Raw genomic sequence first — 57,671 nt, 5'->3', positions numbered from 1 at the left:
CGCCATGGATGACATGTATTCCAATTTGGAAAACGAATCGTCTAAGGCCATGGGACTTCGCTTGATGGCCCTTTTCCATGAAATCCTACGATGGATGAGTCAAAACGATGTAATGATACTGGCAGGAACTGACAGAGGACCTATTACAGAAGCCAATATAGATGAATTACAAGATGAATTAGCCATACTGGTTACTTCGGGTATGTCACCATTGGAAGCATTGCAATGTGCCACTATAAACCCAGCAAAGTTTCTTGAAATTGAGACCGCGTATGGCACAGTGGAAGTAAACAAAAAGGCGAATCTCGTAGTCTTAAACAGTAATCCCTTGAAGGACATATCCAACACAAAAGACATCCATTTTGTTTTAAAAAATGGTGAATTATTCAAAGAGTCCTAAGAGCTGAACTACATAAACGACAGCCAGTGCCAAGCTGTTGAATCACAACTTAAACACTGACTGCGCTACAAACATTATTAAGTGAATTTTAGTTAGTTACAGCTTACTTGATCAATTTCGGATGCCCCTCCGAAAATATCACCACCAGTAAAGCGATAGCACCTTTCGGAATAATTATAGCCTATGGTATAGTCGTCTATAAAGTTCCAGCCGCCAGCACCATATTGATATTCAAATTCAACCTCCACATCATGTGCTCCATTAGGAGGCGTTCTACTTACTACATCTCCTTGATCCAGTTCATAATAAGAAGAGTAATAAATAAACTCGGAATTCTGTCCACGGTACTTAAACCTAAAACGTGTATCGTGAAAGGAGTCGTTCTCTACCGTAACCTCATCATGATTAAATCCGTAACTACCACATTCTTCGACTCTATAATCTGTAGTATATCCCATTTTGGCTAAAGAGTTGTCCTTTAGATAACGAATACTATAGGCTATTGGCACCCCTGGATTATCCCGACTGTATACCGCATTGTCACCAGTAATGATATAGTTAAGCCCACCAGGCCCATCATCAATATTAGCGGCGTCTACCGCGCTACTAGCCACTTCGGCATTACCTCCTATCGTAATGATATTGATGGTTGAGGTTTGTAGTACTTCATCATATTCTGAATTTACTTCGCCAGTACCATTATTTAATCCACTACTATATTCCAAAACCACATCCAGATCTATAGAAGAGTCCATATTTGTACTTTCCATACGAACCATGATGATACGCCCATAAGATACAGAAGCCACATACGCCGGTGGATTAGTGGCGGTCATAATGGCTTGTACTTGGCTTAATGATACATCTGGGCCAAATACAGCAGCTGGGGATGAAGGCGTATCCATGGTTACTGTATAAAACACTTGTTTAAATACCATTGAGGCCACGCGACGTTCCGTATTGGATTCGTATTCGAATTGAGACGCGATGGCTCCTGTAGCCCACTCTGCGTTAAGGCCAATATCTAGGCTTAATTGAGTGGACGAATATGAGGTCGCGGCTTGATAAGAGGAGTTGGCTGCGTTTACATAGCCCTCTTCATAGGCATTGTCGTTCCACCATTCCAGAGCCTCGTCCAGTCCAGCTTGCACATCGGAATTCCTTGCAGGATCATCTATGGTAATATTACCATTGGTTCCTATACCCGGCAAATCTAGACGCAAGGTAGCAGGAGAGCGATTTACGGCGAAAGGATCGGGTGCACCATCTAACATACCTTGATTTCCGACTACAAGAGCACCAGGATATACGATACCACCGGTAGGACGAAGTATGGCCACGTCATCAAAATTGGATTCCAAAGTATAATCGGCTACGTTACATTCCAGGACCGTACCTTGATTAGGGGATGAAGTGGTTACGTCTTCAAAGGTTACCGTACGTTCGCTGGAAAGTCCTCCTGTATCCTGAACATTCAACATGACATCAGGACTGTATACTAGATTCAGTATATATTCAGAAATACTGGAGGCTTCGGGGTTTTCACCGCCTCCATCATCTTCGGTACTACAAGAAGTAAAAAAGACAATAGAACAGGCGCTCAGAATTAGCACTGCTCGTTTTAAAAAAGGGTTTGAAGTGTTCATATTTTATCTATTTGTGATTCAACACCCCAAAAGTATGTGTAGCCCTAGTTATAGCCTAAAATAGGGCATGGACAAAGTATGGACAAGAATGAAAAGACCTGTTTTATTTCAAAAAGGGCTTATACGGAATGAAGGAATTACTTCGTATTTTTGTAAAAGAAGATTTTTGATTGTCAGAAGCCAATTCACATATTATAATTCTATTTGACGGAGTATGTAACCTTTGCAATTCGTCCGTCACTTTTGTCATTAAACGGGACAAAAAAAACCGGTTCAAATTTGCTGCGTTGCAAAGTGAGGAAGGAAAGAAATTGATCGCAACTCATGGTATTGATACCCATAAGGTGGATTCTATTATTTTAATTGAAAATGGCAAGGCCTACACCAAGTCTACGGCAGCATTAAGGGTTGCCAAATATTTGGGTGGAGCCTATCCTTTGGCTATGGTCTTTCTCATCATTCCTGCTTTTATAAGAAATGTAGTGTATGATTGGGTAGCACGCAACCGATATAAATGGTATGGTAAAAAGGAAAGTTGTATGATCCCAACACCGGAATTGAGATCGAAGTTTCTATAAGGTGCTTATTTCAAATTCTGAAGAATGAATTCTAAGGTCTTGTTCGAATTTTCGTTTTTGTCGAAGGCGAAGTTTTTGTAAGTGATGGGTTCTGCAATTCCTTCTTTTTGCCAATCCTTAACCATCTCGATCTGTTCTATGGCTACTTTTCCACTAAGAAGGGCATCTAGGTTTTTATTGGTCTGATAGTAATTATACACTTTCTTCAGTCCCGTTAAATACAGATAATCCTTTGTGAAGCCCCCGCCCCTGTGGGCTCGTAAGGTAATATTATAGGCCTCTTCCCTATTCAATTTGTATTGATTGTGCAATAGATCGAAGGTGTCACAAAAGTTTCCACCTTTACGAAGGCTATCTATAGCAAGTACCCGGTAGGAAAGTTCCTTTAAGCGGTACAAGGTGAGACATCCGCTCATATATTCGCTAAAAACGGCCAATCCTTCTTGGGTTTCTACATTTTTAGGGAAGCCATTCTTAAAAATCTTAAGAGGCTGTTCCATTCCATTATAGGTGGTAACCAAATGCACCCCAATTTCGTGATTGGCGAGTACCTTTAATTGATTGGCACTGAAACGGTGGTTCTTTTTAAGCAAAAGGGTTTGCGTATTGTTCTGTACCATTGCAGCAGCAGAAATCTTGGTAGAAAACTTCAGCTTTAATGGAAAACTGTAGCGCTTGGTAAACTCTTCAAAATATTGCGAAGCTTCATTTGCATTAAAAACCGGAAACATTTCCTGATCGTAGGCTTCATCTTCAAAATGCAGAATGAAACGTGCGTTCTCCACATCTTTTTCAGTAGGGGTTCCGAAAGATTTAAGGGAATTATAATAGAACTTGGAACCCTGTCCAATGGTGTCTATACATTCAATAAGACCTGAATAATCATAGATGACGTCTCTATAGAAATTACGGGTTCCTTCCTCTTCGATACTCTCAATATCCTGTGAAAATAGTTCTTGTTGCAACTTATACGCATCAAAGTCTATCTTTTTATAATGAAAAGTAGGATTCACATTATATTTAGAAGCAAAGAAGCTGCGCTTTTCATGCTCAATATTAATGGGATTAATATAATTGAGAAGCTCTATTTTCTTCACCAATCGATCCAGGTTGGAGTCGATTTTAAATAAGTTTGGATAGGTTTCTACGATGGTTTCCGGATACGTCATACTACATGTTATGGACAGCATAAAAGGCATCTGCATGCTCTTTTAACTTTACCCTAAGTTGCTGCTCTATAGCGGCAACTACTTCAGGATAAATAACCTGTCCGATCTCGTCACAATATATTTTTTTGAATTCAGTAGCCAAAACTAAGGTATTTTTAAAGCTTTTGGTAATATATTTCAAAAAATAGCCATTTCCCTGAAAGGTATCATTGATCTTGGAAGTAGCTTCAATGGCATGTGGCAGTTGTAATTCTGACAAAGAATGACGCCATGATTCAATTTCTTTCTCAAAACGGTCCCTGTCTACATTCATGGTTCCCAAATTGATCACTGGCACTTCCCTATCCCAACGTCTCCAGTTATAACTGTGCATATCGTACACCACACAGACACCAAATTTCTCTTCCAATTTGTCAATTAGTGCATGAACCACACTATAAAAAGCATGGTGCTTGGCAAGGCTATGCTCTTTCTGTACTTGCGGCAGCGGTTGTTTCCAAAGTTTCTTGCCCCACGCATCTTCATAGATAGCGTTATCAGGATCCCTGTTAAGATCGTATTCGAAACGGCTATCACATCCCGCAATCACTATGGGATGGCTTTTTACAAATTCTTTAGTACAAGGGTCTTCTTCGAACCATCTATCATATTCCGTATGTAGGCAATTGTCCCATAGTTCCCTTCTAAAATGATGCCCATCATGTACTGCACCGCAGGCGTAGTGTACGTAGTCATCTATTTTGATAGTAAAGGAATAATCGCTGGATACCGCTTCGAAGGTTTCTTCGTCCTTAATTTTCTGAATAATCTCTGAAATGGAAAGTCTCTGCATATATTTCTGCGGAATTAAGCATCGCTCACATGCTTGCGTAATTTTTGTCTTCTTTCGAAGGCAATAACACGTTCTTGAACTTTGTCTTCAATAAAATCGATAATCTTTTCCTGAACCCTGGATTTATAGACCTTGTTAATGTAGGTGATGCCACCTGGTGACATTACATTTACCTCTACAAGTTTACCGTTAATTACATCGATTCCCACAAAATATAGTCCATCTTTCACCAATTTAGGCCCTATTCTTCGACATAGCTCTTTTTCAACCTTGGTAAGGGAATGTTTTTCAACACGTCCACCAGCCGTAACATTAGAACGGTGGTCTTCCTCCCCTGGAACCCTGCGCATTGCACCAATGGGTTGTCCATTTAACAATAATATCCGTACATCGCCCATTTCGGCACCTTCAATATAATCTTGAAGAATTACATAGTTAGAGGTTCCGTCTTTATTGGTAATATAGAAATCCAACAAAGAATTGATACTCTTCATGGCCCGTTTTTCTATTAGAATAACCCCAGAGCCCCCAAAACCATTCAATGGTTTCAATATCATTTTTTCAGGGCCTTCCTTAATGATCTTCTTTAGGTATTCTTTGTTCTTGGTTACATGTGTTCTCGGTATAATTTCATTATTTTCATCTTCGAAAACAGCTGTGTAGAGTTTGTTGTTGGCGCGTCTGATGCCATCTAAGTCATTCATGATGAACACATCATCTTTCACGCTATCCAAGAAATTGAGCATGATCATATCCAGTGGTGGATTGCTTCTTAGGATAATGACATCGAATCCCGCAAGTGGAAGCATCTCATCATAAAACTGGGCTTTCCCATGAAATGATTTAAGGTTGTTAGATACTTTCTCCGCTCGCTTTAGGCACCGACAAAAAGCATACGCCACACTGTCCCTAATCGTAAGGTTTGCAGGTGTGGTAATTGCAATGCCGTGCCCTCTTTTGGCAAACTCCTGTATTAAGGCTAATGTAGAGTCATTTTCGGCATCCATTTCCTCCCATGGATACATTATAAAACATACATTCATAGATTGGTTCTTTAGAAAATTAAATATAGCAAATAAGATAAAACGGTAATGGCTTTTTTCTAATTTTCTATTGATTATGCAAGGACCTTCTTATCCCTTTTCATTACTTCGGCTCACCTTTGTCGGTCAAAGGCAAACGGTTTTCGATCAGGGGCTACATTTCTGGCCAAAAAAACTAACTTTCAGTAAATGTGGGCGTTTCTTTTTGCTAATTTTGATCGACTCTTAAAAACATACTCTCTATGGACTTAGAAAAATGGATTGACAAACTAATAGAATTTGGTTCCGAATACGGACTTAAGGTAATAGGAGCCATTGCGATATGGATCATTGGATCCTGGATTATTAAAAGGATCATGAAGGTTATTGGCCTTGCCATGGGCAAACGAAATTACGATGAAAGCCTCCAGCGATTCCTAAAGAATTTGTTGGGATGGCTACTTAAAGTATTGCTCATTCTTGCCATATTAGGCAATCTGGGCGTTGAAACCACTTCTTTTGCCGCAGTGCTAGCTGCAGCTGGATTGGCGATTGGTATGGCTTTACAAGGCTCCTTGGCTAATTTTGCTGGAGGTGTGCTTATTATGATTTTTAAACCATTCCAGATTGGGGATCTTATTGAGGCGCAAGGAGAACTAGGAAATGTAAAGGAGATTGATATTTTCACCACGAAAGTTGTTACTCCACAGAATAAATTGGTGATCATTCCTAATGGAGCATTATCTAACGGAAACATTACAAATTACAGTGCCGAAGGCATTCTGAAAGTATTCCATACCATCGGTGTTTCTTATGATGCAGACATTAAACAAACCAAGGAGGTTTTAATGGATGTTTTAACCTCTCAGGAAAAAGTATTGAAAGACCCTGCCCCGATGGTTGAAGTATCCGCACTAGGGGAAAGCTCGGTAGACTTTGCCGTACGCCCTGCTGTAAAAACAGAACACTATTGGGATGTATACTTCGATACCTTGGAAAAAGCAAAAATCGCATTAGATGCTGCCGGAATAGAAATTCCTTATCCGCACAGTGTGGAAATTCAGCGAGAAGGATAATCTTCCAGAATATAATTATAACAAAAAACCGCTCTTATGAGCGGTTTTGTTTTTTTATTTTACTTCATCATAATGGTCGTCCCATTCCTTGACTTTTGGTTTACCCAATTTTCCTGTCGATTTTGCCACCAACATAGAAACAGTTGCATCACCCGTAACATTTACTACGGTTCTGCACATATCCAATGGCCTGTCTACTGCGAAAATAAGGGCTAAACCAATGGCTAGCTTATCGGCTGGGAAACCAATGGATTCCAAGACAATCACCAACATTACCATTCCAGCACCCGGTACAGCAGCAGAACCAATAGAAGCCAAAAGGGCTGTAAGTACTATGGTTAATTGACCCGTAAATGTTAGATCAAACCCTAAGGCCTGCGAAATAAAAACAGCTGCCACTCCTTGATACAAACTGGTACCATCCATATTTATCGTAGCACCCACAGGAAGAACGAAACTTGAGACTTCCTTGTCCACACCAATATGCTCTTCTACCCTTTCCATAGTCACTGGTAAAGTAGCTGCACTGGAACTTGTGGAAAATGCTAACAACTGCGCAGGACTGATTTCCTTTAGGAACCAAAATGGGTTCTTTTTAACAATAGTTCCTACCAGTACCAGATAGAATGCGATCATCACCAATAATCCGCCCACAACTACCAAGGCATATTTAAGTAAGGCAACCAATAAATCCGGATCTCCCGATGAAACGACGACATTTGCCAATAATGCAAATACGGCGTAAGGTGCTATAAGCATGATTAGATCTACCATTTTAAGTACCACCTCGTTCACCGAGTCAAAGAAATCCTTCAAAGGTTTTGCTTTCTTTTCTCCAATCAGAAGCATAGAGATAGCAAAAAGAATGGTAAAAAATATGACTTGAAGCATCAATCCATTATTTGAAAACGCATTGAATGCATTATCCGGAACCATATCTACCAAAAATTGAAGTGGGCCACTATCCTTTTGCCTTCCAGCTTCTGCAATTTTCGATTGTACCCCGCTGTCACTAGCGTATGTCTCAGTAAGCTTGGCCACTGTTTCTTCGGAAACACCATTACCAGGTTCGAATGCATTTACCAATAACAAACCAATAGTAATGGCTACTACCGTAGTTCCGATATATATTGCGATGGTCCTAAGACCAATATTCCTGAATTTGGATATATCCTTTAAATCGGAAATCCCCTTAATAAGTGAAGCCAAAATAAGTGGAATGGCAATGAGTTTCAGCAACTTCACAAAGATGGTCCCAAAGGGATTTATCCAGTCCGAAACAAATCCAGGGCCCCAATCTTGGCCGGTCATGGCATACCCAAAGAGTATACCCAGTACCATACCGATAAGGATTTGCCAATGCAGTGCGAGTTTTTTCATATGTGTTGTTTTATACTTTCGAAATTCTATTCAATAACCAAAAATCGGCTAGTACCAATGCCGCCATAGCCTCTACAATAGGAACCGCCCGCGGTACTACACAGGGGTCATGACGACCCTTTCCTTGCATCTCTACCCTATTTCCTTCTTTATCTATGGTTTCTTGCGATTGCATAATCGTTGCCACAGGCTTAAAAGCCACGGTAAAGTAAATATCTTCTCCATTACTTATTCCTCCTTGTATTCCGCCACTAAAATTAGTCTGCGTACTTCCATCTTCATTGAACAAATCATTGTGTTCACTGCCCTTTAGTCGGGTGCCTGCAAAACCACTTCCATATTCAAACCCTTTTACAGCGTTTATGGATAGCATGGCTTTTCCCAATTCAGCATGCAGCTTATCGAATACGGGTTCTCCCAGCCCCACAGGCACATTTTGAATGACACAGGTAATCTGTCCGCCTACAGTATCCCCTTGCTTGCGGATATCCCTGATATAAGCTTCCATTTTTGAGGCCATTTCAACATCCGCCGTACGTACAGGGTTTCTTTCAATTTCAGCAAAATCCAATTGTGAATATGGCGTGTCTAACATTAATTCGCCCACGCCAGATACATAGGCTATAATGGATATGTTTTTAAGCAATTGTTTTGCAATAGCACCAGCCGCTACCCTACTCGCAGTTTCACGGGCAGAGGATCGTCCGCCACCACGATAATCACGTATACCGTATTTCTGATCATAGGTATAATCGGCATGCGAAGGCCTATAGGTTTCTTTAATGTGGGAATAATCCTTGGATTTTTGATTAGTGTTTTCAATTACAAAACCAATGGGTGTGCCCGTTGTTTTGCCTTCAAAAATCCCTGAGAGAAATTTTACAGAATCGGGTTCCTTACGTTGGGTTACTATTGAAGACTGACCGGGTTTACGCCGCTGCATTTCATTTTCTATCGCTTCGAAATCTAAGGTCAATCCAGCTGGGCATCCATCTATAATGCCACCCAATGCTTCTCCATGTGATTCACCGAAAGTCGTTAATTTAAATAAGGTTCCGAAGGAATTACCCGCCATACTATGCTTTTCAACAAATGTAAATGTATCTGAGGAATAAAAAAACAGCCCAACCATAATATTTAGAAAACATACGGGTCTCAGGTCTAACATTTTCATGAAAAACCCATAACCTTCTCATAAACTGCATCCTTGCCATTTTTAGGTTATTTGTATTATAAATCTGAGGGTTGAAGAGAAAACTAGAAATCGTTGTGTTGTCCGATATCCATCTTGGGACCTATGGCTGTCATGCAAGGGAAGTACTACAGTATCTCAATTCAGTAAGGCCGGAAAAATTAGTCCTGAACGGTGATATATTCGATATATGGCAATTCCGTAAACGATATTTCCCGAAATCTCACTTATTGGTGATCAAGAAAATCTTTGCATTGGCCGCAAAGGGCACCAAAGTATATTATATAACCGGAAATCACGATGAGAAGCTACGCAGGTTCAGCGATACCAAGATGGGTAACATCTATATTCTCGACAAACTTGTCCTGAATTTGGATGGTAAAAAAGCATGGTTCTTTCATGGTGATGTGTTCGACGCTTCCATTCAACACACCAAATGGATAGCTAAACTTGGAGGTTGGGGCTATGATTTGCTTATTCTATTAAATAGGGTCATTAATGTAGTTTTGGTCAAAATGGGTAAGGAAAAGTATTCACTTTCCAAAAAAATCAAAAACAGTGTTAAGGGCGCCATTAAGTTCATCAGTGATTTCGAAGACACCGCTACCGAACTGGCCATTGAGAATAATTTCGACTATGTAGTATGCGGGCATATTCATCAACCAACGATACGAAAGGTGCAGACCGAAAAAGGTAATTGTATCTATTTAAATAGCGGTGATTGGATAGAGAATCTCACTGCTCTGGAATACAATAATGAATCTTGGAAATTATACCAACATGGAACGCCCCGTCCTGTTATAAATTCTATTACTAATGATATGGATGATGAGGAAACCCTACCTGAAATGCTTTCTGCATTTATAACCGCGAATGATCTTGTTTAGAGTAGCGCTTGGCGCAATACTGTTGCTGGGTGTAGCGAATTTCTACTTGTACCATCCTTAATTTGATGCCTACAACTAGTACCATTGGCAACAATAATGGTTTCATTGGAAGCTTTTCTTACAGCAGGGAAAAGACGTAACTCCCCCATTTTCATACTTATATCGTAATGTTCCTTTTCATAGCCAAAACTACCGGCCATTCCACAACAACCTGCTGCTATAAGGGTAGGTCTGTAATTCTTCGGGATATTGAGCACATCGAATGTCACCTTTTGATTGCTCAATGCTTTTTGATGACAATGTACGTGTATCTTCAAGTCTCTGGAGTCCCTTGTAAACTGATCGGAGGTGATAACTCCTTTTTGGTACTCTGATGCGATAAACTCTTCCATCAAAAAAGTATTCTTTGCTATATTATTGGCGGCTTCAGCATCGTTCGCCAACCTCGGAAACTCATCCCTAAACCCCAGAATGGCAGAGGGCTCTATTCCAATCAAGGGACTGGAAGCAGATACTTTCCCTTTTAAATTAAAAATTGCCCTGTTTACCTCCTTTTTTGCTTCGTCTAAGAACCCCTTACTTACCAAAGCCCTTGCACTATCCAAATCGTGAATTGGTACAACATCATACCCTAAGCCTTTCAACAATTCGAATGCATCGATCGCAATTTCGGACTCTAAATAATTACTAAACTCATCTATAAAAAGAAAAATTTTTTTTCCTTTAATATCTTGGTTTTTAAATATTTGAATATGTTTACTAAAATTAATTGTTGAGATTAATGGCAAAGATCGTTTAACTGAAACGCCTGTATACTTTTTGATCATTCCGGCGATGATAGGAGCATTAAACAGGGCATTAGAAATCCCTGGGAATTTTGAAGCCAATTTATTGTAGTATGTGCTTTTTCCAAAGAAGTGGTCCGAACGTTTCCTTCCGTTTGTTTTAGCGTATTGGTATTGGAATTCAGATTTTACCACGGCCATATCCACGTTACTAGGACACTCACTGGCACAGGATTTACAACTAATGCATAAATCTAATACCTCTTTTAACCCTTCATCATCAAACTTGTTCTCTTTTTCTGAAGTATTTAAAACCTCCCGTAACCTATTGGCACGTGCGCGTGTGGTATCTTTTTCGTTACGTGTGGCGTGGTAGCTTGGGCACATGACGCCGTTAGACTTCTCTGTTTTTCTACAATCCCCGCTCCCATTGCATTTCTCAACCAACCGAATAACACCTTGGGAATCGGAAAAATCCAAAAGGGTATTAATTTCGGGTGTGGGTCTTTCGGTAGTCGTCCTAAGGGAAGCATCCATAGGCCAAGCATCGGTAATCTTACCGGGATTAAATATATTGTGAGGGTCAAACGCGTTCTTAATTTTTTTTAAAAGTTGGAAGTTGTTCTTACCAATCTGCATTTCCAAAAACTCCGCCCGAACAATACCATCTCCATGTTCCCCAGAAAAGGAACCCTTGTATTTTTTGGTCAGTCTTGCCACATCCGTCGTAATCTTCCTAAATAAACCGACCCCTTCTTCTGTTTTAAGGTTTAGTATTGGACGTAGATGTAATTCCCCAGCTCCAGCATGCGCATAGTACACCGCCTGTTGTCCATGGTTTTTCATGATTTCGGTGAATTCCGATATGTAGTCCGTTAAATCATGTAAAGCTACTGCAGTATCCTCTATGCAAGCAACGGCCTTCTTATCCCCTACCATATTGCCCAATAATCCCAGGCCGGCTTTACGAAGCTCCATAGCCATATCTATTTCAGCACCCTTTAATATGGGCATGACATAACTATTCCCAGAACTTGAAAGGGATTCTAGTAGCATAGATATCTTATGTTCTAACTCATCCTCATTGGTTGCCCTCACTTCAAGCATTAAAAGGGCTTTGGGGTTTCCTGAAATAAAGAAACGGTAGGGATCGTACTTTTTGTTGTTTCTAGTACAGTTCAAAATAACGTCATCCATCATTTCGCAAGTATACAGCTGATGCTTCATGGCTACTTGCACATCGTTCAGGCAATTTTCTAATGTTTCGTACTGCGTTACCACCATTGCATTTAGAGCGGGTGGTAAATCGTCCAGTTGCAAGGTAATTTCCGTTGTAAATGCCAGGGTACCTTCGCTTCCAGCGAGTAACTCGCAAAGGTTAACTTTATCATTTTTCCCACCAAAAAGTTCAGATTTAAGTAAGGAATCAATGGCGTAACCTGTGTTTCGCCTGTGTATTTCGGGCTTTGGGAATTCCCTAACGATCTCCTCTTGTACCTCCTCCCTAACCAATTCATCATGAATTGCTTTATAAATATGGCCTTCCAAAGAATCTTCACTGGCCTTTGATTTAAAGGCTTCGGATGGCATTGACCCGAAAGTGACTTCTTCTCCATTAGACAGCACCACTGTCATACTTTGTACCTTATCACGGGTAACGCCATACTGTATTGAGGTAGTCCCACTACTATTGTTACCAACCATTCCTCCTATCATACATCTATTGCTTGTAGAAGTATTGGGACCAAAAAATAACCCCATAGGTTGTAAATAGGCATTCAACTCATCCCTAATCACACCTGGTTGAACCCTAACCGTTTTTGCGTTTTCGTTTACCTCAAGGATTTTCGTGAAGTATTTGGATACATCTACAATAATACCTTCCCCTACACACTGCCCCGCCAGTGAAGTCCCCGCGGTTCGTGGCACCAAGGAAGTATTGTGGTCTTTGGCAAATGCCACAAGCAATTGAATGTCCTGATTGGTTTTTGGGAAAGCCACAGCGGTTGGGGTTTTACGATACACCGAGGCATCTGTAGCATATATGGAAGTGTGCAAGGCATCCCAATAAAGGTCTCCTTCCATGTTTTTTTGAAGCTGTTCTAAAGCTATTTGCATCTTAAGGTAAAGTTAAGCAGTCGGGTTACTTTGCACAAATTCATGTTAATTTTTATTTCATAAAGGTCTATATAAGAAAATGAATTAATTTCGTTTTATAACAAAACCTTTCATTATGAAGCAACTTTTTTTCATTTCAATTTTTACTTTAGCTTGTATAACAACAGCACAAGCGCAACGGATATCCGATAATGCCATTGGACTTCGATTGGGTGATAGCGACGGTTTCGGAACGGAAATAAGCTATCAGAGAGCCCTTGGCGAGAACAATCGTCTGGAGTTGGATCTTGGTTGGCGATCGGGCGATAATTATGATGCCTTTCGCCTTACTGGATTGTACCAATGGGTATTTAACCTAGACGGAAACTTTAACTGGTATGTAGGTGCCGGTGGTGGAATTGCCAATGTTAGTGTAGATAATGTTCCTGATGGAACCGATGACAGTGAAACCTATTTTTATGCTGCTGGAGACATTGGAATTGAATATGACTTTGATATCCCCTTAATCTTGTCCTTAGATTTTAGACCAGAATTTGGTTTTGGCGATTTATTGGATGATGATGTGGATTTCGATATTGCATTTGGTATACGCTATCAGTTCTAGATAGTATTAATTTTTTAAAATCAATGCCCCCACTATTGGGGGCATTTTTTATTGTATTCCCCACTTAAAAAAAGGGGTTTTCCCCCTTTTCTAGGACGCTTTAGGTTGTTACCTTAGCAATCAATCACATTGATAAACAATATATTACAAATGAAAACTCCAAGATACCTTAAGATTATCTGCGTTTTTTTATCCATTATGGTACTGTCGTCCTGCTATTCAGTAAGAATGAAAGTAACCAATGGACCGGGACCAGAATTAGATGATTCTGGCGAAGACGATGAGGACAATGAAGATCCAGCCAGGGGTCAGCTTTTTCGAAAAATAGACACTATTGTTACTGTGAAAGGCACTACTGATGAAAACCCAGTGAACATTAGTGAATGTGAGGAAGGAGCACTTCACACAGTTGAAGTTAGAAACACTATGGGAGGCTTGCTCCTTTATCTAGTGACTTTGGGCCGAAAACGAAAGCTAAAGGTGTCATATGTATGTGTTAAAGAACAAAACTAATCTATATGGCAACTACTAAAACTACCTTAAGGGAACGCTGGAATACAATCCATAAGAACGGTCCTTGGCCATTAAAATTCTTTCTTTCCACTAAGCTGGAAAAAAGAAGCATGATGCCGGATCCCTTCGATCGCTACAATGATGCTGCCGATGAAATGAGGCTACAATTACTAAAGGCTACCAATCAAAATCATGGTTTTAGATCTATTGGAGCCAGATGGTCCATGTCTTCCATAGCCCATCAAAAGGATCGAATCCATTTTACTGCCAACATGAACCTAAAATTTGGGATTCAACCAACGGATTTGCACGCCAATAGCCCTTACAAAAGTGATAATCTGCATGTATTGCAGTGTGGTAATACTATTAAGGAGATTTCATTTTACCTGGAAAGACTGGGGAAATCCCTTAAAACTACTGGGGCTAGCAATGGACAAACGATTGCAGGGTGTATTTCTACAGGTGTTCATGGTTCGGCAATCGATGTGGGGTCCGTTCAGGATTATGTGGTTGGACTTAATTTGATTACAGGACCCAACCCTCAAGATATTGTGTATTTGGAGAGACATACCAAGCCTGCTCTCAACAATGCATTCATAGCTAAACTAAACGCCAGGGTGATTCGAAACGATGGTCTTTTCAATGCAGTTCTTGTCGGTCTAGGGTCCTTCGGGTTTATTCACGGGGTTGTGATTGAGGCAGAAGACCATTTTCTGCTTTCGCGCCATGTAATTAAAGTAAAAAAGGCGGATGCTTTGGCATTGGCAGATACCCTAGACTTTCAGAATACCCCAATAAAGATTGCTTCAGAAACCGATGCTCAGGGAAATCCATTAAAGCCATATCATTACAAGGTTTATATAAACCAGTATAGCAATGAAGATACTATCCCTGTAGAGCTCATGTATAAAAAGCCTTTCGACCCAAACTACAAACAGCAATTTGGAGACCCAATTCCATTTATGAAGGAGTTTGTGTATCGAGACCTTATTTATTTATTGGTTAAGGTATCTGAAAAGTTCCCTCGGGCCATTCCTAAGTTTGTGAAGGCGCTTGGACAAAGTATTTTACCCAAAGAGGATAAAGTAATCGTAGGAAAGCTTTCTGAAATCTTTTGGGACGCAGGGTATCAAGGAAAGGCATTCGCTTGTTCCTTCGGCATAGATCATACGAATTCATCTAAGGCCCTAAAAGTGCTGACAGATCTCACCAATAACGAAGGTCCCGTTCCCGGTATTTTTGCCATGCGATTTATTCAAAAGTCCGACGGATTGCTCTCCTTTGCGAAATTTCCATTCACTTGTATGGTGGAAATAGACGGTATTATTTGGGAAGGCTCGGACAAAATAATTAGTCTGGAACAGTATGAGAAAAGGATGATCGAAGTGCTGCAACAGCATAATATTCCCTTCACGATACATTGGGGGAAAAATGCCGATTGGGAATTCTCCGGTTTGGCGCAGCATATGTTTGGCGTAGACGCACAAAAATGGATGGATTATAGGTCTGCACTTCTTACTCCAGCAATGGCCAAGGTTTTTACCAATGGTTTCTTGAAGGACGTTAAACTTGATGGCTATAACCACCAAGCGGACCCCAATCTTGTTTCTGACTTGTCTGTCTAGGTTCAGAAATCAAGGAAATACTTGAAGGAAGACAACTATTTGAACATTTTATACGTCTATTGTATTAGATGCACCTTGGTGCCCTAACACTAACTGTATGAAATTAACCAGTACCCTATTATTCCTATTTGTGGTTTCATCCTTGTATTCGCAGAAGAATACTTCAAATACCTATACGGATGTTGAAACTATCGTAAACGAGACCCAACGAATCATATCTATAGAAAAAGGCCAGGTGATCGACACTGCAAGTTTCAGAAAATTGTTTTTGCCCACTGCTCACTTTACCGTTGTAGGCAATGAAGATGGTACATTTGAACATGAAACCATGCAACTAAACACTTTTTTGGAAATGCTTACAGACGAATATTATTCCAACGGATACTATGAGACCGGCACTGGTGAAGTGATCGAACGATTTCATGGGATAGCCCATGTTATGCAGGGTTTCTACGGACAAGATTCTGAAGGCACAAAAGGCTGGGGCGTAAATAGCTACCAACTAATATTTTCACAAGGTAGATGGTGGATCGCTAATATGATCTGGACTATGAGTGAGGACGAAGGCGAGGATATTCCAAAAAAATACCGTAAAACGGACTAGGATCCGTTGTACGCATTTTCGAAAGCCATTTCATAGGTAGCCTCATAAATGGGCAGGATATTTTTCGTATCGAACTTCTGAGCCGACTTTCTTGCTTGCCTTTTGAATTGAGCCAGGGTTTCAGGATCTTTTAAAATGGAAAGCGCCTTTATAGACATATCCCGAACATCACCAACATTACTAAGGTAACCACTTATACCATCTTCATTCACTTCGGGAAGCCCTCCGGTATTTGACGATATAACGGGTACACCACTAGCCATAGCTTCTAAAGCGGCCAAACCGAAACTTTCTTTTTCAGAAGGTAGCAGGAAAAGGTCACTAAAACATAGGATTTTGTTGATTTCACTACTATTTCCGAAGAAAATTACCTTATCTGAAATCCCTTTTCTTCTACACAATTCCTCTGCGGGTTTCTTCTCTGGTCCATCCCCAACCAGTAATAACTTAGCCGGGATTTCACTAACAACGCGATCAAACACCTCAATAATATCCATAACGCGCTTCACTGGGCGTAGGTTACTAATATGGGTAATGATACGCTCATGGGGTTCGGCCATCATATCCCGTTGGCAGTCGGTAAAGGTATTATTGTACTTTGAAACATCAATAAAATTGGGAACCACTTGGATGTCCCGATGAATGTCGAATAGTCGTAGCGTATCGTCTTTCAAACTTTGTGATACAGAAGTTACCACGTCACTTTCATTTATACTGAAGGTAACCGCAGGCTTATAAAATGGATGATTTCCAACTAGGGTAATATCCGTTCCATGCAATGTAGTGACCATAGGCACATGAATTCCCTCAGCTTTCAACATTTGTTTCGCCATGTACCCTGCATAGGCATGGGGAATGGCATAATGAACGTGAAGGAGATCGATTTTGTATTGCTTTACAATATTTACAAGCTTACTGGAAAGCGCCAACTCATAGGGCTGGTATTTAAAAAGCGGATATTGAGGCACGGATACTTCGTGAAACTGGATGTTACATGATAGCAATTCCAGACGTACAGGTTGCTTATAGGTAATAAAATGAATTTCATGTCCCCGTTCTGCTAGGGCAATTCCTAATTCGGTAGCTACTACACCACTTCCACCGAAGGTTGGGTAACAAACTATGGCTATTTTCATTCTTCTACGATCGTTAGTTTTGTTGGTTCTGGTTCTTCGCGTATGATGGCATCGTAAATGACTTCCTGTATATTACTTCTTAAATTACTACCTATCAGTTTACGGTTATCTGCCGTAGGATAGGTTCTATTGGATAGGAACACATATACAATATCCTCTTCTGGATCGGCCCAGGTAAATGTTCCCGTAAAACCGCTATGTCCAAAACTTGTCATGGACACACATCCACAGGTTGGGCCTACATCTCCCAATTGGGGTTTATCGAAACCTACTCCCCTACGCACATCATTATCACAATAATAACAGGTATTAAACGCATCCAATGTTTCAGGTTTTAAATACCGCTTACCCCCATAATATCCATTATTGAGGTACATCTGCATGATTTTCGCCACATCGTTGGCATTACTGAACAATCCAGCATGTCCACAAACACCACCCATCATCGCAGATCCTTGGTCGTGAACATATCCATGAACTTTCTGCATCCTGAAATAATTATCGTTCTCCGTGGGGGCAATATCATCTTTTCTAAAGCGGGATAACGGGTTAAATAAAGTGTAATTAGCTCCTAATGACTCATATAGATTTCGCTGTACCAATCGATCCATAGAGGTTCCATAAAAATTCTCTAAATACTCCTTCAACAAATAATACGGCAAGTCGCTGTATTTGTATCCTGCACGTTGTCGTAGCTCACTTTCTTTGATAAGCTCATAGATGGTATCGGAAATATCTTTTCTAGCGTACATATCCTTCGCCACCTGAGTTGGGAATTCCTTAGACTTATCTTTCGAATAGTACTTAGCCGAAGGCAGTTTTGTAATAGTATCTATGGTGTTAATATAAAATGGGATCCAAGCACGAAGCCGTCCCGTATGGGTCAGCATTCGCTTAAGGCTAATATTGCCCTTATTCGACTTTTTAAAAGAGGGAAGCATATCCCCTATTTTTGTATCCATGGTAATGATGTTCCTATCATATAACTCCATGGTAAGTGGCAAGGTGGCCAGAATCTTAGTCAAGGATGCAACATCATATACGTCATCATCCCTAACCCTTATTTTCTTTTCTGGTGTGTGATGCCCAAAGTTTTTACTATAAACGACTTTTCCCTTCCTTGCTACCAAAATCTGTGCGCCTGGCATCATTCCTGCCCAAACGCCAATTCGTGCCAGTGAATCTACTTTTTTCAATTTATCTGAAGACAATCCAACACTTTCCGGAGTACCGTACTGCAGTCGATCCAATTTTTCAGTACTCAAGGATGTATTCACAGGGAAATCTTCGCCTGCGCTTACCGGGAGTTGGCCATCGGCTGCGCGTGCCCCAAAAATAAGCTGTGCAGATAGTTGTTGGGCCACTTTACTGTTTTGATAGGAAAGTATAATCCCATCAAAATTACCGGTTGCTGTAATATCCAATAAGGCATACGGTCTAGTAAAAACATCTAAAATGACTCTATTGGTCCTTGCTATTTCGTACAGCCAAACCAATTCTTTGTCTTCTATTTTGTAATCCTTCCAAGGGTTTGCATTCGATTTGTGAAAGCCCACGATCACATAATCGTACTTTTTCAATTTGCGCACATAACTATCCAGACTATTGGCCTTAATCCAATCAATGTCCGAATATTTCCTAAGATACTTCAGGAATTCCTTACCGCTATCATCACCAAAATTGACATAAGCGATCTTTGTGTTTTGAAGGGTTTTAATTGGCAGTACCGCAGAGTCATTTTTTACAATAGTCAGAGCTTTTTCCATAGCCAATTCATATAGATGCCGATCTTCTGGTCTATTGAGCTCAGCAACTATATTCTCTGCTTTAACAGGTTCATATTCATGAAGCCCTACCTTGTACTTCGCCAACAATATTTTTTTTACTGAAAGTGCCAATCGTTCTTCCGTTATAGCACCTTCACGATAGGCACGCACTAACATATTATGCGCTTTAGGAACATTTTCTGAAATAAGCAAAACATCATTTCCGGCTAAAAACGCAGCCAGATCAATTTCTCCTGGCTCTTTAAAATTAGCGGCTCCCTTCATATTAAGTGCATCGGTAAATATCAATCCATTGAAACCAAGTTCACCCTGGAGTATATTGGTTACCACATTTTTTGAAATGGAAGACGGATATCCCGATTCATGCACAATGGAAGGAATATTGAGATGAGCCACCATGACACTGCTTAAACCTTCACTTATGATATGCTTGTACGGATACAGCTCCAGCGAATCAATACGGGCCTTATCAAATAATAAAGTGGGCAATGTTTCATGGGAATCGGCATCGGTATCTCCGTGACCCGGAAAGTGCTTGGCATTGGCCAGCACCCCAGCACTTTGCATTCCTTTCATAAAGGCAATCGCCTTTTCGGTTACGTTTTCACGATCTTCACCAAAGGAACGATTTCCTATTATCGGGTTCTTTGGATTTGTATTAATGTCTACTACGGGAGCAAAGTTAAAATGAACCCCCATCCTTTTAGAGTGCTCACCAATTCGTCTTCCAACCTGTTCAACAATCTTATTGTCCTTAATTGCCCCTAAGGTCATATTCCATGGATAGGCAAATGTAGAATCCAAACGCATTGCAAGTCCCCATTCTGCGTCCATACCAATGAGCAATTTGGTTTTGGATAGTTCTTGAAATTCATTGTTAAGATAGGCCTGGCGTACGGGACCACCTTTAGAAAAAATAACCCCTCCAATGTAGTAATTGGAGATAAGGTCCTTTACCCTGTCTGTTTTAGACGTTGGGTCGCTGGAAAATACATCTACCATGAATAACTGTCCTACTTTTTCCTGTAGGCTCATCATGCCGTAAATGCTATCCACCCATTCCTGTTGTTCGAGCAACTCATCTTCCACCAAAAGCGGATTGATTTGTTGTGAATATCCCAACACGGAAAAAGCAATTAAAAGTGAGGTTGCTATGAAATGCTTCATAGGATCGAAGGTAACAAAAACTATACTAAAATTATGCTAAAAAACGGCTATGCCAACTATCTTTTGCTGGCACTTCCCAATGCTCTAAATATTCGGCTTTGGTATTCACAAGGTTATTAAAAACAACCGTGTTCCCAGATACCGATCTGTTCTTGGCCATTTTCTTGAAATCGGCCAAAGGTTTATGTGCAATGTAGGCTCCGTTATAAAATGTAACGTTCATTTTATCCAATAAGTCTACACCAAACTCTTTTTCCAATGTCTGAATGAAACGCACCGAAGCATCTATACTGCATCCGGAAGCGGATGCATTGGTTTGATTAAGGCCCAAAACGACGAAACGATTGTACTTTATTTCGAAACCAGCTTCCAAATCGGAACCATGGGCAGTCCACTGTTCAAGAAAATGTGCGGTTTTATCGTTAATCACGGCTACTTCTTCGTCCGATAACTTCCTATTGGACTGATAAATCCAAATCCTGGAATTTTCTGGTAAATCTTTAAAATCTGCTAACATCTACTATAAGTCCTTTGCATTTGCAATCATCTCGGCCACATCCATGACAGCAATACTGTCTTCTTTTTCCTTGCCTTTTACACCATCTGTCATCATTGTATTGCAGAATGGACATCCTGCTGCAATGATCTCCGGTTGGGTCTCCAAGGCTTCTTCCGTACGCTCTATGTTAATGTCTTTATTTCCTTTTTCAGGTTCTTTAAACATCTGCGCACCTCCAGCACCACAGCATAAACCACGGGTTTTGCAGCGTTTCATTTCGATAAGCTCAACTTCAAGCTTTTGTAAAAGTTCCCTTGGGGCTTCGTATTCATTATTTGCTCGCCCTAGGTAACAAGGGTCATGAAACGTAATACGCTTTCCCTTGAATTTGCCTCCTTCTACCTTTAACCTGCCTTCATTTAACAAGGACTTCAAAAACTGGGTATGGTGCATTACTTCATAGGTACCTCCCAATTCGGGATATTCATTCTTAATGGTATTGAAGCAATGTGGACAGGTAGTTACAATTTTCTTTATTTCATAGCCATTCAACACCTGAATGTTCATCATGGCTTGCATTTGAAACAAGAATTCATTCCCAGCTCTCTTAGCAGGGTCCCCTGTACAACCTTCTTCCGTTCCCAAAACTGCAAATTCAACCTTTGCCTCATTCAGTAAACGGGCAAATGCTTTTGTAATCTTCTTGGCCCTATCATCGAAACTACCGGCACAACCTACCCAAAACAAGACTTCCGGGTTCTTTCCCTGTGCCATGAATTCGGCCATAGTAGGAACTATTATTGGTGTACTCATGTTTCTTCTATTTAACTTTAAAGACGACTTCTCTTTTTTCTTTGCCAGGACTACTTATCTGGTTGGTACTTATTGCCACAAATTCTTTTTCATTTATAGAGGTAATTAGTAAGCTCACTTTACGTTGAATTGCTAAAGCTACCCATTTCTTTTCTGGAATGAGCCTCCATTCTCCCACAGCGGTCTTACTGCCATTTTCAATAAAATCGAATGTGTGATCCTTCCTGAAATTGAAAGCTATATTCGGGGTTCCGTTCTTTTGCTCTGCAATTTCGCCATTAGCAATGGTGTATCCCATTTGCCAAGACTTACAAAGCAACTTCTGTACTTCTTCGTCTGTTAATGTAATATCCTGACTCCACATTAGGGATGTCGTGGCTAAAAATGCAATTAATACTAAAACAATCTTTTTCATACTAGTCTTTAAATACTTCAATGGTAACTTCTTTTTCTACCAGATCGGTGAACTTTCCTTTATAACGCGTGGCTTTTACCAAGTGATTGTCTATCCAATGATAGTTCCCTCCCCTTGGCTTGCCCATAAGCAGCGAATGATACTTAAAGCCGTGTTCGTCCAACCAATCTTCTGTTACTTTTCTATGATCTTCCGTACGGGAAGTAAAAAAGCAAATAATGTGCCCTTCTCCATACCACTTATTCAATGTTTTAAGTGCATCAGGATATAGTTTGGCCGTAGCCATCCTTTCGGGTTCTTCATTTGGAATATCATCACAAATCGTTCCATCTATGTCTATGAGATAATTTTTAACACCTTCTGGCAATACAGGGCTCACAGTTTCACCTTGTTCCACTTTTTCATGCAGTAATTTCTCTACTTCGTCTTTATTCATCTTCTTGATTTAATGCTTTAAAATCTAATTTACTTAATCGTATATAAAGGGCCAACCTATGTTCGCCTGCTTTCTTGTATTTAGGATTCTCACTTTCATACACACTTCTTCTAAACGCTTCTTCCCTCAAAGCTTCCAATTGCCGTTCGGAACAGAAATCACAGAATATTTTTTTCACCACCACTGAGTCTAACTCTATAGATGAATTTACATACAGTCGGGTATACATTTTGAACTGCAGGGAATCCTTTCTATAATCCCGATGCTGTGCCGTGACTGCAAACGTCCCGGCTAAAAAAATAATTCCTAAAAGAACATATATATTTCTAAGACTCATTTATCCAATTCGCACGATCCATCTGATTGAATGGCCATGGCGCCGCATTGTTCTCAATATTGGTCATGGTCACATTGAGCTCTGAAGGAGCCGCCGATTGTTCCATCACCAAATATTGGCGCATATCCATTATAATTGATAGTGGATCTATACTTACTGGACAGGCTTGTACACATGCATTGCATGTAGTACAAGCCCATAATTCTTCCCTGGTAATATAATCATCCAACAACTGCTTACCGTCTGGCTCAAAAGCCCCGTTCTTGTCAATTTGTTTGCTAACCTCTTCCAGACGATCCCTGGTGTCCATCATAATCTTACGAGGTGATAGCTTCTTGCCTGTCTGGTTGGCAGGGCATTCACTGGTACACCGACCACATTCGGTACAGGTGTATGCGTTTAATAATTGCACACGAGATAGATCCATTACATCGCTAGCACCAAATTTTGCAGGTGTTTCTGCACCTTCTGGCGGAGCTGCAAAAGGATCTGCATTTGGATCCATCATAAGTTTTACCTCATTGGTAACCGATTCCAGGTTTTTGAACTGCCCTTTTGGGGTAACCCGTCCATGATACACATTCGGAAATGCCAAAATAATGTGCAAATGCTTGCTGAAGTACAGATAGTTAAGGAATATCAATATGCCCAATATATGTAGCCACCAAGCTATACGCTCTATGAAATGCAGGGTACTTTCTGAAGTTCCACTAAACCAACCGGCAATATATTTGGAAACTAAATTTCCCGAATTCATTTCCTGAAAGGTCACATCGGTCGCATTCATCACTAGGAATAGGGTCATTAGGACCATTTCGAAATAGAGAATGATATTCCCATCGCTCTTAGGCCATCCTTTCATTTCAGGACTTAAAAATCTTTTGATACGCTGTACATTCCTTCGTATCCAGAAGAAAATAACAGCTGCAAAAACAAGTACGGCAAGAATTTCGAAGGTCCCTATTAAGAAGCCATAAAACCCACCCATAAATGAGAAGATTCTATGAGTGCCTAAAAGGCCATCAATAATTATTTCAAGTACTTCAATGTTAATAATAATGAAACCCAGGTATACAATGAGGTGCAAAAACCCGGAAATGGGCCTCACTACCATTTTTGACTGACCCAATGCAATTCTAATAACATTGTTCCAACGTTGGCTTTTGTTGTCACTGGAATCGGTTTCCTGCCCCAACTTTATGTTTCGGATAACCTTGCGAATGTTACGGGTAAAGAAACCTATCCCTAAAATTAGGGCCAAAAGAAAAAGTATGTTAGGAATATACTGCATTAGTTAATCGAATCTTTGGGTGTTTCATACTGCTTTGGCCTCTTTCCAAATAAGGAGAAATGCACATAGCGCTTAGGGTTCAGTTTCATATCCTCCAATAGTTGCTCTAATTGAAGGGATGCCCCAGTTAAATTATTGTATAGTTCTTCGTCTTTTAAAAGCTTGCCTAAGCTTCCCTCCCCATTTTTTATGCCTTCAGACAATTCCTTCAATTGACCAATGGTACTTTCTAAATTGGTGGCCAAGCTACTTACGTTAATCTGTGCCAAGGAGTCCGATAGCTTGGCAAAATTCGCAGCGGTGGTATCCAAATTGGACAGAGTACTGCTCATTTTTTCCTTATTGGTACTTAACAAACTATTGAAATTCTGCGAAGCCCCTTTAAAGCTGGCCATGGTTTGGTTTAAATTGGAGATACTGGATCGCAAATTGGCTTTGGTATCTTCGTCTAACACCTCATTTACTCCATTCAGTACGGTATCCAATCGCCCTAGTGTTTGCATAAGGCTTTTTTCTAGCGGGTCGAATTTTTCGATGATTCCGTCTATCATGCCCGATTGTATCTCTCCTTTTAAGGTATCGCCCGAAACTGCCATTACGTTTGTGGACATATCGGGAATGATTCCTAGATTATTTCCTCCAATAAAACCACTACTGTATATCTGGACCATACTTTTCTTGGAGAATTCAAAGTCTTTCTCTACCGAGAACTTCACTATCAATTTACCGGATCTATCTGCAAAATCAATACCTACCACCTTACCTACTGCCAGGCCGTTTATGGTTACCGGAGCTGAAGTAGCCAGTCCTGCCACATTATCATATTTCACATAGAACACTTTTGAAGTATTCAATAAATCTGAATTCTTCAAAAAGCTATACCCAAAAATGAACAGGAGGATTCCGGAAAGGACTAAAATCGCTGTTTTTACTTCTCTGGAAAGTTTCAAAAGCTTGGTTTTAAATTACCAAACAAATTTAGAAATAAATATGATTATACCACGTCTTTACAAAAAGAATATACACAGGTTAATAACAGGTTTTTCAGGACGTACGGAACTTCTCGAACTTACTGGAACCCTTAAATTCCATATAACTTTTTGAACTCATCCAAAAAATGCTGTCTACTTTGAAGTCCGTTATATCCCCCATTAATTTTTTTGGTAACCATATGAATATCATCAGTATCGGCATAACGGTTAATATTATTCTTTTTCCAGAACCAGCAAGCAGAGGCGAGTGCCCATTGCGGAGAGGCTATAAGATCTGGTTGGTCCAGAAAATCCTGTTGTGCGTCGTTGGAGAATAACTTGTAATTCGATTTACCTGTGAGTTGAATGAGTCCCCGACCTTTGAATTTCCATCCATCACCACTTGCTTCATTTCCATTTTCCATCCTATTGGCATACACCCTATTGGCAATCTTTTCTGGCTGTCGGGCATACTGGTTGGCCAAATCCATGGTTGGAAAGTACTTTCTAAACACTCCATACAGCGCTTTTGCAGAATAGTTTAGGTTCTCTACCACAAACTTGAAACCACCACTTTCATGAGCCACCTGGGCCAAAAAATGGGCTTTCCGAAGCGGGGTGTCTATACCGTATGTTGGTAATGTGGTATCAAACAGGTTCACATACTTGGAGGCGTTACCCCAACTTACATCTGGTATGATCTTCTTAAAATTTTCTTCTGTTATCATAATTAACTGGGTGTGACAAATATGGCCTTAATCCTATCGATAATACCTTGTAGTACACTGAATATGGCATCTGAAGAAAACCCACCTATAAGCGCTAGGATACTTTTATTGAACAGATTTATGCCCTCTGGGTCCTTCGTGTAAAAGGAAATAATTTCGGAAAGGATCAAACCGGAAATAACCCCAAGTACGATTACCGCAAAGTAATATATGTTGTCCTCAGGTACCAAGGTGCTGCTTTTAACAGCTATGGTTACATTTTTCAAAAGATAAAACAGCACACCCAACCCCGCTATTGAAGATAGGAACGCCAAGTTAAGTAATAGCGGCCAGCCACTATTGTTCATGATACCCTTGTCGAGGGAATCATTGTTTACACCTTCCGACATTCCGGTAAGAATAAAAATAGCCAGAAATACGATGGCAAGTATGATAAGATTACGAACCAATGGCAGCTTACTAAGCCGCATGCTTTTGGTCACGTCTTCTTTTACGGTTCGAATATATTTTATGGATTTTGGTGTTGCAGGTGCTATGTTCTTGCAAAGTAAATTATGCGTATTTACTAAACTTTCCACATCATCCTGCTTTATTTGCTGAATCACTTCCGTATTAATAATAGTACCATTAAACACGGCAAAGGAAAGCATATTATTAATCTCGTTCTTCAATTCTGTCTTTACCTCAGGGGAAATGGTTTCTGACGTTTTTGACATAGTATCAGACTTGGATACTTGGGTTGTAGGGTCGGTTGCCATGGGTGTGATTTTACATCAAACTTACACAGTTACTGGTAAAAATCACAGCCTAAAAGCATCATTTTCAGAAAAATACGTAAAAATACGTAGTAGACATTTTGCCTCTTAAATGATCTGTAATATCAAGAAAAACAGGGGGTTAGAAGGATCTAATTCGAAAGTACATCGGCAAGCTTCACTTTCTTTCCATCTTTGAAAGCAACCACATAACTGGACGGATATCCCTTTTCGCGGGCAAATGTTTTCATCAACTGAATTTTATTATAGTCGCTGGTTTCCCCATAGTAATACTTATAAAGGCTATCCTCCTTATTGCGACTAATCCCTTCCAATCCTTTGAAGTTATAGGGTTTGGTCTCCAGTTTTTTGGTACTCGCTGCCAATTGAACTTTAAAGGTCACTCCTTCATACAGCTTTTCCTCGGCACTCTCGATGGCTTCTTCAATTTCGTCTTGTGTAATTACCGGATTTTGGGCATCGCTCGTGGCTAAGGCTAAATTTTTTCTATAACTTTTTATAGCATCGGAAATTGATTTGGACATTTCATTCTGTCCTTTTTTTGAATTGAGATATGCGCCTTCTTTTTTGTTCGTCAAAAAACCAGTCTCAATTAACACACTAGGCATATAACTTTGATGAAGCACAATAAACCCAGCTTGTTTTACACTACGGTCCTTGCGCTTTAATTTATTCACGAAGTTGTTTTGTACTAAACTCGCCAACATGATGCTTTGATCCAAATACTCTTCCTGCATTAACGTAAGGCCTATAAACGATTCTGGGGAGTTGGGATCATAGCCTGCGTAATTCTCTTCGTAATTGTCTTCCAAAAAGATAACCTCATTCTCTTTTTTGGCCACTTCCATATTCTGTTTGTTGGTATGAAGCCCCAATACGAAGGTTTCGGCGCCATAAGCTTGCGAATTATGCGCATTGCAATGAATGGAAACGAAAAGATCGGCATCTGCCCTATTGGCAATGGCACCCCGTTCCTTAAGATCTACAAACACATCGGTCTTTCTTGTATAAATTACCTTGAAATTTGGGTCCTTTTCCAATTCAGCACCTACTTTTAAGGTGATTTTTAAGGCGATTGCACTTTCTTTATACCCATTGTAATACTTACCCCCATCATGCCCGCCATGTCCTGCATCCAATACAACGACAAAAGGTTTTGTGGTATCGTTATTGTGGCCTAAAAATGCATAGGAAGTTAAAATTCCTATAAATAGTAAGAAACTGAGTAGGTATTTAGTTCTCATATAGATGAAACGCAGTATTATTACTGATATTTTAAAAAATTGTTTTTAGAAATCGAACCCAAAAAAATATGTTTAATTTTGGGCTTTCAAAAACTAAGCCAATTTATACATTGCGATGCTAAGTTTAATGAAATCGGAATATATTTATCACAAAAGATATCTACAACACATAGACTATTAACATTGCATATAAAAGGGCGACTTTTATTCTTCTTATACTTCTTTCTACTATTTTGTGGAAGTACGATCTATGCACAAGATCCCCCGACTAAGGGCGGTATTATTATCAGGGCTAAGGAAGATACCATCATCCAGGAAAGAAGGGATACCTTGTTTACCCAGGAAATCACCCTTTCCCAAACTCCATTGGATACCGTAAAAACAGATACGATTAAGCCGAAAGATGACCTTTTAACAGATGTGGTGGAGTATTATGGGGAGGATTATGTATTTGTGGACCGGAAAAAAGGAAAGGTGTATATGTACAACAAGGCATTTATTGTATACGAAGACCTTCGCATAGATGCGGGCCTTATCATCCTTGATTATAATAAAAATGAAGTATATGCGAAAGGGATTGATAGTGCTGGTGTCTATAGCCAAGCTCCCATATTCGTTCAAGGTCCCAATAAAGTAGAACCAGATTCCATTCGGTTTAACATGGACACCAAAAAAGCAATATCCTATAACTCGGCTACCGAACAGGACGGGGTCAAGTTTATTCCTGAGGTTACCAAAAGGGAAAACGATTCGGTTTATTACTTTAAAAATGTAAAATTCACCACTTCCGAGAGAACCGAAGACCCTGAATATTATTTCTTGGCGCGTAAGGCCAAATTTGTACCAAAAAAGAAAGTAGTTACGGGATTAGTGAATATGTACATAGCGAATGTTCCTACGCCGATTGGCCTTCCATTTGCATTTTTCCCCATTACCAAAGATCGATCTTCAGGATTTTTATTGCCCAACATTGGCGAAAACAACCGGAGAGGGTTCTTCTTCCAGAACGGAGGTTATTATTTCGCACTTAATGACTATGTAGATTTGACGCTCACGGGCGATTATTACACTAATGGGAGTTATGGACTAAGGGCAGATAGTGACTATGCATTGCGCTATAAGTTTCGTGGAAATCTCAGTTTTAGGTATGAAAACCTGATAGAAAGCGAACGGGGTTTCCCAGATTTTAGTCAGAGCACCCTGTATAATATTCGATGGAGTCATTCGCAGGATACTAAATCCAGTCCAAATTCTAGATTTAGTGCCTCAGTGAACCTTGGAAGTAGTCAATACTTGCAGCAGAGTATCAATCAAACAAACAATGCTAGCCAATTGGTTAATACCCTTAGTTCGTCTGTTTCGTATTCCAAAACGATTCCTACACAGCCAGAAGTAAGCTTTACCATTGCAGCCACCCACAGCCAGAATACCCAGACCGAAGTAATCAATATGTCCCTACCCAACTTTAACGGTAGTGTCTCCAGGATCTTCCCATTTGCTCCCAAAAGTGGCATTAAGAAAGGTGCGGTCCAAAATATCAATTTACAGTATAATGTAGTATCGGAAAACAGGATTGAAACCACCGATTCCCTATTCTTTAAAAAGGAAATGTTCGATGATGCCAGAATTGGTGCACGACATACCATACCGTTAAGCACCAACTTTAAACTGTTTAATTACCTCAGCATGTCTATGGGTGCTAATTATGAGGAAGTTTGGGTAGGCAAAACTTTTAACCAATCCTATGATTCTGAGTTAAACGAAGGTGTTGGAGGCGTTGTTCGCGACACGGTTTCCGGGTTCGATAGTTATAGAACCTATAGCTTTTCGACAAGTTTGGGAACCACGGTTTACGGGGATTTCACACCAAATAAAGAAGGAGGTAAAATTGAGGCAATTCGTCACACCATGCGCCCTTCCATTAGCTATAGCATAAGCCCTTCTTTTGATCAGTTTTATGACGAATATGTTATTCCGACGCAATCTGCGGACCCCTTAGTGCAAGATGAGATCGTTCAATACTCAAGGTTTGAAGGAACTTTGTATGGAGCACCAAATAATACGTACTCCAGTGGTTTATCTTATTCTTTGAATAATACTATTGAAGCCAAAGTGCGGGATCGGGATACTACAGCTACCGAGCCAAAGAAGATATCCCTCATTAACAACCTTAACTTTGCCGGGAGCTATAGTTTTTCTGCCGATTCATTGAATTTTAGCCCGATACGTTTTTCTGCGGGAATTCCAATTATTGAAAAGCTAGAGCTGAATGTGAATGGATCCTTAGACCCCTATGCATTGGATAATGATAATAGAAGGATTGATATGTTCAATATCGATAATGGTGGAAGTCTTTTTAGGCTCACAGCAGCCAATATAAGTTTCAATTATTCCTTTTCCAGTAAGGATTTTGAAAGTAAGGGAGACGATGAACCCCAAGAGGATGACGATTTCGACAACGACACCTTTAGGAACGGTGGAAGGCCTGACGACCTGTTTGGGGCAGATTCGCCATTGGCAAATGCGGCCTCACGGAGGAAGAAAACAGACAGCAAGGATCGTTCTTGGTATAATTATGATATGCCGTGGACCCTGCGAATGGCTTATACCATGACCTATAGTAATGCGGCAAGGCAGAACGAAATATCCTCACAATCTATTATGCTGAGTTCCAGTGTGGAATTGTCACCGCGATGGAGTGTCCGTGTTTCCTCTGGATATGACTTTAAGAACAAAGGGGTGACGCTTACCCAATTTAGGTTTGAACGGGATTTGGAGAGCTGGTATAGTTGGTTTAGCTGGACACCCATTGGCGCTCGAAATACATCCTGGAATTTCTTTATCGGGGTTCGTGGAATCCTGAAAGACATTAAATACGATAAACGTAGAGAAGCCGACAGACGACTTTAAAACCATAAGATCATGAAAAAAATCATCAATACACCGAATGCCCCCGCTCCTATTGGTCCATATAATCAGGCTGTTTTACTTGGGAATATGTTATACACTTCAGGACAAGTAGCGATAGACCCTAACACCGGAGAACTTGTTTTAGATGATATCAAAACTGAAACGAAACAGGTGATGGAAAATATGAAAGCAGTATTGGCTGCTGCTGGAATGGATTTTGGTCATGTCATAAAAACGTCCATCTTCATTAGTGATATGGAAAACTTTTCCCAGATTAACGAAGTATATGCCACCTATTTTGACGAAGCTACTGCGCCTGCAAGGGAAACTGTAGAAGTGGCCAATTTGCCAAAATACGTGAATGTCGAAATTTCAATGATTGCTTCTTTGTAAAGGAATCAGTTTTCTTCTTTAGAGTCTGAACCTACAAAATTAACTGGGGAGCCCTCATTAAGGTTCTCCTTAACCTCTTCCTCCGGTTCCACGCTTACATTCTTATTAAAGAGCTTCTTCATGAGTTCCTTGAAGGTGTCGAAGTCCACAGAGTAAGAAACCCCAGCTCCCTGTTCGAATATTTGGTCTTCCCCAATAAACTGAAGATCTGCCTGTCTATTGAAAAAATTAATACGGAGACTACCGTCATCGTTTACCAACCACTGCACTTCTATATCGCCCGCTACTGTAGATTCGTTAGCACCACCTACCGGAACCCCCACCTGACCGTTAATAAGAACCCGTTCCGAAATCTGTGTGGATAGCTCCACTCCCACTTGATATTCCGTCTGTTGATTGGCGGTATTTGGGTTGGTTCTAATGGAAGGTAATACTGTAAATTTCTTATCGCTCCCAGCAAATATATCCTTTACCAACTTGTTTACTCGTTCTGTAAGGGTGCTACTGAAAGCATTTTGCCCCCCTATGTTCACATCGCCCTGAAAAGCTCCGGTTGAAACCAAAAACAAGGCCTGTGTCTGTCGTTGTTCTTTATCCTGTAGTTTATATTCCAACTCACTTCTAACCGTTGAATTAACTTTTGGAAAGTTAATCTGGAAATCTAGATCGGGCTTCAATATTTCTTCGGTAAGGTTTACCAAAACCTCTACATCTATTCTTCTGTTAAAGGAGGGGTTATCCAGCAATACGGCAGGATTGGCCTGAGTTTCATAACGGGCTGTTAGATCCAAACGGGCTCGGGTCGGATTGCCATCCCAAGTAATGTTTCCACCAGGCACAAGATCAATGGTCTTGTCTACAATTCCTCCATACCTAAAATCATAGGTCCCTTCGGTCACCAGAAAGTCACCCCACATATTAAACTTACCGGTAGTATTTATTTCCAACAATAAATTTCCAAATCCTTTCCCTTTAAGGTTCGAATTGTTCTTTTGATCCACCAATACTTCAATTTCCGCGCTTTCGTTGATGTCCAATTCGAAATTAAGCGAAAGCCCTTTCACCTCTTCGGGCACAATCGTCTCCCCGCTAATCCTAGCTTGCTTTTCCTCAGGCGAAATGAATCTAATGAAAGAATCATCACTTATACTTGCGGCATCACTAATTGGTATCTTAAACTTGGTCCCTTCTTCCGTAGTCGCAACCACATCGATCACCAATTCATCAATTGGGCCCTTAATACTGGATTCCCCACTAATAAAAGCAGTTCCGTAGTATAGTGCATCATCATCTTGGGGAGTATCGAGCACCAGGAATCTATTAGTCTCCATATCTAAGTTCATACTCCATTTACTAAAATTGGTATGCGTAAATGCGCCCTCTAAAGTTGCCGACGTATTGTATTTCGTATCTGTAATTCCAGTGACAGGCAATATAAAAGCATCCTTCTCCACTTGAACTAAGGTATTATCATCCAAGTCAACGTCCACATTTAGGTACGGGATGGTCATTCCAGAATTATTCAACAGTAAATTTCCTTTTATTTCTGGAGAATCGTATACTCCCGTAATTTGGGTATTTCCCGAAACCCCTCCCCTAATATTTGTGATTACATCCCCTCCGAATGGACTAAAAGCCTCCAGATTGAAGTTGTTAAAATCTACGGCAAGGTCTATCAAAGGATCTTCCCCAGCAATATTCAAGTTTCCTTCAGCCTTAAAGGAATCCACGTTGTCGTTGCGTAAATTGGAAGCAATAGTATATTGAGTAAGGTCCGTATTCCCCTTAATCTCCAAGAATAAATCCCCAAAGTTTACGTCATTAACGGTCACATTATCGATAACCAAACCAGAGTTTGGATAGAATGCCTTACCCCTTTTAAGTAAACTGAGTCGACCATTTACATTTCCGGATAAATCCAAACTATCAATTTCAGGAATCAGTTTACCAATGTCCACGTCCCGAAAACCAATTTTCATATCGGTCAGGGTAGTGTCCCTAACGAAACCAGCCATCTGTATCAATTCATTTTTGTGCCTCAACGTAAGCGAATCTAAATTGATATCCTTAAAATTATTGTCGAAGGTTATTTTGTTTCTGGAATCGTTATCCCTATTTAGATACCAGTCATTGTCTTTATATGTTATTTTGGATTTCTTAATCCCTACGACCGATTTACCATTTGGATTAATGGTGTGATACAAGGCCAAGTCGAATAGATCTGCCTTACGCTTGCCCCCTTTAAAACTGGACTGCACATATAACGTATCGTTCAGGGTCTTATTGATGAGATTTACATCGGTCAAATTATAAACACCTGTATACAAAGAATCTACAGATACATAGGCGTTGTATAGTGGATTGTCATTATCCAATTGAATATTAACCTTGCTCAAATAATTGTCATATACCAATAGCTCTGGAGACCTGAAATCGAGCTTAAATTTTGATTCATCCGAATACACAGAACCTCTTACACGTGTATTTTCACCCAGCCGTAACTGAGGCACAAAAACGTCGACTATCTTATTATAAATATTGAACTCATAGTCAATATATTGTCCCGTAGTCACTTCGTTGGGGATGTAATTAGCATAAATACTTCCGACCGAGTTATGGAATAAATTGGGAATGTCCTCAACCAAAAACTTACCGCTTATTTTTCCATTTATAATATCTGGGGACTTAATTTCTATGGTACGGATGTCCTTTTCGAAAAATGAGGTGATCAGGAAATCATCGAAATAGAAATCATCTTTATCGGTTTGATAAAAGGTTTGCAGGAACTCAATATTACCTTCGGCATCATTAATAGACGTTCCTTGCATGTCCATTACAATCCTACCTGCAAATACGGAAACACTGTCTCTTTTAAAAAGGTTCAACTTGTTCAATTCTGCATATTCGATATCTGCTTCGAAATCGTACTGATTGAATTCTTTTGATATATCGACCAATCCGTTAAAGTCTAGTTTAACATTGGGATCGTCGATGGATAATTTCCCATTGAAAATAGGATCTTTTAAATTTCCGGACACCACAATATCCTTATACACGTAGTTTTCGAAATCGAAACTACTAATGATACCGTTTATTTTGGTGTTCACGGTTTTAGCAGTGAATCCACGACCGTCTATGGAAACATTGGCATTTACTTTTCCGAAGGAAATAGAATTGGTAAGCTTGCCCATGTTGAAATCGCTGAATATGGCATCCCCTCTATAAAATGCGTTTGAAAAATCATGAATATTGCCCATTTCCATATCCAACCTAGCATCTCCCAAATCACTTAGGATATTACTATCGGTTACCAAAAAGTCGTCATTTAGATTTGTATCACCAATCACCGAAAAACTCCCAAAATACTTGAGTTCCTGAGGAAGTTGTTCGCCCAGAACAGATGGCATAAGCCTTCTTAAATCAAAATAATTAGTAGTAATGACATGGTTCTTACCTCCTATTATGTGTGGGACTTTTTCGTCTAAAAGGTTTTGGAAGTAATAATCACCGAGTAAACGGGTGTTACCGTAACTAAGTCTCCCATTGGAGAATTTGAAATCGTTTAGAGTACCATCTATGGCGCCTTCCAAATTGATATTTATGTTATTTCCAAACTCGTTATAGAATGCATTCAAATCATTGGTAGAAACATTAGAGTCTACAAAATCCCCATCAATAATCACTGTATTATTGAAGTCGGATAATCCGTCCTCCCCATAATTGAATATCAAATCCCCATTTATAAAGGAATCATACGTTTCCAAACTGAAGTCCTTAAAGGTAATTGCGGTTTGGGTATAGGAAAAATCGGCTTCCAGTTTTTGAACCGAGAAACCACGTGCTGCATCTAAGGTAAGTGAATGTACCTTAGCTGTAACATCCGGCCCCAATACGGTAAAATCATCTGCCGATAGGTAAATATTAAAGAAATTAATAGCCTCTGGCACCTCCAAATTCTCATCACGAATCCGAACAGTGGTACTTTCTAGGTTTACTTTATCCGCATTAAGATAGAATGGTTCTTCGCTTGGAGGACCTCCCGTTTCAAACTTTTCAGTAAAAATATAAAGATTGTCATCTGTCTCCCCCGGGTAGGTCGTAATGTACAATTTCGCATTGGTGAGATCTATGAAACCAAAATCCAGTTTGCCATCCATCATGCGTTTGGCACTTAGTATACTGGTTTGTATTTCTTCAGAATAAATTAAAGTGTCCTTATGATGATCCCTTATAAAAACGCCGCGAATATCAACTTCACCCTTCCAGTTAAGGCCTAATCGATCAATTTGTATATCCGTCCCATATGTCTCATTAAGTCGATCGGTCACCTTTTTGGCCACGACGGTTTGCACAGCAGGTATGGAAAAAAATATCACCAATACCAAAATAAGCAACACAAGGACCGCTATGGTACGAATGATTATTTTCCGAAGTTTTTTGATACGCTTTTAAAGTTTTAATTTTGTTACCAATAAACGTGCCTAAAATTCATGATGCAAGACTGCTACATATTGGGTATTGAATCCTCCTGTGACGATACCGCCGCTGCTATAATTAACAACGGGGAGGTCCTGTCCAATGTTGTTGCTACCCAGCAAATACACGTAGAATATGGTGGGGTTGTACCAGAACTCGCATCCCGCGCGCACCAGCAGAATATTGTTCCTGTGGTACATCAAGCTTTACACAAAGCAAATATCGACAAAAAAGACTTAAAAGCCATTGCCTTTACAAGAGGACCAGGACTTATGGGATCTTTATTGGTGGGAACTTCATTTGCGAAATCCTTGGCGATGGGATTAGGGGTTCCGTTGATTGATGTGAATCATATGCAAGCGCATATTTTGGCACACTTTATCAAGGCAAAAGATCAAAGGGCACCAAAGTTTCCATTTTTGGCTTTAACCATTAGTGGTGGCCATACCCAAATTGTGAAGGTTTCCAGTTATTTTGAAATGGAAGTAATTGGCGAAACATTAGATGATGCTGTTGGCGAGGCATTCGATAAATCAGCAAAAATACTTGGGCTTCCCTACCCTGGAGGTCCATTAATCGACAAATATGCCAAGGAAGGCAATCCCAAGGCCTATCCCTTCACAAAACCAAGAGTGGCCCCATTGGATTTCAGTTTTAGTGGTCTGAAGACGGCAGTGCTCTATTTCATAGAAAAGGAGACACAAAAGGATACTGATTTTGTACAAAAGAATATGGCCGATATTTGCGCTAGCCTGCAACATACCATAGTAGATTATCTTATGGATAAATTGAAGAACGCCGTTGCGCAAACTGGTATTAAGGAAGTAGCCATTGGTGGTGGGGTATCTGCCAACAGCGGCATTAGAAAAGCATTAAAAGATGCAGAGAGCGAATTGGGGTGGTCTACCTATATTCCAAATTTTGAATACTGCACGGATAATGCCGCCATGATCGCAATTGTTGGGGAATTAAAATACAAACAGCAATTATTTGCAAAAAACGATGTGATCGCAAACGCACGTATGAAAATGTAAAGCCATTGAACTTATTCTACCATCCAAATATTGAATCCACTACAGGCGAAGTAACTTTCGACAAGGAAGAAAGTAGGCATATCGCCAAAGCTCTCCGGAAAAAAGAAGGGGATCTTTTACACGTGACCAATGGTAATGGCACCCTATTCACCGTAGAGATTATAAGCTTGATGCCCAAACAATGCCTTGCAATCGTAAAGGATACCAGCCACGTTGCCCAACTTCCTTATAAACTGCACATGGCCGTAGCCCCTACCAAACACAATGATCGTTTTGAATGGTTCCTGGAAAAAGCTACGGAAATTGGCATACATCGCATTACCCCAATTATTTGTGAACACAGTGAACGAAGGGTAATTAAAAAAGATCGATTCGAGCGTATTATTGAAAGTGCTATGAAACAATCCTTAAAGGCATATAAACCTCATCTAGAGGATGCCATTAATTTCAAAGAATTTATAGCGCTTCAAAAGGGAGACACCTCTAAAAAACTTATAGCATATTGTGGGGACGTGAAAAAGCAATCCATAAAAGAGCTGGTGACCAAAGAAGAGGATGTTACTTTGCTTATTGGACCAGAAGGAGATTTTTCCCACATGGAATTTGAATTGGCATTAAAAAATTCATTTCAATCAACTACATTGGGAGTCAGTAGGTTACGAACTGAAACAGCTGCTATTGTTGGCTGTCACAGCATTTCCTTTCTAAATCAATTTTAATTTCTTTAATACTTTTACCGATAAATTTGGTGTTTTGTCGATAATTTGTATATTGTCATCCCCAATATCAATGAATTTATAGACCCCTATAAAACGAACCTATGAATGCCAACCAACTAAGCAAGAAGGAAGCCCTTCGATCTATTGCTGCTGAACAGCCTACAAATCACTTACGTGTATTATCTAAAATGCAACGGGCGCAAGTTTCTGTTATAACAAAAGATTGGCAAAAATTCACCAATGGGGTTCACAAAGAAATGTTTGATAAAATCTAGTTAATCTATTTCCCTTCCTTTTCAAAGTTTGTACTTTTGATGCGCTTATGCGCTATTACCTATTTATTCTAACCTTGTTTTTTTCCTTTGGCTGTTTGGGTCAAGAGGTTGCTGTATTAAAATATGGTGGCGGCGGTGATTGGTATAGCAATCCTACTGCCCTTCCCAATCTTATTCGCTTTTGTAATGAGCAGATTAATACCTCAATAAATGAAAAGCCCCAAACGGTTTCGCCAGAAAGTGTAGAACTGTTTAACTTCCCCTATGTACATATGACGGGACATGGGAATGTTTTTTTCTCGGACGAAGAAGCCGAGAATTTGCGTAACTATCTGGTAAGTGGTGGGTTCATTCATATTGACGATAATTATGGTATGGATGAATATTTGCGTAAGGAATTGGTAAAAGTGTTCCCAAATGAAGAATTGAAGGAACTTCCGGCAGATCATCCCATTTTTACTAGTCATTTTAAGTTTCCACAAGGGCTTCCTAAAATTCATGAGCATGATAATAAGCGACCCCAAGCGTTTGGAATCACCATAGAGGGACGTTTGGTGCTGTTATATACCTATGAAAGTGATTTAGGCGATGGTTGGGAAAACCCAGAGATTCATAATGATTCTGAAGCCGTTCGCCAGAAAGCGCTGCAAATGGGTGCGAATATCATTTCCTATGTTTTTGAAAACTAGGAATGCATGAGCGTGCAACATTCCCATAATACAACTCCATTTTCTGAATCTAAACATCCCATTATCGTTATAGGGAATCAAGTGACCGGTCCGGCAAATATTGGTGGTCTTTTTCGTCTCTGCGATGCTTTTGGGATCGAGAAATTAGTATTGGATAGAGAGATCGACCTTTCCTCTCCCCGTCTTCGAAAAACGGCACGTAATACATTTACGACGGTCAATTATGCATATGTACCTGATCTCACATCCTATATCCCTGAATTGAAATCAAAAGGATATCGCATTCTGGGGCTTGAAATAACATCTACGAGTACTCCCATACAAACGTATAGTAAGGGAGCTAACGAAAAAATTGCCTTGATCATTGGTAGTGAGCAACACGGCATTAGGGAAGACTTATTACAACTTTTAGATACTTGTATTCATATTGAAATGTTTGGAACGAACAGTAGTATGAATGTTACGCAAGCTACTGCCATTGCGCTATTTGAGTTGACCAAAACTTAACGTATTTTCGCAATGTGAACACATTTATCCTAGAAGATAAAGCCCAAGTATTTATTCGCAATTACAAAGGTGACACCACATCCTTGGCATTTAAGGGAAGTCCGTTCACCCATATCACCACAGCCGAACTTATTACACAAATAGAAGGTTTCAGAAAGAGCGAAAAGAAACTTCCCTGTTGGCATAAGACGGAGGGCATCTATTTTCCGAATAAAATTAACCTAGAACAATGCTCTTCTGAAATTACGGCAAAATATAAAGCCTCCCTCCTGTCGGGAGCATCCCTAGCCGATATTACCGGTGGTTTTGGAGTGGATGGATTCTATTTCTCAAAACAATTCAATACATTTTTTCATTTCGAACACGACCAAAACCTTTCCGATATCGCAGCGCACAATTTCAAGGTGCTGGAGGTAGAAAATGCAGAAACCTATTGTGAAGACGGCATAAAGGCTATCGAGAATAGGACGTTCGATGTTATCTATGCAGACCCAGCCCGCAGGCATGCATCCAAGGGCAAGGTATTTTTCCTAAAAGATTGTGAGCCGGATATCGTCCGGGAATTGGATTACCTCATGGAGCGCTGCCAAACCCTATTGCTTAAGACATCGCCTATGTTGGATATTTCGGCGGCATTAGCTGATCTAAAGTTCGTAAAGGATATTCACATTGTTGCGGTTAAGAATGAAGTAAAAGAACTCCTGTGGGTTCTGGATAAACGATGTAAAGGGGAAATACGCATAATTACCCAAAACTTTGACAATTCTGGTTCTCAAGAATTTAGTATTACGATGCAACAGGAGGCTTCCAACCGTTATGATCTCCCGCAGAAATATCTATACGAACCCAATGCTGCATTGATGAAAGCAGGGAATTTGGATGTATTATCAAATTCGTTCGGCATAGGCAAGCTTCATCAGCATAGTCACTTATTTACTTCTAACGAGCTAAAGAACTTCCCTGGACGGGTATTTCAGATTAAGGAGGTGATTCCGTATCAAAAGAAAAACATGGCTGTTTTCAAAAATACCAAGGCCAACGTTACCATACGCAACTTTCCAGAGGATGTAGCTACCCTGCGCAAAAAGTGGCGTATTTCGGATGGTGGGGATGACTATTTGTTCTTTACCACTAATATGAACAATGAAAGAATAGTCCTGAAGTGCCAAAAGGCATGACGGTATTTAGAAATTGAAGTGGCTAGTCATTAGTTCGTAAAATGTGCTTTTTCAACAAAACAATTTGCCCCAAATGATAATGGGTATGTTCTATGATGCCCATTATATTCCTAAAATAGGTTCCATATTTTTCTTTAACAAAGGGAGCCAACAAGGTATCGTTTGGTAACTCCCCTACTAGCTTCGCCAGTTTTTCCGCATCGGTCCAAAACTGATCCAGTAAACGATTCCAATCAGCTTCCGATGAAATATCGGGAATATCGTAACTATATTTATCGTGAATAGTTAGATCCCCTCCTTCAAAAACTGGAATAACCCCATGCACATAATAATTAATGTGAAAGGTGAGCGCTGCAATGGTGTTGAACCCTTCTACCTTATGATTGGCCATTTCCCAAGTAATTCCATCCAACGCATTCTTTAAATTGACCCCGGTCATACTGGAGCCTGAATGCATATCCCTAATTTGCTGCGCTAGTTGTTCCTGAACAGACATATAAATACCATTTTACCCTAAATGTAATTTTAAAATTTGAAATCACGCCCAGTCACATGCAATAACCGCAAGCGTCTATATTGGTCGTAAATCAAAAAATCCCATGAACATCATGGGATTCTCTTGTATTTAGAAAGAATTGTAATCGTTCTATTTCTTAACGAATTTCTGAATCACACTTTGGGTTTCTGTAGATGCTTCTAGAAAATAAACCCCTGAAGGCAAGCCTCCCACGAATAAAGTGTCATCATTATTTGCTTGTTGCATAACCATTTTTCCGTTCAAGTCGAAGACTGAAAACTTCTCAATTCGTGTGTTTGGTACCGCAATTAAAAGCCGCTCAGAAACGGGATTAGGAGTGATCTCTAGCCTAAGAGCACTGATATCTGAAACTGACAGGGTTTGATTGCTATAAAATGCCTGATCACCGTTCACAGCTGTTATAGTGAGTTCTAAATCGCCATTTCCATTGTCTTGGATACTGTATACATAAGGATCACTATTGTTATCCAAATAAATGTCATAGTACTGCTGTTGGAAAATATTGTTATCAGGATCATCGCACATCACGACCGACTGAATAAGCCCTGAAATGGAAAACTCAGGTAAAGTGGTGCTATAACTGGCATTTCCCGCAAGGAAACCACAAACCTGTGTCTGAAAGTCTTGATTAGGAGGGGAAAGATTCTCCAAATCTAAATGTATGTTGTTCACCTCGGCATTATTTGGAGCTGCAATGACTTGCCCATCAACACTGATTTGGGTAAGATACCAAAGATCGTCAAAAAGTCTCTGATCTTGTGCTTGACTTTGCATTGTAATAAAAAGGATGGCTCCAACTAGTAATAACTTTTTCATAGAATTTGTTTAAATATTTTAAAGTGATTCAAACTTATTAAAAATAATTAATGGCGGGCATCTATTTCTGGGATTTAGCCCTCAATAATTGAATTATTGCGGTTTTCATGAATAAGATTATATCAATCTAAGTTCTGAGTGGGTTTCTGTATTGAAAATCCCGTTTTTGTATGCATTAAAAAAGGCAAGCTATATCTTAGCTTGCCTTCTCGATGTATTTGTGATCGCGGCAGGACTCGAACCTGCGACCGTCTGCTTAGAAGGCAGATGCTCTATCCAGCTGAGCTACGCGACCGTTCTAATTTTGGTGGTGCAAATATAAAATTAACTCTATACCCCACAAAGATAATTTATGACATTTTTTATGGTAATGGTAAATATGTATTTCAACACCATAAAATAACCGACCAAACAATTTTATACCCTGTTATGTAATTCCGTGTTGAACCAGATAGGATTTTAAGTACATTTGAATAGAATAACCCATGAAGTCATGGAATGCGCTACTATATATTATGACAAAAAGCACTATTTCCCGATGCACTTACATCCGGATCTCTACACGTTTTCCTATATACTGGGGGGCAGTGCTAATTTAATATGTCAAGGGGCTTCCTTTCGGTTGAAGGCAAATGACTTGGTCATAATACCTCCCTACATGGCGCATCAATCTGAGGTAGAGGATTATTTTTACTACAAAGTGATACGGGTACCCAAATCGCATTCTTTTACAGACCTCCACAATAATAGATGGGGATTAACCATCATACATAATTGTTTTTCCTATAAAGACCATTTCGATGATTGGTTCGAATCCATTAGAACAAACCTAGGCACCCCCAGTCTGTTAAAAGAAGAATATAACGACATTCCGGATGCCTTCAAGCGATTCTTACGACCGAATAAACTTCGTTCCAACAATGCCGAAATTGTATTACGAAAGACATTGGCCCATTTCGAAACACATTATAATCGCCCAATATTAGTGGAAGAACTATCGGATATAACATGTATGAGCGAAAGCCACTTCCAGCGTTTATTCAAAAAAAACATTGGTATTGCCCCTATGCGGTACCTTCTCAACCTCCGAATTGAAAAGGCCAAGGAGTACATAAAAGTAAAGGACAGTTTTTCTGATGTGGCCTATGAGACCGGTTTTTACGATCAGAGTCATTTCAATAAATACTTCAAGATAAACGTGGGAATGATTCCCAAGCGCTATGCCGATCTCATTAAAGAATGATAGAATTTTACAATTTCTAATCACTTAATTGACTGAACTTGCATGAAAATAATACACCATGCACGATTCACATTTAAAAGAGGTCAAAGAAGCCGAGAAGAACTTAATACGCTATTGTGGGGAATTCTCCCCCTTTATTGCAGAAAGAGCCTCAGGAAGCTATATCTATGACAAACAAGGAAATGCTGTTCTGGATTTTACATCTGGACAAATGTGTTCTGTATTTGGACACAATCATCCCAAAATCGTCGAACTATTAGAAAAATCGGGTGATAGAGCGATTCATTTATTGAGCTCTATCCTATCCCCTCCCGTAATTGATTTGGCAAAACAACTTTCGGATGAATTACCCGAAAGCCTTTCAAGAAGCATCTTCGTAAATACGGGATCCGAATCCAATGAAGTGGCTATACGAATGGCCAAGCTAGTAACCGGTGGATTTGAAATCATTGGGTTCTCTGGTTCTTGGCATGGTATGACAGCAGGTGCCCAGTCCTATACCTATTCGAAGACAAGACAGGGGTACGGACCGACTATACCGGGGAGTTTGATGATTCCCGCACCATACGAGTACCGCTGCCCTATCGCGCATTGCAAGGGAAGCTGTGATAATACGTGCCTAGAGGTGGGTATAAAAATGGCAGATCAACAGTCCGTTGGGGAATACGCAGCATTAATTGCAGAGCCATTGCTAAGTGCGGCCGGAATGATAGAATTAAAACCAGGGTATGTAAAGCGCCTGAAAGAACTTTGTGAGGAACGCGGATTGTTGCTCATCTTCGACGAGGCTCAAACAGCATTGGGTAGATTGGGAAAAACATTTGCTTTTGAATGGTATGATGTGGTTCCAGATTTTGTAACCCTTTCCAAAACCCTTGGTGGCGGATTGCCTTTGGCTGCAACAGTTACCACTGCTGAAATAGAAGAAAAATGCCATAAAAATGGTTTTGTCTATATGACATCCCATGTATCGGACCCTTTCTGTGCTTCCATGGGATTAGTGGCTTTCGAAATATTGCATGGTGAAAATCTATCTGAAAATGCCCTGGTTATGGGCGCATACCTGAAAGAACAACTATTGGAATTGCAACAACGACATGAATGTATTGGAGATGTGCGAGGAAAAGGGTTACTATTAGGTGTTGAGATCGTTAAAAACCGAGAGACCAAAGTTCCTGATGATGATTTAGGCATGAACATCTGTGATCGCTGTTTAGAACTAGGTTTAAATATGAACATTGTAAGAATGAAAGGGTATGGCAGCGTTTTTAGAATTGCCCCTCCCCTTACGATAACCAAAGAAGAAATAGATTTGGGTATAAGTATATTGGATCAGGCAATTAAGGAAAGTCTTTAATTCATTCTTACCCTTTTGTTAATCATTAAACCCACTTGCTTAAATACGTAAGTGGGTTTTTTCACGCCTTCACATTTCTTAAAATTTTATTTTGTTTAATATTAACACATAAAGATTAAACATTCTGTATTTTTACCTAAGAATCAAATACAGTACCGATATGTTAGGATTATTCAAAAAGAAAACCAAAAAGGAAAAATTACAAGGTCAATACGAAAAGCTTCTAAAAGATGCCCATAGCCTTTCAACTACCAATAGAAAACTAAGTGATCAAAAGGTATTTGAAGCTGAAGAAATAATGAAACAGATCGAACTTCTGGGGTAGTTACGGCTCTATCTACGCTATTGATTTAAATAGTTCTGAAGTTCTGCAATCTTTTCAGGTCGATTGAAAACGCCTCCATAATAGGAAGTAACAGTTGCGGAAGTATCATCCTTTATTCCCCTGGAAGACACACAAAGGTGCTTTGCGTCTATAATTACGGCCACGTCATCAGTTTCAAGTACAGTTTTCAATTCTTCTGCTATCTGATTGGTTAAACGTTCCTGCACCTGAGGCCTCTTGGCATAATACTGCACAATTCTGTTCAACTTAGATAGACCTATTACTTTTCCTGACGAAATATATGCTAAGTGTGCCTTTCCAATGATGGGTACAAAATGGTGTTCACAATTGGAATAGAATGTAATGTCTTTTTCCACTAACATTTGGTTGTAGCGATATTTGTTATCGAACAGGGCCACTTTTGGCTTATTGGCAGGGTTGAGTCCAGAAAATATTTCTTCTATATACATCTTTGCCACTCGTTTGGGTGTACCTTTTAAAGAATCATCCCTTAGATCCAAGCCCATCACCTCCATAATCTGAGCAAATAGATCGGAAATTCTTTCCTTTTTCTCTTCATCGGATAATAAAAAAGCATCCGGTCTCATTGGGGTTTCCAGCCCCGTGAGGATATGATCATCCCCTATTTCTTCATCAGTGTAACCATTCAGTCCACTACCGTTAATAAGGGTATTCAACAAAGTTTCTTGGTGTTTCATAAAGCTTGATTTTTAAATCTAGGGATGCATCCAAATCTGCACGTAACAAATCATAGATCACACGTGCAATATTCTCTGAAGTAGGATTAAGGTCTACAAACTCGATAGTGTCTAAATTCAGGTTTTTATGATCGAATTTATCCAGAATCCTTTCTTTGATTAGCGTGGACAGCACTTTGGTATCCATTACATATCCTGTTTCAGGATCACACACCCCAATTACTTTCACTTCCAATTCATAGTTATGACCGTGATAATTTGGGTTATTGCATTTACCGAAAACCACCCGGTTCTGTTTATCGGTCCAGTTTTTATTATGCAATCTGTGAGCGGCGTTAAAATGCTCACGACGTACGATAGCCGTTTTGTACATGATTTATGGTTCTTTCAATTTCCTAGCTCTACAAAGTTATTATATTTTTGTTTAACTTATTATTTATTTTGTTAAACAATAATTAAAATTGTTTGCCCTCCTTAAATAAGGAACATAAAAAAAGTCCAACCACTTTCGTGATTGGACTTTTTTAGTCGGGGTGGCAGGATTACCTTCAGTGATCCTGCATAAAAGGTTGTTGCAAATCAAAGTTTTACTTTGATTCAATTCAAACTAAAAAAGTTCTCTTAAGAAAGTAAACTTTCTACGAGAACTTCTTTGCTTTAATTTGTCGGGGTGGCAGGATTCGAACCTGCGACCTCCTGCTCCCAAAGCAGGCGCGATAACCGGGCTACGCTACACCCCGTGCATTTTGCGGAGAGACCGAGACTCGAACTCGGGGAACACTTGCGCGTTCACAGATTAGCAATCTGCTGCATTACCACTCTGCCACCTCTCCGATAGAATCTATGATCGATCCTTTTTAAATGCGGATGCAAATGTAAGTCTATATTGGAAATAACACAAAATATTATCGGAGTTTTTTAACGCAAAAAAACAATCTTTTTTTTCTCATTTGCAATTACCCCAAAATGAAGCTTTTAAACCATGAGTGCATTTTAACTAAATAAAAAAATAATTAGGTAAAAGGGATAAAAATTTCATACAAAATACTTCTTGCTATAGTTTCGGGCCAATCAATCTATTCTAGATCCAAAATCATCATCGAAAACAGTATTTCCATTAGCGTCCTGTAATTTCAAATAATCTATTTCCCCAGCACCCAAAAAGCGAAAACGAATACCAACAACTTCCCCTATGGATTTCGTGTAGGCATGGGAGAAAATGGCGTTGTCATCCATATACACTTCTACCCTTTTGTCCTTTACTGAAATTTTGACGTCCTTAAAATCCGAGAAGTCACTTCCAAAAGCCGACAGGTCATGTTTCTTGCCGTCTAAATAACTATCACTAATCATAACACCCAACTCCGAGACACATCCCGAAATAGAAAACGGTATGATAAAGGCACTTTTTGTACCTACCACTACTATAGACGATTGCTGGCAAACTGCCCATTTATCGCGATAAACATTCCTTAGGGATGTACTCAAGGTGAAACCGTCCCCAGAAATTGAGGGTAGATCATCTAGATAATGAAATGAGGTACCCAATGGTTTTTCACTAGATTTAATTTCTTCCAAAATCCCACTGGAATATGATAGTTTATCCGATTGAATTTCATTGGCCGAAATATACTTAGGTACTGGATCATAATCGATAGTACCCAGCCAACCTTCGCTTTTAATGAATAGACTATGCTCCCTAATTATTTGTCCATCTACCACTAACTTAGCCCTAAAATAGCCAGGATAATAATATTGCCCCGTGGCTTGTTCTTGTTCCTTAGTAATTTGAATGGTTTTAGTGGGATCCCAATACTGCTGAATATAAATACTATCCGATGTTATCCCTGTCAAATTCAAATCGAATACAACAGAATTGGGTAAGCCCAAGGCAATGGGCCTACTTTTAAATTCTATTTTTGAATAATCTGCCGGTAGAACCGGGGGGCTTCCAATCATAGAATAAAGAGAGATGAACAAAATAGTCATTAAAGCCGCAGAACCAACAATTATTCCCAAATTGGGAGAAATCCGCTTTGAGATAAAAGAAGGTTTTTTAATGCTTTCATTATTCTTAAAATCCCTCCAGTTAAGAAAACCTGCAAACTGAGCTAATGTATTTAGGGTGCTTATGCTAGGAGCATTGCTATAACTTACTTTGCCCCAAACTCTTTTTAAAGTAGTTGGACTTAGTAATACTTGGGTTTGTTCTTGGATTTTCTCACTAAGTTCAATAAAAACATCATTGTGCCAAGACTTAGAATCCCCCCAACCCAACTGATCTTCTATTAGGGCCAGGCATTTTTGAACTTGATCGTATTCTTGGTACTTATCCATTACAGCAAAATTCACGAAAAATCCCTTACTGAACAACAATGAACGGAATTGAACCAATTTGTTTCAAATCTATTGGCATCAATAATGAACTTTGTCATAGTACTAATTCTAATTAGGATTGCAGTCTAAATATATTGATCAAATTCATCAATCCTCTCTTATGAGGCGCTTATTTGAGTTTTCTGACAGGTACTAAATTTCTGAATTCCAATTAATAAAAAACAATAAACCACAAAAGCTATGATCAATCTAAGGTTTTTTTCAGTTCTTCTTTGTTTACTACCCAGTTTACTCTCATCCCAGAATATAATTCCCATTGATACCATTAACTGGAAAATAGAGTCGAAAGCACATATTATTGAGGACTATAAGGGCAAAAAAGCGATATACTTACAGGATGGCGCTATGACTTTAAAGAATACCAAGTTCTTAAACGGCACTATCGAATTTGATATATTTCTCAAAGAGGAGCCTGCATTTCCCGGGATATTCTTCAGGTCTAATAATTCAAACTCCGAACATTGGTACATAAGGCCTCATCTTTCGGGTAAGCCAGATGCCAACCAAGCAGCATGTACCACAAACGGTATTACCCCATGGCAACTATACTTTGGTCCAAAATATTCTTTTGCACATGAATATAAATATGACGATTGGACTCATGTAAAACTCGTAGTTAATGGAGACAACGCACAGGTGTTCCTTGATCATAGCGAAGAACCAAATTTATCCTGGAACTTATTCCATGAGCCCAAAAGTGGTGCAATAATCTTTAGAGGGGGAAACTCCACAGGTATGCACCTTGCAGATATAAAAATAGACAGGAACAAGGTTGAGTTACTAAACTTTAAACCCAACGAGAGAAAACCCATTGACAATCTAGTATCTACTTGGGAAGTTTCTACGAAGTTTGAAGAAAAGTACTTGAAACACCCTAATAAAATGGACTCCCTCATCCGGTCTGTAAAATGGAAAGGGGAAATTAAGGTCGAGGAAGGCACGGCTGCCAATATTTCAAGGTTAGTGGAACGCTATAACGACCAACCGGGCAATACGGTTTTTGCTAGAATTGATATTACCTCTGATAGCGATCAATTAAAGCTTCTTGAGTTTGGCTATAGTGATAGAGTGGTCGCAATTTTGAATGGGAAACCTTTGTATTGGGGAAACAATAGATGGCGTTCCCGAGATTATAGGTACCTCGGAACCGTTGGGCTTTTTGATGCGGTGTATCTCGACCTTAAAAAAGGCAAGAACACTTTGTTAATGGCCGTTTCTGAAGATTTTGGAGGCTGGTTGGTTACAGCTAGAATAAAAAACAAAGAAGGAATAAAGATTAAATAAAGAATCCCTAAACGAAGTTACCCGTTATGCGAACCATCGCAATAGGGAGGGTTCTTCGTTTCCTTGCATGTACACAAGTAAGCCGTCCCCGTCTCTTTCGCTTCAAACCTTAGGTTTGGGGAGCCATTATTATCGTTATGACCTCCGTCGCAAAATGGTTGGTTCTCACTGTGACCGCAAGTACACCAAGAGTACTTTCTTCCTTCTTTTAAATCGCACGGTATGGGAGCATCCCCTCCCCTTTTGTTATTGTGTTCCATAGTTTTACTCAGGATATTCTACCCTTAAATGATAGATATTATACAATTTCTTTTTTAATACTTTCTTTATTACCTCTATTTCCTTAAAGGTAATATTTGCATTGATAAACTGCCCCTGCTCCATCTGTTTGGTAATGATGTTCTCTACAAAAGCATCAATCTTGGTCGATGTCGGCTCTTTTAAGCTCTTACTGGCAGCCTCCACGCTATCTGCCATCATCAATATAGCTGTCTCTTTAGAAAAAGGCTTAGGGCCCGGATAACGAAATTCTGCCTCCAAGGCTTCCCCATTCATTTCCTCCTCCTTCTTATAGAAATAATACACTAAACTAGTCCCGTGATGGGTCCTTATGAAATCGATCACCCGATCTGGAAGTTTGTGCTTTCGTGCAATTTCAATCCCCTTAATGACGTGGTCTATAATAACCTTGGCGCTTTCTTTGGGAGCCAATTCATCCAATACATTTACAGCATTGAGTTGATTTTCAGTAAAACTGGAAGCATTAATCAATTTCCCCACATCGTGGTACAAGGCTCCTACCCTAACAAGCATCGCATCTGCCCCAATTTCGTTGGCGGCAGCTTCAGAAAGGTTGGCTACGTTCAAACTATGATGAAAAGTCCCCGGGGCCTTATCTGATAACTCCTTTAGAAGTTTAGAATTCGTATTACTTAGCTCGAGCAAGGATACTTCAGAAACCAAACCGAACACCTTCTCATAAATATAGATAAGTGGAAATGCAAACAGCGTAATTAGCCCGCACAAGATGAAATAAGCGAAATTTTTCCATGCAATGGTATCAATGTTCCCTTCCTGGATTATGAAAAATGCGAAATACCCAACAATATAAATAAGGGTGATCTGACCTACAGAAATAAATAGATTGGCTCTCTTGGATAGTTCTGAAACTGTAAGAATGGTTACGATTCCCGCAATGATCTGGAGGAAAAGAAATTCAAAACTATGCGGAACAATAAACCCTAGCAACAATAACGTAAGGACATGTACGAACAATCCCAGGCGGGCATCGAAAAAGCTCTTCAGAACAATCGGCAATATACACAGCGGAATCACATATATGTACGTTGCGTCGTACTTAACCACCATGGTCGTAGCAAAGACCATTACAATAACATTGAAGAAGATGAAGCTTACCTTGGTATTGTCCCTAAAAATTTCCCTTCGGTACTTGTTGAGGAACAGAAACAGCATAATAAAAACCAATGATACCAAAATGGAATACCCTAAAACCACCCAATAATAATTCTTCTGACTCCAGACATCGCTCTCATATTTTGCCTTCAGGGAATTCAATATCTGAAATTTGTCACCTTCCACCATTTCACCTTTAGCGATGATTCGTTCCCCCTTTTCAATAATTCCCCTGTTAGGGTTAATATCATTGATTTCTTCTTCGACAGAAGTGTTGGTAAGGCGGGCATTGTATGAGACATTGGGCACCATACTCCTATTCAACAATTGTCTCAAAATCCCTTCAATGTCGGTGGCATTTACCAAATTCACCCTAGTTGTAATAGTTTGGGAGAGTTTTTCTTTCTGGAATATATTGGAATACAGTATCTCGGTAACCTCGTTGCCATTCTTTAGATAAATGATTTTATCATTACCAAAAGCATGTACTTCATCAATTACCCCAATGGTGTAGGCCGAAGTAAGTATGCTCATCCCAAGGTTTTGGGCAACTCGCTTAGGAGTGGCATATAGACTGTCCACAAAATTGGATTCGAATAAAGCAATGAAGTTTTGTGCAGCTTCGTTGGAAAGTGATTTGTCTAAATCGAAATATGGGGTGGCATTGGCCCGTATGGTCTCCTCTTCCATTTCAACAGTTGCCTTGTCCTTTTTAATAGTAAAGTTGAATGGGGCATACAGGTTTTCCTCCTGCCAAGGTTTTCCCTTCTGAAAGTCGTACTTGAACTTCCCACCCTTGGGTAAAAGGTATATTACCAAAACCGTAGAAATGAGGTACAAAAAGACCTTATATATCAGGGATTGGTTTTTGGTAAAAAACGAGAAAAATGTCGCCATAAAAATTCTTGCTGTAGTAAAGGTATAAATATCACTTCATTTATCCCAAGTACCTGCTACCAAAGATCAATAATTGAATTTAAATCCGTAATTTCGCGTACCGTTAAAACAGATAATTCCATGAGCAAAAAAGTTGTAATTGTAGCCTCCGCAAGAACTCCGATTGGCAGTTTTATGGGAAGTCTTTCTTCCTTAACCGCAGCCCAATTGGGAAGCACTGCTATTAAAGGCGCTTTAGATAAGATTAACCTAGACCCTAAACTAGTTGAAGAGGTCTTTATGGGAAATGTTGTACAAGCTGGTGTTGGCCAGGCTCCTGCCCGACAAGCAGCGCTTGGTGCTGGTATTCCCGACACTGTTCCTTGTACCACAGTGAACAAAGTATGCGCTTCCGGAATGAAAGCCGTGATGCATGCTGCCCAGACCATCGCTCTAGGTGATGCAGATATCGTGGTTGCCGGTGGAATGGAAAGCATGAGTAATATCCCGCATTATGTGCACATGCGTAATGGAAAAAAATTTGGTCCCGCCTCTATGGAAGATGGTATGCAGAAAGATGGACTTGTAGATGCTTATGATAAAAATGCCATGGGTGTTTGTGCAGATGCCTGTGCTACAGAATATGATTTCTCTAGGGAAGATCAGGATGCATTTGCGATTCAGTCCTATGAAAGATCTGCAAAGGCCTGGAGTGAAGGTAAATTTGCGGATGAAGTTGTCGCTGTAAGCGTTCCACAAAGAAGAGGGGAACCCCTTCTGATTTCTGAAGATGAAGAATACAAGAACGTGAAAATGGAAAAAATCCCGGCATTGCGTCCTGCTTTTACAAAAGAAGGTACCGTAACAGCCGCCAATGCATCTACCATTAACGATGGTGCTGGTGCTATGATCCTTATGAGTGAGGAAAAGGCAAATGAACTGGGCTTAACCCCGTTGGCAAGCATTAAAAGTTATGCAGATGCGGCCCAAGAACCCAAGTGGTTTACTACCGCACCTGCGAAAGCCCTACCCAAGGCGCTTGCCAAGGCAGGAATTACCCAAGATGATGTAGATTTCTATGAATTCAATGAGGCATTCGCAGTAGTTGGTTTGGCAAATATGAAAATCCTAGGCTTGAACGACACCAATGTAAATGTTAATGGTGGTGCAGTATCCTTGGGACATCCTCTGGGTTGCAGTGGGGTTCGTATCCTCATAACCCTACTAAGTGTATTACAACAAAACAATGGTAAAATTGGTGCTGCAGCTATCTGTAATGGTGGTGGTGGGGCTTCTGCCATGGTGATAGAGCGAAATTAATAGCTCGTCGTTTAGCTGCGCTGCATGAAATACGGAATTTGTCCCCTTAGTATTGTCCCTTTACGGGCCGAAGCAAGTGACCCAAGCGAATTGGTGAACCAAGTGCTTTATGGGGAAATCTTAAAAATTCTGGAAAGTCGAAAAAAATGGAGTCGTGTAAGACTTCAACATGATTCGTATGAAGGTTGGATAGACAACAAACAGTTTCAGTTCATAACAGAAGAGGAGTATAAGAACTTGGCATCAAAAGAACTTGTTATCTCTGGTGACCTAGTAGATTTTATTACTACCGAAAACAAGGAATTGTTGTCCATTCCAATGGGAAGTAGTTTGCAAGCCCTAGAATTTCTTCAACATTCGTTCGAAGGTAAAATGGTATCAGGGAAAACCGAAAAAAAACATCTAGTAGATACTGCCCTTCTCTACTTAAATAGCCCTTATCTTTGGGGAGGAAGGACCCCTTTTGGTATTGACTGCAGCGGATTTACGCAAATGGTCTATAAATTGAATGGCCATTCCTTACTTCGTGATGCAAGTCAGCAAGCCACCCAAGGTGAAGCATTAAGTTTTATTGAAGAAAGCGAACCGGGCGATTTGGCGTTTTTCGATAATGCAGAAGGAGCCATTGTTCATGTAGGCATAATTATGGAGGATAATTATATAATTCATGCCCATGGAAAGGTTCGTATAGACAGACTTGATCATACTGGTATTTTCAATTATGAACAGAGAACACATACCCACAAGTTACGGGTGATTAAACGAATCCTATAACCTCTTTATATACATAACAAAAAACCACCTCGATTGAGGTGGTTTTTTTATCATTATGGTATTGGGAAAAATTAATTTTCCCCTCCCAAGGATTCCAATTTGGCTTTCATCACTTTATATTCAGCATCTTTACCCAGTTGACTATAAATATTCATAAGGGTTCTCACCAATTCTATATTGTCATTTTTCGATTTAACAGCGGCTTCTAAATACGGTAGCACGTCTTCATACAATTTGGTACGTTGGTTTTTCAACTCATCGTATCGCTTTTCATCTGCAGCAGACATTCCCAAACCATTCATTTCTTCTACGATCTTACCTTCGCCTGCAAGCATAATGGCTGCAATATTAATTTGGGCAATATCATAATCTGGTTTTATTTCCAACGCTTTTTTGTAATATCCTATGGCTTTTTCATTGTTTCCATTCTGCGCAGCCCCAACTCCAAGATTATAATACAATTCAGGATTGTTAGGATCTGTCTTAATGATATCGTTCATAATGGAATCATATTTTTCCATATCACCCATTTTATAGGCTAGATCGGCTTCGGAACGCATTAGGTTTACATCATCTGGGTTGGCAGCCCTTGCATCTTTCATAATAGCTAAGGCCTCATCATTTTCGCCCCTGGTTATATGTATTAGGGTAACCTTTTGAAGGATATCCCCTTTTACAGATTCTGCCTTTCGGTCTTGAGGATTAGTATGTCCATACAAAAGGACTGCTTGATCACGTTCCTCTATGCTGGGGTGAGCTACTTCCTCCCCATCAGGGTTTGTAGATAGGTATTCGGTTTTGATCCCAGTATATCCCATATCCAATAACTTCTTGTAATAAACAATGGCATTATCGAAATCCTTACCATTTACTAGGTTACCGGCCGCATAATACATATACGAAGTATCTGCTTTACTAACTCGATAGCCTTCTAGTAATTTATTGGATGCCATTAGATAGTTCTTGGCATTTTGGTCTGCAATCGCACTATTAACAAGGTTAATGCGTAACGCGTTTTGTGCTGCAGCCAATCTGGTTACATTGTCACCTTTTGGACCTAACTCTTCTGCTTTTGCCAAGGCATCAGCAGCAGCTTTCATTTTATCGAAATTGGCTGTTCCGGCATCCTTGGTGAATGCCTCTCCTTTTATAAGGTAAAATTGCACTTTTTGGTTAGCGTCTGCTGCGCCCAATAGGGACTCAGCCTGGTTTAAATAGTTGATGGCCTCTACGGTATTGCCATTTTGGAGTGCCTTATCAGCTTTTTTAATCTCCTTCTTCTGAGCTAGCGCTGCTACAGAAGCCAACATCATTCCGGCAATAAGTATTCTGTTTTTCATTATAGGGAATTTTAATTTATTCGTTATTATCATTTTGTGTATCGTCAGTATCAATAGCTGTGCCATTCTCTGATCCCCCTTCCTCTACACCTAATTCATCATCTAACTCCACATCATCCTCATCTTGCATCACTTTGGCTACTGCCGCTATAGAATCGTCGTCCCTCACCTTTATAAGACGGACCCCTTGCGTGGCCCTTCCCATAACCCTAAGATCTGCAACAGCCATTCTAATAGCTATACCCGATTTATTAATGATCATAAGATCATCATTATCCGTCACATTTTTTATGGCCACTAAAGTACCAGTTTTTTCTGTAACATTAATGGTCTTTACACCTTTCCCCCCACGGTTGGTAACTCTGTAATCCTCAATACTCGAGCGTTTCCCATATCCATTTTCGGATACTACCAAGATATTGGATTCGGAATCGTTCACTGCAACCATCCCTACTACTTCATCTTCTGGACCCCCTAAAGTAATCCCCCTAACACCTGAGGCATTCCTTCCCATAGGTCTGGTTTTTTCCTCTTCAAATCGAATGGCCTTACCAGATTTAACAGCCAACATTACTTGACTATCACCAGTTGTGAGTTTTGCCTCTAGCAATTCATCACCTTCTCGAATGGTGATCGCATTAATACCATTGGATCTTGGACGTGAATACTGTTCCAATGGAGTCTTTTTTACCTGCCCCTTTTTGGTGGCCATGATCACATAATGGTTGTTGATATACTCTTCATCCTTCAAGTCCTGTGTACAAATAAAAGCTTTGACCTTATCATCCGATTCAATATTTATCAAATTCTGAATGGCTCGGCCTTTTGAGGTACGACTTCCTTCTGGAATTTCGAATACACGCATCCAGAAACATTTTCCTTTTTGCGTGAAGAACAACATATATTGGTGATTTGTACCCACAAAGAGATCTTCCAAGAAATCCTCGTTCCTTGTGGCAGATGCCTTTTGTCCAACTCCTCCTCTATTCTGCTTTTTATATTCGGTAAGTGAGGTTCGTTTAATATAACCGGCATGCGAAATGGTAATTACTACCTTTTCGTCAGGAATAAGATCTGTAATACTTACATCACCTCCAGCGTATTCTATAACTGAGCGTCTTTCATCTCCATATTTCTCTTTAATCTCGAGCAGTTCTCCCTTAATGATCTCCATTCTTCGCTCTTTCTTAGCAAGGATATCCTTGTAATCTTCGATGGTTCTCATTAATTCGTCATACTCGGTACGCAACTTGTCTTGCTCCAGACCCGTTAATTGACGTAGTCTCATTTCGACAATGGCGCGTGCTTGGATTTCCGAGAGCTCGAAAGTTTCCATCAACTTGGATCGTGCTTCATCGGCATTTGCCGAACCACGAATAAGTTTTATCACTTCGTCAATATTATCTGAAGCGATAATAAGCCCTTCAAGAATATGGGCTCTTTCTTCTGCTTTACGCAATAAATACTGTGTGCGTCTTGTCACCACCTCATGACGGTGCTCGACAAAATAATGGATAAGCTCTTTTAGGTTAAGCAATCTTGGGCGCCCATTAACCAAAGCAATGTTATTAACACTGAAACTGGATTGTAGTTCGGTGTACTTGTATAACATGTTCAGCACAATGTTTGGAATGGCGTCCCTCTTTAAAATGTATACGATTCGCATTCCATTTCTGTCCGACTCATCCCGAATGTTGGAAATTCCCTCTATTCGTTTTTCATTTACCATGTCGGCCGTTTTCTTAATCATGTTGGCCTTGTTGACTTGGTAGGGAACTTCTGTGACAATAATACATTCACGGCCGTCTACTTCTTCGAAATGGGCCTTTCCGCGCATTACGACACGTCCCCTTCCGGTATGAAAGGCATCTTTTACACCTTCATAACCATAAATAACACCACCGGTAGGAAAATCGGGGGCTTTTACGAATTGCATGAGCCCATCAATATCTATATCACTATCCTCGATATAAGCAACGGTTCCATCAATCACCTCAGACAAATTGTGTGGCGGCATATTGGTAGCCATACCAACAGCAATACCAGATGCTCCATTTACCAAAAGACCGGGCACCTTAGTTGGCAATACCGTGGGCTCTTGTAGGGTGTCATCAAAATTGAGTTGATGATCTACTGTCTCCTTATCGATATCGGCAAGCATATCTTCCGAAATCTTACGCATACGGGCTTCAGTATATCGCATTGCGGCAGGACTATCACCATCGATTGATCCGAAGTTACCTTGACCATCTACCAACATATATCGCAAGCTCCAATTCTGGGCCATACGTACCATAGCATCATATACCGAGGTATCTCCATGAGGGTGATACTTACCTAACACTTCCCCTACGATTCTTGCGGATTTTTTATGTGCGCTATTTGCTCTTACCCCTAATTCGTGCATTCCATACAGCACCCTTCTGTGAACAGGTTTCATTCCATCGCGCACATCTGGCAACGCACGTGACACAATGACCGACATCGAGTAATCGATGTACGCCGATTTCATCTCATCTTCAATATTAATAGGGATTAATTTTTCGCCTTCAGCCATATATAAAAACTATTATTTTGGTTATTAAAATCTAAGAAAGCAAGATACACTAATTTGCAAGTTTTAACAGTGGTTTTAGGGGGTAATATTCACGATTTTATTAACAAATATTTAATGTAAAAACGTTAATAAGTATCGTAGCTTGCATTTGTTTTTTAGTAAGAATTTTGTTCCTTTTACTACTACCTCACATATTGGGTATAATTTTTGCCCCTAACTAATTTTATTTACTTATTTTAGACACATAGGAGGACGATATATGGACGACAATTTTTCACCAAGAGTAAAAGATGTAATAGCCTACAGCAAGGAAGAAGCGTTGCGACTGGGTCATGATTTTATTGGCACAGAGCACCTCATGTTGGGATTGCTGCGTGATGGAAACGGAAAAGCTGTCAGTATCCTAAATGCACTGGATATTGACCTAAATCATTTACGCAGGAAAGTAGAAATACTAAGCCCGGCAAATCCTAATGCTGGAGCTACTACAAACGATAAAA

52 protein-coding genes and 3 tRNA genes (2 of these 55 running past the window's edge) are annotated in these 57,671 nt (G+C 39.9%); 23 read left to right on the top strand and 32 right to left on the bottom strand.

Annotated elements, in window-relative coordinates:
- Positions 1 to 400, top strand: partial view of an amidohydrolase family protein gene (locus AC6JAD_RS14970; protein WP_461303159.1) — the final stretch only. Its footprint begins 827 nt before the window's first position; 400 of the gene's 1,227 nt are visible here — the last part of the coding sequence; the start codon falls outside the window, past its left edge; its stop codon occupies positions 398 to 400.
- Between the two features lie 92 nt (positions 401 to 492).
- Here the strand turns inward: AC6JAD_RS14970 and AC6JAD_RS14965 are convergent, their stop codons facing one another.
- Entirely contained in the window at positions 493 to 2,046 is a 1,554-nt protein-coding gene (locus AC6JAD_RS14965) for a thiol-activated cytolysin family protein (RefSeq protein WP_461303158.1), read from the bottom strand.
- Between the two features lie 170 nt (positions 2,047 to 2,216).
- Between AC6JAD_RS14965 and AC6JAD_RS14960 the strand changes: the two genes are divergently transcribed.
- Positions 2,217 to 2,624, top strand: coding sequence for a thiol-disulfide oxidoreductase DCC family protein (locus tag AC6JAD_RS14960; protein WP_461303157.1), 408 nt, complete (start codon positions 2,217 to 2,219; stop codon positions 2,622 to 2,624).
- 5 nt (positions 2,625 to 2,629) lie between these two features.
- On the opposite strand, the gene AC6JAD_RS14955 is transcribed toward AC6JAD_RS14960, so the two are convergent.
- The 3 genes from AC6JAD_RS14955 to gshB are packed head-to-tail and all read right to left on the bottom strand — an operon-like array spanning position 2,630 to position 5,668.
- Positions 2,630 to 3,793, bottom strand: a complete 1,164-nt coding sequence (locus AC6JAD_RS14955; RefSeq protein WP_461303156.1) for a peptidase MATCAP family protein — start codon at positions 3,791 to 3,793, stop codon at positions 2,630 to 2,632.
- Position 3,794: 1 nt separating this feature from the next.
- Positions 3,795 to 4,625 (bottom strand): N-formylglutamate amidohydrolase, encoded by an 831-nt coding sequence (locus AC6JAD_RS14950; protein ID WP_461303155.1) that lies wholly within the window; start codon positions 4,623 to 4,625, stop codon positions 3,795 to 3,797.
- A gap of 14 nt (positions 4,626 to 4,639) precedes the next feature.
- On the bottom strand, positions 4,640 to 5,668 hold the full coding sequence (gshB, locus tag AC6JAD_RS14945) for a glutathione synthase (RefSeq protein WP_461303154.1): 1,029 nt from the start codon (positions 5,666 to 5,668) through the stop codon (positions 4,640 to 4,642).
- 242 nt (positions 5,669 to 5,910) lie between these two features.
- On the opposite strand from gshB, the gene AC6JAD_RS14940 reads away from it, so the two are divergent.
- Entirely contained in the window at positions 5,911 to 6,723 is an 813-nt protein-coding gene (locus tag AC6JAD_RS14940) for a mechanosensitive ion channel family protein (RefSeq protein ID WP_461303153.1), read from the top strand.
- A 54-nt stretch (positions 6,724 to 6,777) separates the two neighbouring features.
- Here AC6JAD_RS14940 and AC6JAD_RS14935 read toward each other — a convergent pair whose 3' ends face one another.
- Positions 6,778 to 8,103, bottom strand: coding sequence for a dicarboxylate/amino acid:cation symporter (locus AC6JAD_RS14935; protein ID WP_461303152.1), 1,326 nt, complete (start codon positions 8,101 to 8,103; stop codon positions 6,778 to 6,780).
- Positions 8,104 to 8,113: 10 nt separating this feature from the next.
- On the bottom strand, positions 8,114 to 9,178 hold the full coding sequence (gene aroC, locus AC6JAD_RS14930) for a chorismate synthase (protein ID WP_461303151.1): 1,065 nt from the start codon (positions 9,176 to 9,178) through the stop codon (positions 8,114 to 8,116).
- A gap of 170 nt (positions 9,179 to 9,348) precedes the next feature.
- On the opposite strand from aroC, the gene AC6JAD_RS14925 reads away from it, so the two are divergent.
- Complete coding sequence (locus AC6JAD_RS14925; RefSeq protein ID WP_461303150.1) at positions 9,349 to 10,182, top strand: UDP-2,3-diacylglucosamine diphosphatase; 834 nt, start codon at positions 9,349 to 9,351, stop codon at positions 10,180 to 10,182.
- On the opposite strand, the gene AC6JAD_RS14920 is transcribed toward AC6JAD_RS14925, so the two are convergent.
- Positions 10,179 to 13,085 carry an FAD-binding and (Fe-S)-binding domain-containing protein gene (locus tag AC6JAD_RS14920; RefSeq protein ID WP_497865662.1) on the bottom strand — a complete coding sequence of 969 codons (2,907 nt, stop codon included), beginning with the start codon at positions 13,083 to 13,085 and terminating at the stop codon, positions 10,179 to 10,181. The genes AC6JAD_RS14925 and AC6JAD_RS14920 overlap by 4 nt on opposite strands.
- Positions 13,086 to 13,200: 115 nt before the next feature.
- Here AC6JAD_RS14920 and AC6JAD_RS14915 point away from each other — a divergent pair, with 115 nt between their 5' ends.
- The 4 genes from AC6JAD_RS14915 (at position 13,201) to AC6JAD_RS14900 (ending at position 16,431) form a co-directional block, all read left to right on the top strand.
- Positions 13,201 to 13,689, top strand: a complete 489-nt coding sequence (locus AC6JAD_RS14915; protein WP_461303148.1) for a hypothetical protein — start codon at positions 13,201 to 13,203, stop codon at positions 13,687 to 13,689.
- Between the two features lie 150 nt (positions 13,690 to 13,839).
- Positions 13,840 to 14,202 (top strand): hypothetical protein, encoded by a 363-nt coding sequence (locus AC6JAD_RS14910; RefSeq protein WP_461303147.1) that lies wholly within the window; start codon positions 13,840 to 13,842, stop codon positions 14,200 to 14,202.
- 5 nt (positions 14,203 to 14,207) lie between these two features.
- Positions 14,208 to 15,827 (top strand): FAD-linked oxidase, encoded by a 1,620-nt coding sequence (locus tag AC6JAD_RS14905; RefSeq protein ID WP_461303146.1) that lies wholly within the window; start codon positions 14,208 to 14,210, stop codon positions 15,825 to 15,827.
- A gap of 97 nt (positions 15,828 to 15,924) precedes the next feature.
- Complete coding sequence (locus AC6JAD_RS14900) at positions 15,925 to 16,431, top strand: hypothetical protein (RefSeq protein WP_461303145.1); 507 nt, start codon at positions 15,925 to 15,927, stop codon at positions 16,429 to 16,431.
- On the opposite strand, the gene bshA is transcribed toward AC6JAD_RS14900, so the two are convergent.
- From bshA to AC6JAD_RS14840, 12 genes are all read right to left on the bottom strand, one after another.
- Positions 16,428 to 17,567: an N-acetyl-alpha-D-glucosaminyl L-malate synthase BshA gene (gene bshA, locus AC6JAD_RS14895; RefSeq protein ID WP_461303144.1), complete on the bottom strand. Its 1,140-nt coding sequence runs from the start codon at positions 17,565 to 17,567 to the stop codon at positions 16,428 to 16,430. The two genes, AC6JAD_RS14900 and bshA, sit on opposite strands and share 4 nt — an antisense overlap.
- Positions 17,564 to 20,521, bottom strand: coding sequence for a serine hydrolase domain-containing protein (locus AC6JAD_RS14890; RefSeq protein WP_461303143.1), 2,958 nt, complete (start codon positions 20,519 to 20,521; stop codon positions 17,564 to 17,566). Before AC6JAD_RS14890 ends, bshA begins: the two co-directional genes overlap by 4 nt.
- Positions 20,522 to 20,552: 31 nt before the next feature.
- Positions 20,553 to 21,038 (bottom strand): ABC transporter ATPase, encoded by a 486-nt coding sequence (locus AC6JAD_RS14885; protein WP_461303142.1) that lies wholly within the window; start codon positions 21,036 to 21,038, stop codon positions 20,553 to 20,555.
- Positions 21,039 to 21,041: 3 nt separating this feature from the next.
- A complete protein-coding gene (locus AC6JAD_RS14880; RefSeq protein ID WP_461303141.1) occupies positions 21,042 to 21,833 on the bottom strand; it encodes a (Fe-S)-binding protein in 792 nt (263 codons plus the stop codon).
- Positions 21,834 to 21,840: 7 nt separating this feature from the next.
- A complete protein-coding gene (locus AC6JAD_RS14875; protein ID WP_461303140.1) occupies positions 21,841 to 22,248 on the bottom strand; it encodes a hypothetical protein in 408 nt (135 codons plus the stop codon).
- 1 nt (position 22,249) lies between these two features.
- Positions 22,250 to 22,684, bottom strand: a complete 435-nt coding sequence (locus AC6JAD_RS14870; protein WP_461303139.1) for an LNS2 domain-containing protein — start codon at positions 22,682 to 22,684, stop codon at positions 22,250 to 22,252.
- Positions 22,677 to 23,021, bottom strand: a complete 345-nt coding sequence (locus tag AC6JAD_RS14865) for a hypothetical protein (protein WP_461303138.1) — start codon at positions 23,019 to 23,021, stop codon at positions 22,677 to 22,679. Before AC6JAD_RS14865 ends, AC6JAD_RS14870 begins: the two co-directional genes overlap by 8 nt.
- Entirely contained in the window at positions 23,011 to 24,312 is a 1,302-nt protein-coding gene (locus AC6JAD_RS14860) for a 4Fe-4S dicluster domain-containing protein (protein ID WP_461303137.1), read from the bottom strand. The genes AC6JAD_RS14865 and AC6JAD_RS14860 overlap by 11 nt, the downstream gene beginning before the upstream one ends.
- Positions 24,312 to 25,262, bottom strand: coding sequence for an MlaD family protein (locus AC6JAD_RS14855; protein ID WP_461303136.1), 951 nt, complete (start codon positions 25,260 to 25,262; stop codon positions 24,312 to 24,314). Before AC6JAD_RS14855 ends, AC6JAD_RS14860 begins: the two co-directional genes overlap by 1 nt.
- A gap of 131 nt (positions 25,263 to 25,393) precedes the next feature.
- Positions 25,394 to 26,011 (bottom strand): glycoside hydrolase family 19 protein, encoded by a 618-nt coding sequence (locus tag AC6JAD_RS14850; protein ID WP_461303135.1) that lies wholly within the window; start codon positions 26,009 to 26,011, stop codon positions 25,394 to 25,396.
- Positions 26,012 to 26,013: 2 nt separating this feature from the next.
- Positions 26,014 to 26,769, bottom strand: a complete 756-nt coding sequence (locus tag AC6JAD_RS14845) for a hypothetical protein (RefSeq protein WP_461303134.1) — start codon at positions 26,767 to 26,769, stop codon at positions 26,014 to 26,016.
- A 149-nt stretch (positions 26,770 to 26,918) separates the two neighbouring features.
- Entirely contained in the window at positions 26,919 to 28,031 is a 1,113-nt protein-coding gene (locus AC6JAD_RS14840) for an N-acetylmuramoyl-L-alanine amidase family protein (RefSeq protein WP_461303133.1), read from the bottom strand.
- A 183-nt stretch (positions 28,032 to 28,214) separates the two neighbouring features.
- Between AC6JAD_RS14840 and AC6JAD_RS14835 the strand changes: the two genes are divergently transcribed.
- Positions 28,215 to 30,941, top strand: a complete 2,727-nt coding sequence (locus AC6JAD_RS14835) for a putative LPS assembly protein LptD (protein WP_461303132.1) — start codon at positions 28,215 to 28,217, stop codon at positions 30,939 to 30,941.
- A gap of 12 nt (positions 30,942 to 30,953) precedes the next feature.
- Entirely contained in the window at positions 30,954 to 31,334 is a 381-nt protein-coding gene (locus AC6JAD_RS14830; RefSeq protein WP_461303131.1) for a RidA family protein, read from the top strand.
- Between the two features lie 5 nt (positions 31,335 to 31,339).
- On the opposite strand, the gene AC6JAD_RS14825 is transcribed toward AC6JAD_RS14830, so the two are convergent.
- On the bottom strand, positions 31,340 to 35,731 hold the full coding sequence (locus tag AC6JAD_RS14825) for a translocation/assembly module TamB domain-containing protein (RefSeq protein ID WP_461303130.1): 4,392 nt from the start codon (positions 35,729 to 35,731) through the stop codon (positions 31,340 to 31,342).
- Between the two features lie 93 nt (positions 35,732 to 35,824).
- Here AC6JAD_RS14825 and tsaD point away from each other — a divergent pair, with 93 nt between their 5' ends.
- From tsaD to AC6JAD_RS14795, 6 genes are all read left to right on the top strand, one after another.
- The gene (tsaD, locus tag AC6JAD_RS14820; RefSeq protein WP_461303129.1) at positions 35,825 to 36,844 is read left to right on the top strand and encodes a tRNA (adenosine(37)-N6)-threonylcarbamoyltransferase complex transferase subunit TsaD; all 1,020 of its coding nucleotides are present in this window, start codon (positions 35,825 to 35,827) and stop codon (positions 36,842 to 36,844) included.
- Between the two features lie 5 nt (positions 36,845 to 36,849).
- Positions 36,850 to 37,563, top strand: coding sequence for a 16S rRNA (uracil(1498)-N(3))-methyltransferase (locus AC6JAD_RS14815; protein WP_461303128.1), 714 nt, complete (start codon positions 36,850 to 36,852; stop codon positions 37,561 to 37,563).
- Between the two features lie 101 nt (positions 37,564 to 37,664).
- Complete coding sequence (locus AC6JAD_RS14810; RefSeq protein WP_461303127.1) at positions 37,665 to 37,838, top strand: hypothetical protein; 174 nt, start codon at positions 37,665 to 37,667, stop codon at positions 37,836 to 37,838.
- A 47-nt stretch (positions 37,839 to 37,885) separates the two neighbouring features.
- Positions 37,886 to 38,527, top strand: a complete 642-nt coding sequence (locus AC6JAD_RS14805; protein ID WP_461303126.1) for a DUF4159 domain-containing protein — start codon at positions 37,886 to 37,888, stop codon at positions 38,525 to 38,527.
- A 6-nt stretch (positions 38,528 to 38,533) separates the two neighbouring features.
- Complete coding sequence (locus AC6JAD_RS14800; RefSeq protein ID WP_461303125.1) at positions 38,534 to 39,034, top strand: TrmH family RNA methyltransferase; 501 nt, start codon at positions 38,534 to 38,536, stop codon at positions 39,032 to 39,034.
- A gap of 14 nt (positions 39,035 to 39,048) precedes the next feature.
- Positions 39,049 to 40,212, top strand: coding sequence for a THUMP-like domain-containing protein (locus AC6JAD_RS14795; protein WP_461303124.1), 1,164 nt, complete (start codon positions 39,049 to 39,051; stop codon positions 40,210 to 40,212).
- Between the two features lie 22 nt (positions 40,213 to 40,234).
- On the opposite strand, the gene AC6JAD_RS14790 is transcribed toward AC6JAD_RS14795, so the two are convergent.
- The 3 genes from AC6JAD_RS14790 to AC6JAD_RS14780 form a co-directional block, all read right to left on the bottom strand.
- Positions 40,235 to 40,708, bottom strand: a complete 474-nt coding sequence (locus AC6JAD_RS14790; RefSeq protein ID WP_461303123.1) for a DinB family protein — start codon at positions 40,706 to 40,708, stop codon at positions 40,235 to 40,237.
- Positions 40,709 to 40,858: 150 nt separating this feature from the next.
- Positions 40,859 to 41,566: a T9SS type A sorting domain-containing protein gene (locus AC6JAD_RS14785; protein WP_461303122.1), complete on the bottom strand. Its 708-nt coding sequence runs from the start codon at positions 41,564 to 41,566 to the stop codon at positions 40,859 to 40,861.
- A 221-nt stretch (positions 41,567 to 41,787) separates the two neighbouring features.
- Positions 41,788 to 41,861 (bottom strand) — tRNA-Arg (locus tag AC6JAD_RS14780).
- Between the two features lie 198 nt (positions 41,862 to 42,059).
- Here AC6JAD_RS14780 and AC6JAD_RS14775 point away from each other — a divergent pair.
- The 3 genes from AC6JAD_RS14775 (at position 42,060) to AC6JAD_RS14765 (ending at position 44,491) form a co-directional block, all read left to right on the top strand.
- A complete protein-coding gene (locus AC6JAD_RS14775) occupies positions 42,060 to 42,809 on the top strand; it encodes an AraC family transcriptional regulator (RefSeq protein WP_461303121.1) in 750 nt (249 codons plus the stop codon).
- A 58-nt stretch (positions 42,810 to 42,867) separates the two neighbouring features.
- A complete protein-coding gene (locus AC6JAD_RS14770; protein ID WP_461303120.1) occupies positions 42,868 to 44,166 on the top strand; it encodes an aspartate aminotransferase family protein in 1,299 nt (432 codons plus the stop codon).
- Between the two features lie 160 nt (positions 44,167 to 44,326).
- Positions 44,327 to 44,491: a Lacal_2735 family protein gene (locus tag AC6JAD_RS14765; protein ID WP_461303119.1), complete on the top strand. Its 165-nt coding sequence runs from the start codon at positions 44,327 to 44,329 to the stop codon at positions 44,489 to 44,491.
- Positions 44,492 to 44,508: 17 nt separating this feature from the next.
- Here the strand turns inward: AC6JAD_RS14765 and folE are convergent, their stop codons facing one another.
- The 5 genes from folE to AC6JAD_RS14740 form a co-directional block, all read right to left on the bottom strand.
- The gene (folE, locus tag AC6JAD_RS14760) at positions 44,509 to 45,210 is read right to left on the bottom strand and encodes a GTP cyclohydrolase I FolE (protein WP_461303118.1); all 702 of its coding nucleotides are present in this window, start codon (positions 45,208 to 45,210) and stop codon (positions 44,509 to 44,511) included.
- Entirely contained in the window at positions 45,173 to 45,583 is a 411-nt protein-coding gene (locus tag AC6JAD_RS14755) for a 6-pyruvoyl trahydropterin synthase family protein (protein ID WP_461303117.1), read from the bottom strand. The genes folE and AC6JAD_RS14755 overlap by 38 nt, the downstream gene beginning before the upstream one ends.
- A 292-nt stretch (positions 45,584 to 45,875) precedes the next feature.
- Positions 45,876 to 45,950, bottom strand: a tRNA-Pro gene (locus AC6JAD_RS14750).
- Positions 45,951 to 45,959: 9 nt separating this feature from the next.
- A tRNA-Ser gene (locus AC6JAD_RS14745) sits at positions 45,960 to 46,043 on the bottom strand.
- 238 nt (positions 46,044 to 46,281) lie between these two features.
- A complete protein-coding gene (locus AC6JAD_RS14740) occupies positions 46,282 to 47,547 on the bottom strand; it encodes a hypothetical protein (protein ID WP_461303116.1) in 1,266 nt (421 codons plus the stop codon).
- Between the two features lie 240 nt (positions 47,548 to 47,787).
- Between AC6JAD_RS14740 and AC6JAD_RS14735 the strand changes: the two genes are divergently transcribed.
- Positions 47,788 to 48,891, top strand: coding sequence for a hypothetical protein (locus tag AC6JAD_RS14735; RefSeq protein WP_461303115.1), 1,104 nt, complete (start codon positions 47,788 to 47,790; stop codon positions 48,889 to 48,891).
- Between the two features lie 17 nt (positions 48,892 to 48,908).
- Here AC6JAD_RS14735 and AC6JAD_RS14730 read toward each other — a convergent pair whose 3' ends face one another.
- Both AC6JAD_RS14730 and AC6JAD_RS14725 read right to left on the bottom strand, forming a co-directional pair.
- Positions 48,909 to 49,151: a CDGSH iron-sulfur domain-containing protein gene (locus tag AC6JAD_RS14730; protein ID WP_461303114.1), complete on the bottom strand. Its 243-nt coding sequence runs from the start codon at positions 49,149 to 49,151 to the stop codon at positions 48,909 to 48,911.
- Positions 49,152 to 49,155: 4 nt separating this feature from the next.
- A complete protein-coding gene (locus AC6JAD_RS14725; RefSeq protein WP_461303113.1) occupies positions 49,156 to 51,201 on the bottom strand; it encodes an HD family phosphohydrolase in 2,046 nt (681 codons plus the stop codon).
- A 120-nt stretch (positions 51,202 to 51,321) separates the two neighbouring features.
- Between AC6JAD_RS14725 and AC6JAD_RS14720 the strand changes: the two genes are divergently transcribed.
- Positions 51,322 to 52,500: an acetyl-CoA C-acyltransferase gene (locus tag AC6JAD_RS14720; RefSeq protein ID WP_461303112.1), complete on the top strand. Its 1,179-nt coding sequence runs from the start codon at positions 51,322 to 51,324 to the stop codon at positions 52,498 to 52,500.
- A gap of 24 nt (positions 52,501 to 52,524) precedes the next feature.
- Entirely contained in the window at positions 52,525 to 53,274 is a 750-nt protein-coding gene (locus tag AC6JAD_RS14715) for a C40 family peptidase (protein WP_461303111.1), read from the top strand.
- Between the two features lie 71 nt (positions 53,275 to 53,345).
- Here the strand turns inward: AC6JAD_RS14715 and AC6JAD_RS14710 are convergent, their stop codons facing one another.
- Complete coding sequence (locus AC6JAD_RS14710) at positions 53,346 to 54,614, bottom strand: tetratricopeptide repeat protein (RefSeq protein ID WP_461303110.1); 1,269 nt, start codon at positions 54,612 to 54,614, stop codon at positions 53,346 to 53,348.
- A 16-nt stretch (positions 54,615 to 54,630) separates the two neighbouring features.
- Positions 54,631 to 57,171: a DNA gyrase subunit A gene (gyrA, locus tag AC6JAD_RS14705; RefSeq protein WP_461303109.1), complete on the bottom strand. Its 2,541-nt coding sequence runs from the start codon at positions 57,169 to 57,171 to the stop codon at positions 54,631 to 54,633.
- 259 nt (positions 57,172 to 57,430) lie between these two features.
- On the opposite strand from gyrA, the gene AC6JAD_RS14700 reads away from it, so the two are divergent.
- On the top strand, positions 57,431 to 57,671 hold the 5' portion of the coding sequence (locus AC6JAD_RS14700) for an ATP-dependent Clp protease ATP-binding subunit (RefSeq protein ID WP_461303108.1). It continues 2,318 nt past the right edge of the window; 241 of the gene's 2,559 nt are visible here — the first part of the coding sequence; its start codon is at positions 57,431 to 57,433; its stop codon lies off the right edge, out of view.

Source organism: Aureisphaera sp., assembly GCF_059726885.1.
Note: the sequence above shows the minus strand (reverse complement) of the source record. Positions and strands in the feature narration are given on the sequence as shown.

What these genes read in the sequence shown, in the direction of transcription:
- folE (WP_461303118.1), bottom strand. Translation starts at nt 45,210, where the DNA reads ATGAAACACCAAGAAACTTTGTTGAATACCCTTATTAACGGTAGTGGA.
- AC6JAD_RS14905 (WP_461303146.1), top strand. Translation starts at nt 14,208, where the DNA reads ATGGCAACTACTAAAACTACCTTAAGGGAACGCTGGAATACAATCCAT.
- AC6JAD_RS14785 (WP_461303122.1), bottom strand. Translation starts at nt 41,566, where the DNA reads ATGAAAAAGTTATTACTAGTTGGAGCCATCCTTTTTATTACAATGCAA.
- AC6JAD_RS14885 (WP_461303142.1), bottom strand. Translation starts at nt 21,038, where the DNA reads ATGTTAGCAGATTTTAAAGATTTACCAGAAAATTCCAGGATTTGGATT.
- AC6JAD_RS14800 (WP_461303125.1), top strand. Translation starts at nt 38,534, where the DNA reads ATGAGCGTGCAACATTCCCATAATACAACTCCATTTTCTGAATCTAAA.
- AC6JAD_RS14805 (WP_461303126.1), top strand. Translation starts at nt 37,886, where the DNA reads ATGCGCTATTACCTATTTATTCTAACCTTGTTTTTTTCCTTTGGCTGT.
- AC6JAD_RS14715 (WP_461303111.1), top strand. Translation starts at nt 52,525, where the DNA reads ATGAAATACGGAATTTGTCCCCTTAGTATTGTCCCTTTACGGGCCGAA.
- AC6JAD_RS14710 (WP_461303110.1), bottom strand. Translation starts at nt 54,614, where the DNA reads ATGAAAAACAGAATACTTATTGCCGGAATGATGTTGGCTTCTGTAGCA.
- gshB (WP_461303154.1), bottom strand. Translation starts at nt 5,668, where the DNA reads ATGAATGTATGTTTTATAATGTATCCATGGGAGGAAATGGATGCCGAA.
- AC6JAD_RS14900 (WP_461303145.1), top strand. Translation starts at nt 15,925, where the DNA reads ATGAAATTAACCAGTACCCTATTATTCCTATTTGTGGTTTCATCCTTG.
- AC6JAD_RS14865 (WP_461303138.1), bottom strand. Translation starts at nt 23,021, where the DNA reads ATGAGTCTTAGAAATATATATGTTCTTTTAGGAATTATTTTTTTAGCC.
- AC6JAD_RS14880 (WP_461303141.1), bottom strand. Translation starts at nt 21,833, where the DNA reads ATGAGTACACCAATAATAGTTCCTACTATGGCCGAATTCATGGCACAG.
- AC6JAD_RS14940 (WP_461303153.1), top strand. Translation starts at nt 5,911, where the DNA reads ATGGACTTAGAAAAATGGATTGACAAACTAATAGAATTTGGTTCCGAA.
- AC6JAD_RS14870 (WP_461303139.1), bottom strand. Translation starts at nt 22,684, where the DNA reads ATGAATAAAGACGAAGTAGAGAAATTACTGCATGAAAAAGTGGAACAA.
- AC6JAD_RS14790 (WP_461303123.1), bottom strand. Translation starts at nt 40,708, where the DNA reads ATGTCTGTTCAGGAACAACTAGCGCAGCAAATTAGGGATATGCATTCA.
- AC6JAD_RS14840 (WP_461303133.1), bottom strand. Translation starts at nt 28,031, where the DNA reads ATGAGAACTAAATACCTACTCAGTTTCTTACTATTTATAGGAATTTTA.
- gyrA (WP_461303109.1), bottom strand. Translation starts at nt 57,171, where the DNA reads ATGGCTGAAGGCGAAAAATTAATCCCTATTAATATTGAAGATGAGATG.
- AC6JAD_RS14935 (WP_461303152.1), bottom strand. Translation starts at nt 8,103, where the DNA reads ATGAAAAAACTCGCACTGCATTGGCAAATCCTTATCGGTATGGTACTG.
- AC6JAD_RS14965 (WP_461303158.1), bottom strand. Translation starts at nt 2,046, where the DNA reads ATGAACACTTCAAACCCTTTTTTAAAACGAGCAGTGCTAATTCTGAGC.
- AC6JAD_RS14890 (WP_461303143.1), bottom strand. Translation starts at nt 20,521, where the DNA reads ATGAAGCATTTCATAGCAACCTCACTTTTAATTGCTTTTTCCGTGTTG.
- tsaD (WP_461303129.1), top strand. Translation starts at nt 35,825, where the DNA reads ATGATGCAAGACTGCTACATATTGGGTATTGAATCCTCCTGTGACGAT.
- AC6JAD_RS14765 (WP_461303119.1), top strand. Translation starts at nt 44,327, where the DNA reads ATGTTAGGATTATTCAAAAAGAAAACCAAAAAGGAAAAATTACAAGGT.
- bshA (WP_461303144.1), bottom strand. Translation starts at nt 17,567, where the DNA reads ATGAAAATAGCCATAGTTTGTTACCCAACCTTCGGTGGAAGTGGTGTA.
- AC6JAD_RS14955 (WP_461303156.1), bottom strand. Translation starts at nt 3,793, where the DNA reads ATGACGTATCCGGAAACCATCGTAGAAACCTATCCAAACTTATTTAAA.
- aroC (WP_461303151.1), bottom strand. Translation starts at nt 9,178, where the DNA reads ATGGCGGGTAATTCCTTCGGAACCTTATTTAAATTAACGACTTTCGGT.
- AC6JAD_RS14730 (WP_461303114.1), bottom strand. Translation starts at nt 49,151, where the DNA reads ATGGAACACAATAACAAAAGGGGAGGGGATGCTCCCATACCGTGCGAT.
- AC6JAD_RS14850 (WP_461303135.1), bottom strand. Translation starts at nt 26,011, where the DNA reads ATGATAACAGAAGAAAATTTTAAGAAGATCATACCAGATGTAAGTTGG.
- AC6JAD_RS14845 (WP_461303134.1), bottom strand. Translation starts at nt 26,769, where the DNA reads ATGGCAACCGACCCTACAACCCAAGTATCCAAGTCTGATACTATGTCA.
- AC6JAD_RS14875 (WP_461303140.1), bottom strand. Translation starts at nt 22,248, where the DNA reads ATGAAAAAGATTGTTTTAGTATTAATTGCATTTTTAGCCACGACATCC.
- AC6JAD_RS14735 (WP_461303115.1), top strand. Translation starts at nt 47,788, where the DNA reads ATGATCAATCTAAGGTTTTTTTCAGTTCTTCTTTGTTTACTACCCAGT.
- AC6JAD_RS14720 (WP_461303112.1), top strand. Translation starts at nt 51,322, where the DNA reads ATGAGCAAAAAAGTTGTAATTGTAGCCTCCGCAAGAACTCCGATTGGC.
- AC6JAD_RS14860 (WP_461303137.1), bottom strand. Translation starts at nt 24,312, where the DNA reads ATGCAGTATATTCCTAACATACTTTTTCTTTTGGCCCTAATTTTAGGG.
- AC6JAD_RS14810 (WP_461303127.1), top strand. Translation starts at nt 37,665, where the DNA reads ATGAATGCCAACCAACTAAGCAAGAAGGAAGCCCTTCGATCTATTGCT.
- AC6JAD_RS14740 (WP_461303116.1), bottom strand. Translation starts at nt 47,547, where the DNA reads ATGGATAAGTACCAAGAATACGATCAAGTTCAAAAATGCCTGGCCCTA.
- AC6JAD_RS14915 (WP_461303148.1), top strand. Translation starts at nt 13,201, where the DNA reads ATGAAGCAACTTTTTTTCATTTCAATTTTTACTTTAGCTTGTATAACA.
- AC6JAD_RS14920 (WP_497865662.1), bottom strand. Translation starts at nt 13,085, where the DNA reads ATGCAAATAGCTTTAGAACAGCTTCAAAAAAACATGGAAGGAGACCTT.
- AC6JAD_RS14725 (WP_461303113.1), bottom strand. Translation starts at nt 51,201, where the DNA reads ATGGCGACATTTTTCTCGTTTTTTACCAAAAACCAATCCCTGATATAT.
- AC6JAD_RS14830 (WP_461303131.1), top strand. Translation starts at nt 30,954, where the DNA reads ATGAAAAAAATCATCAATACACCGAATGCCCCCGCTCCTATTGGTCCA.
- AC6JAD_RS14775 (WP_461303121.1), top strand. Translation starts at nt 42,060, where the DNA reads ATGGAATGCGCTACTATATATTATGACAAAAAGCACTATTTCCCGATG.
- AC6JAD_RS14770 (WP_461303120.1), top strand. Translation starts at nt 42,868, where the DNA reads ATGCACGATTCACATTTAAAAGAGGTCAAAGAAGCCGAGAAGAACTTA.
- AC6JAD_RS14950 (WP_461303155.1), bottom strand. Translation starts at nt 4,625, where the DNA reads ATGCAGAGACTTTCCATTTCAGAGATTATTCAGAAAATTAAGGACGAA.
- AC6JAD_RS14755 (WP_461303117.1), bottom strand. Translation starts at nt 45,583, where the DNA reads ATGTACAAAACGGCTATCGTACGTCGTGAGCATTTTAACGCCGCTCAC.
- AC6JAD_RS14910 (WP_461303147.1), top strand. Translation starts at nt 13,840, where the DNA reads ATGAAAACTCCAAGATACCTTAAGATTATCTGCGTTTTTTTATCCATT.